General features: G+C 32.5%; 47 protein-coding genes and 1 pseudogene (1 of these 48 running past the window's edge). 24 read left to right on the top strand and 24 right to left on the bottom strand.

Annotation, left to right across the window (positions count from 1 at the left end):
• Positions 1-2,224: the 3' portion of a TonB-dependent receptor domain-containing protein gene (locus ACFX5E_RS03125; RefSeq protein ID WP_379853895.1), read on the top strand. It extends 212 nt beyond the left edge of the window; the window shows 2,224 of its 2,436 coding nt (coding positions 213-2,436); the start codon falls outside the window, past its left edge; it ends in the stop codon at positions 2,222-2,224.
• Between the two features lie 229 nt (positions 2,225-2,453).
• Here the strand turns inward: ACFX5E_RS03125 and ACFX5E_RS03120 are convergent, their stop codons facing one another.
• The 7 genes from ACFX5E_RS03120 to ACFX5E_RS03090 form a co-directional block, all read right to left on the bottom strand.
• A complete protein-coding gene (locus ACFX5E_RS03120) occupies positions 2,454-2,828 on the bottom strand; it encodes a YkvA family protein (protein WP_379853710.1) in 375 nt (124 codons plus the stop codon).
• A gap of 55 nt (positions 2,829-2,883) precedes the next feature.
• Positions 2,884-3,330, bottom strand: a complete 447-nt coding sequence (locus tag ACFX5E_RS03115) for an NUDIX hydrolase (RefSeq protein ID WP_379853709.1) — start codon at positions 3,328-3,330, stop codon at positions 2,884-2,886.
• A gap of 368 nt (positions 3,331-3,698) precedes the next feature.
• Entirely contained in the window at positions 3,699-5,858 is a 2,160-nt protein-coding gene (locus ACFX5E_RS03110) for a TonB-dependent receptor (RefSeq protein WP_379853708.1), read from the bottom strand.
• A gap of 856 nt (positions 5,859-6,714) precedes the next feature.
• A complete protein-coding gene (locus ACFX5E_RS03105) occupies positions 6,715-7,227 on the bottom strand; it encodes a hypothetical protein (RefSeq protein WP_379853707.1) in 513 nt (170 codons plus the stop codon).
• Positions 7,228-7,435: 208 nt separating this feature from the next.
• Entirely contained in the window at positions 7,436-7,651 is a 216-nt protein-coding gene (locus ACFX5E_RS03100) for a hypothetical protein (RefSeq protein WP_379853706.1), read from the bottom strand.
• Between the two features lie 46 nt (positions 7,652-7,697).
• Entirely contained in the window at positions 7,698-8,918 is a 1,221-nt protein-coding gene (locus tag ACFX5E_RS03095; protein WP_379853705.1) for an alpha/beta hydrolase-fold protein, read from the bottom strand.
• A 194-nt stretch (positions 8,919-9,112) separates the two neighbouring features.
• Positions 9,113-9,505 carry a hypothetical protein gene (locus ACFX5E_RS03090; RefSeq protein ID WP_379853704.1) on the bottom strand — a complete coding sequence of 131 codons (393 nt, stop codon included), beginning with the start codon at positions 9,503-9,505 and terminating at the stop codon, positions 9,113-9,115.
• Positions 9,506-9,902: 397 nt separating this feature from the next.
• Here ACFX5E_RS03090 and ACFX5E_RS03085 point away from each other — a divergent pair, with 397 nt between their 5' ends.
• The 3 genes from ACFX5E_RS03085 to ACFX5E_RS03075 all read left to right on the top strand — a co-directional run bounded on the left by ACFX5E_RS03085 (position 9,903) and on the right by ACFX5E_RS03075 (position 12,795).
• Positions 9,903-10,808 carry a helix-turn-helix transcriptional regulator gene (locus ACFX5E_RS03085; protein ID WP_379853703.1) on the top strand — a complete coding sequence of 302 codons (906 nt, stop codon included), beginning with the start codon at positions 9,903-9,905 and terminating at the stop codon, positions 10,806-10,808.
• A 102-nt stretch (positions 10,809-10,910) separates the two neighbouring features.
• Entirely contained in the window at positions 10,911-12,425 is a 1,515-nt protein-coding gene (locus ACFX5E_RS03080; RefSeq protein WP_379853702.1) for a DoxX family protein, read from the top strand.
• A gap of 85 nt (positions 12,426-12,510) precedes the next feature.
• Positions 12,511-12,795: a DUF6520 family protein gene (locus tag ACFX5E_RS03075; protein WP_379853701.1), complete on the top strand. Its 285-nt coding sequence runs from the start codon at positions 12,511-12,513 to the stop codon at positions 12,793-12,795.
• A gap of 55 nt (positions 12,796-12,850) precedes the next feature.
• Here the strand turns inward: ACFX5E_RS03075 and ACFX5E_RS03070 are convergent, their stop codons facing one another.
• The 3 genes from ACFX5E_RS03070 to ACFX5E_RS03060 are packed head-to-tail and all read right to left on the bottom strand — an operon-like array spanning position 12,851 to position 19,892.
• Positions 12,851-15,463, bottom strand: a complete 2,613-nt coding sequence (locus ACFX5E_RS03070) for a S9 family peptidase (RefSeq protein ID WP_379853700.1) — start codon at positions 15,461-15,463, stop codon at positions 12,851-12,853.
• Complete coding sequence (locus tag ACFX5E_RS03065) at positions 15,463-16,836, bottom strand: RagB/SusD family nutrient uptake outer membrane protein (RefSeq protein ID WP_379853699.1); 1,374 nt, start codon at positions 16,834-16,836, stop codon at positions 15,463-15,465. The genes ACFX5E_RS03070 and ACFX5E_RS03065 overlap by 1 nt, the downstream gene beginning before the upstream one ends.
• Before the next feature lie 17 nt (positions 16,837-16,853).
• Positions 16,854-19,892 carry a SusC/RagA family TonB-linked outer membrane protein gene (locus tag ACFX5E_RS03060; protein WP_379853698.1) on the bottom strand — a complete coding sequence of 1,013 codons (3,039 nt, stop codon included), beginning with the start codon at positions 19,890-19,892 and terminating at the stop codon, positions 16,854-16,856.
• Between the two features lie 931 nt (positions 19,893-20,823).
• On the opposite strand from ACFX5E_RS03060, the gene ACFX5E_RS03055 reads away from it, so the two are divergent.
• Complete coding sequence (locus tag ACFX5E_RS03055) at positions 20,824-21,051, top strand: helix-turn-helix domain-containing protein (protein WP_379853697.1); 228 nt, start codon at positions 20,824-20,826, stop codon at positions 21,049-21,051.
• A 181-nt stretch (positions 21,052-21,232) separates the two neighbouring features.
• On the opposite strand, the gene ACFX5E_RS03050 is transcribed toward ACFX5E_RS03055, so the two are convergent.
• From ACFX5E_RS03050 to ACFX5E_RS03035, 4 genes are read right to left on the bottom strand one after another with little or no spacing between them, the layout of a single operon-like run.
• On the bottom strand, positions 21,233-21,862 hold the full coding sequence (locus ACFX5E_RS03050; protein WP_379853696.1) for a hypothetical protein: 630 nt from the start codon (positions 21,860-21,862) through the stop codon (positions 21,233-21,235).
• Positions 21,855-22,475: a response regulator gene (locus tag ACFX5E_RS03045; protein WP_379853695.1), complete on the bottom strand. Its 621-nt coding sequence runs from the start codon at positions 22,473-22,475 to the stop codon at positions 21,855-21,857. The genes ACFX5E_RS03050 and ACFX5E_RS03045 overlap by 8 nt, the downstream gene beginning before the upstream one ends.
• A 3-nt stretch (positions 22,476-22,478) precedes the next feature.
• Positions 22,479-24,599, bottom strand: coding sequence for a sensor histidine kinase (locus ACFX5E_RS03040; protein WP_379853694.1), 2,121 nt, complete (start codon positions 24,597-24,599; stop codon positions 22,479-22,481).
• Positions 24,592-25,683, bottom strand: a complete 1,092-nt coding sequence (locus ACFX5E_RS03035) for a DNA cytosine methyltransferase (protein WP_379853693.1) — start codon at positions 25,681-25,683, stop codon at positions 24,592-24,594. Before ACFX5E_RS03035 ends, ACFX5E_RS03040 begins: the two co-directional genes overlap by 8 nt.
• 725 nt (positions 25,684-26,408) lie before the next feature.
• Here ACFX5E_RS03035 and ACFX5E_RS03030 point away from each other — a divergent pair.
• Positions 26,409-27,806 (top strand): hypothetical protein, encoded by a 1,398-nt coding sequence (locus ACFX5E_RS03030; RefSeq protein ID WP_379853692.1) that lies wholly within the window; start codon positions 26,409-26,411, stop codon positions 27,804-27,806.
• Between the two features lie 343 nt (positions 27,807-28,149).
• Here ACFX5E_RS03030 and ACFX5E_RS03025 read toward each other — a convergent pair whose 3' ends face one another.
• Positions 28,150-29,904, bottom strand: coding sequence for an RNA-binding domain-containing protein (locus tag ACFX5E_RS03025; protein ID WP_379853691.1), 1,755 nt, complete (start codon positions 29,902-29,904; stop codon positions 28,150-28,152).
• Between the two features lie 766 nt (positions 29,905-30,670).
• On the opposite strand from ACFX5E_RS03025, the gene ACFX5E_RS03020 reads away from it, so the two are divergent.
• Positions 30,671-31,516 (top strand): RteC domain-containing protein, encoded by an 846-nt coding sequence (locus ACFX5E_RS03020; protein ID WP_379853690.1) that lies wholly within the window; start codon positions 30,671-30,673, stop codon positions 31,514-31,516.
• Between the two features lie 109 nt (positions 31,517-31,625).
• Here the strand turns inward: ACFX5E_RS03020 and ACFX5E_RS03015 are convergent, their stop codons facing one another.
• Positions 31,626-31,868: a hypothetical protein gene (locus ACFX5E_RS03015; RefSeq protein ID WP_379853689.1), complete on the bottom strand. Its 243-nt coding sequence runs from the start codon at positions 31,866-31,868 to the stop codon at positions 31,626-31,628.
• A gap of 426 nt (positions 31,869-32,294) precedes the next feature.
• Between ACFX5E_RS03015 and ACFX5E_RS03010 the strand changes: the two genes are divergently transcribed.
• The 16 genes from ACFX5E_RS03010 (at position 32,295) to ACFX5E_RS02935 (ending at position 50,200) form a co-directional block, all read left to right on the top strand.
• Positions 32,295-33,935, top strand: coding sequence for a tetratricopeptide repeat protein (locus ACFX5E_RS03010; protein ID WP_379853688.1), 1,641 nt, complete (start codon positions 32,295-32,297; stop codon positions 33,933-33,935).
• A gap of 1,006 nt (positions 33,936-34,941) precedes the next feature.
• Complete coding sequence (locus ACFX5E_RS03005) at positions 34,942-35,277, top strand: helix-turn-helix domain-containing protein (RefSeq protein ID WP_379853687.1); 336 nt, start codon at positions 34,942-34,944, stop codon at positions 35,275-35,277.
• Positions 35,278-35,418: 141 nt separating this feature from the next.
• Positions 35,419-36,420, top strand: a complete 1,002-nt coding sequence (locus tag ACFX5E_RS03000) for a transcriptional regulator (protein ID WP_379853686.1) — start codon at positions 35,419-35,421, stop codon at positions 36,418-36,420.
• Positions 36,404-37,063, top strand: coding sequence for an ATPase (locus tag ACFX5E_RS02995; RefSeq protein WP_379853685.1), 660 nt, complete (start codon positions 36,404-36,406; stop codon positions 37,061-37,063). Before ACFX5E_RS03000 ends, ACFX5E_RS02995 begins: the two co-directional genes overlap by 17 nt.
• A gap of 68 nt (positions 37,064-37,131) precedes the next feature.
• Positions 37,132-37,821 (top strand): hypothetical protein, encoded by a 690-nt coding sequence (locus ACFX5E_RS02990; protein WP_379853684.1) that lies wholly within the window; start codon positions 37,132-37,134, stop codon positions 37,819-37,821.
• Between the two features lie 132 nt (positions 37,822-37,953).
• Complete coding sequence (locus ACFX5E_RS02985; RefSeq protein ID WP_379853683.1) at positions 37,954-38,358, top strand: hypothetical protein; 405 nt, start codon at positions 37,954-37,956, stop codon at positions 38,356-38,358.
• A gap of 90 nt (positions 38,359-38,448) precedes the next feature.
• Positions 38,449-38,637: a hypothetical protein gene (locus ACFX5E_RS02980; protein WP_379853682.1), complete on the top strand. Its 189-nt coding sequence runs from the start codon at positions 38,449-38,451 to the stop codon at positions 38,635-38,637.
• 3 nt (positions 38,638-38,640) lie between these two features.
• Entirely contained in the window at positions 38,641-38,913 is a 273-nt protein-coding gene (locus ACFX5E_RS02975; protein ID WP_379853681.1) for a helix-turn-helix domain-containing protein, read from the top strand.
• 3 nt (positions 38,914-38,916) lie between these two features.
• The gene (locus ACFX5E_RS02970) at positions 38,917-40,149 is read left to right on the top strand and encodes a DNA cytosine methyltransferase (RefSeq protein WP_379853680.1); all 1,233 of its coding nucleotides are present in this window, start codon (positions 38,917-38,919) and stop codon (positions 40,147-40,149) included.
• Positions 40,140-41,654 (top strand): ATP-binding protein, encoded by a 1,515-nt coding sequence (locus ACFX5E_RS02965; RefSeq protein ID WP_379853679.1) that lies wholly within the window; start codon positions 40,140-40,142, stop codon positions 41,652-41,654. Before ACFX5E_RS02970 ends, ACFX5E_RS02965 begins: the two co-directional genes overlap by 10 nt.
• 3 nt (positions 41,655-41,657) lie before the next feature.
• The gene (locus ACFX5E_RS02960; protein WP_379853678.1) at positions 41,658-44,852 is read left to right on the top strand and encodes a Z1 domain-containing protein; all 3,195 of its coding nucleotides are present in this window, start codon (positions 41,658-41,660) and stop codon (positions 44,850-44,852) included.
• Positions 44,852-45,817 (top strand): PD-(D/E)XK motif protein, encoded by a 966-nt coding sequence (locus tag ACFX5E_RS02955; RefSeq protein WP_379853677.1) that lies wholly within the window; start codon positions 44,852-44,854, stop codon positions 45,815-45,817. Before ACFX5E_RS02960 ends, ACFX5E_RS02955 begins: the two co-directional genes overlap by 1 nt.
• Positions 45,818-48,232, top strand: a complete 2,415-nt coding sequence (locus tag ACFX5E_RS02950; RefSeq protein ID WP_379853676.1) for an AIPR family protein — start codon at positions 45,818-45,820, stop codon at positions 48,230-48,232.
• 30 nt (positions 48,233-48,262) lie between these two features.
• Entirely contained in the window at positions 48,263-48,685 is a 423-nt protein-coding gene (locus ACFX5E_RS02945) for a very short patch repair endonuclease (protein WP_379853675.1), read from the top strand.
• A gap of 386 nt (positions 48,686-49,071) precedes the next feature.
• Entirely contained in the window at positions 49,072-49,572 is a 501-nt protein-coding gene (locus tag ACFX5E_RS02940) for a YqiA/YcfP family alpha/beta fold hydrolase (RefSeq protein WP_379853674.1), read from the top strand.
• 64 nt (positions 49,573-49,636) lie between these two features.
• Positions 49,637-50,200: a hypothetical protein gene (locus tag ACFX5E_RS02935; protein WP_379853673.1), complete on the top strand. Its 564-nt coding sequence runs from the start codon at positions 49,637-49,639 to the stop codon at positions 50,198-50,200.
• A 184-nt stretch (positions 50,201-50,384) separates the two neighbouring features.
• On the opposite strand, the gene ACFX5E_RS02930 is transcribed toward ACFX5E_RS02935, so the two are convergent.
• Together ACFX5E_RS02930 and ACFX5E_RS02925 are read right to left on the bottom strand one after the other, a co-directional pair.
• On the bottom strand, positions 50,385-50,636 hold the full coding sequence (locus ACFX5E_RS02930) for a hypothetical protein (protein ID WP_379853672.1): 252 nt from the start codon (positions 50,634-50,636) through the stop codon (positions 50,385-50,387).
• A 115-nt stretch (positions 50,637-50,751) separates the two neighbouring features.
• On the bottom strand, positions 50,752-50,913 hold the full coding sequence (locus ACFX5E_RS02925) for a hypothetical protein (RefSeq protein ID WP_379853671.1): 162 nt from the start codon (positions 50,911-50,913) through the stop codon (positions 50,752-50,754).
• A gap of 143 nt (positions 50,914-51,056) precedes the next feature.
• Between ACFX5E_RS02925 and ACFX5E_RS02920 the strand changes: the two genes are divergently transcribed.
• Complete coding sequence (locus ACFX5E_RS02920) at positions 51,057-51,965, top strand: helix-turn-helix transcriptional regulator (RefSeq protein WP_379853670.1); 909 nt, start codon at positions 51,057-51,059, stop codon at positions 51,963-51,965.
• 79 nt (positions 51,966-52,044) lie between these two features.
• Here ACFX5E_RS02920 and ACFX5E_RS02915 read toward each other — a convergent pair whose 3' ends face one another.
• From ACFX5E_RS02915 to ACFX5E_RS16235, 6 genes and pseudogenes are all read right to left on the bottom strand, one after another.
• Positions 52,045-52,605 carry a hypothetical protein gene (locus tag ACFX5E_RS02915; RefSeq protein ID WP_379853669.1) on the bottom strand — a complete coding sequence of 187 codons (561 nt, stop codon included), beginning with the start codon at positions 52,603-52,605 and terminating at the stop codon, positions 52,045-52,047.
• Between the two features lie 17 nt (positions 52,606-52,622).
• Complete coding sequence (locus ACFX5E_RS02910) at positions 52,623-53,855, bottom strand: ATP-binding protein (RefSeq protein ID WP_379853668.1); 1,233 nt, start codon at positions 53,853-53,855, stop codon at positions 52,623-52,625.
• Positions 53,856-54,031: 176 nt separating this feature from the next.
• Entirely contained in the window at positions 54,032-55,672 is a 1,641-nt protein-coding gene (locus tag ACFX5E_RS02905) for a helicase HerA domain-containing protein (protein WP_379853667.1), read from the bottom strand.
• Between the two features lie 3 nt (positions 55,673-55,675).
• The gene (locus ACFX5E_RS02900; RefSeq protein WP_379853666.1) at positions 55,676-56,116 is read right to left on the bottom strand and encodes a hypothetical protein; all 441 of its coding nucleotides are present in this window, start codon (positions 56,114-56,116) and stop codon (positions 55,676-55,678) included.
• A gap of 2 nt (positions 56,117-56,118) precedes the next feature.
• Complete coding sequence (locus ACFX5E_RS02895) at positions 56,119-57,315, bottom strand: hypothetical protein (RefSeq protein ID WP_379853665.1); 1,197 nt, start codon at positions 57,313-57,315, stop codon at positions 56,119-56,121.
• 246 nt (positions 57,316-57,561) lie between these two features.
• Positions 57,562-57,671, bottom strand: a pseudogene (locus tag ACFX5E_RS16235) (IS30 family transposase); the annotation flags it as partial.

Genomic DNA, 57,671 nt, shown 5'->3' with positions numbered 1-57,671 from the left:
TTTTCACAAAGAAAACTATGCTGTTTTAGAAAAAATAGTTTCAACATCTGATGGAAGCATTGTTATTGTTTTGGATAAAGTCACAAACCTTTCGGAAGTGGTTATCAATACACAAAAGGAAAAAATATTTGCACTCAATAAATTAAAAGATATTGATGAAACGGCCATTTATGCCGGAAAGAAAACCGAAGTAATCTCCTTAAACAAACTAACGGCAAACAAGGCAACCAATAATGCACGTCAAATATTTGCTCAAGTTGTAGGATTAACAATCAATGAAAGTTCCGATGGCGGTTTGCAATTAAGTATTGGTGGTCGAGGATTAGATCCAAACCGAACATCCAATTTTAACACCCGCCAAAACGGTTATGACATTAGTGCGGATGTATTGGGTTATCCCGAAAGTTATTATGCACCACCAACGGAAGCATTAGAAGAAATCCAAGTAATTCGTGGTGCAGCATCATTGCAATACGGAACCCAATTTGGAGGATTAGTCAATTTTAAATTAAAAACACCAAGCAAAAAACCATTCGAATTTACAACAAGAAATACTATTGGGTCTTATGGATTGTTCACCAATTTTACTTCATTAAGCGGTACAAAAGATAAATTCAGTTACTACACCTTTTATAATTACAAACAAGGAAATGGTTTTAGACCCAATTCTGAATTTGAAAGCAAAAACTATTTTGGAAATCTAAATTATCAGCTCAACGATAAAACATCATTGCATTTCGACTACACTTATTTTAATTATTTAGCCCAACAAGCCGGGGGATTAACTGATGTGATGTTTAACGAAAACCCTACGCAAAGCAATAGAACCCGAAATTGGTTTGCTGTAAATTGGAATTTATATGCATTACGATTAAAACATAAATTTAATGCTAATGCCGATTTTTCATTGCAATTATTTGGGTTAGATGCTAGTCGAAAAGCAGTTGGTTATCGTTCTAATAGGGTTTCTAATCCTGATGTAGTAGGTACGGAAAGAGATTTAATAGTAGGTAAATTTGTCAATTGGGGAGCAGAAGCACGATTTTTAAAACGGTACAAAATAAAAGAAAATACCAGTGCTTTTTTAATTGGAGCCAAATATTATCAATCCAAAAATTCAGGAATTCAAGGTCCGGGAAGTTCGGGTAGTGATGCCAATTTTAACGTTGCTGATACTGAATTCCCTTTTTATCAAAATCAATCCAACTATACGTATCCCAACTTGAATGTATCTGTTTTTGGAGAAAATGTATTTAAGATAACACATAATTTCTCAATAACACCTGGTTTTAGATTTGAAAAAATAAAAACAAAAGCAGAAGGTTCTTATCGAAAAATAAATCTGGATTTAGCCGGAAATGTAATTTTAGATGAAACCAAGTTGGAAAATAATATAAAAGACAGAAATTTTGTTTTATTAGGTATAGGATTAAGTTATAAACCATTGAATAGAATAGAGTTTTATGGGAATATTTCACAAAACTATCGTTCGGTAACATTCAACGATATTCGAACCGTAAGCCCAAGTCAAGTGATTGATGAAAATATTACGGACGAAAAAGGCTATACATCAGATATCGGAGTACGCGGACAATTAGGAGATAAAGTAACATTTGATGCCAGTATATACGGATTGTATTATGATGACAAAATAGGCGAATATGAAACCAGAAACCCCAATGGTTCAGCGGCAATTGTAAGGTTTCGGGACAATATAGGAACAGCCGTGACTTATGGTTTCGAAACGATGTTTGATTGGAGTTTGAATAAAACTTTTTTCAAAGAAAAAGAGAACTTTGTTTGGAATGTATTCTCCAATATCGCTATTACAGATTCGGAATATTTAAAATCGGACGCACCAAATATTGAAGGAAATAAAGTGGAATTCGTACCGCTTTACAACTTAAAAACAGGAACAGGGATTGGATATAAAAATTTTATTTCGAGTGTACAATTTACCTATGTATCTTCTCAATTTACGGAAGCAAACAACAGTAAAACAGATATGAATGACAATACGTATGGTATTTTTGGTCAAATTCCTGCCTATTATGTAGCTGATTTTTCAACTTCCTACAAATGGAAAAAATGGAAACTGGAAGCTGGGATTACTAATTTTACAAACAATAGTTATTTTACAAGAAGAGCGACTGGTTATCCCGGTCCCGGAATAATACCATCTGATACTAGAACTTTTTATACTACGCTTGAGTTTGTATTTTAATATATTAAAAGCCTATCTTTTTAAGACAGAAACTTTTCAAAAGTATTTATTATTTTGCTCTTCTTTAAAAACACCTCAACTAAATTCCAAAAACAATATGACCTATTATAATTCCAATCATAATCAATTTCTTTTAATTGTTGAAAAAACGGTTAAAGACATTGATTAAGGATATTTGTTATTATACAATAAATATGTCCAGACTTTTGTTTCTTATTTCCATAAATAACTAAAATGTCTGTAAGCCGTGTAAAAAAGTGCCAACCAAATTGAAATGATAATTGCTGCAAATATCCAATTGTTTTTTTTTAATTTTTTTCGGATTAAATTTTATACTTTGTCTAGCTTCTGTCAAAACGACTGAGGGAATTAGTTTGATAGAAAGTGTAATTAGAAGAGGTACAATAAGTAAGTCGTCAAGATAGCCTATAACCGGAATAAAGTCAGGTATCAAGTCAATCGGACTTAACAAATAGCCAACTGTTAGTCCTATGAGAATTTTTGCAGGCAGCGGTGTCCGTTTGTCAGAATAGGCTAAAATCAAAACTTGTGCTTCCGATTTTAATTGTCTTGCTTGTTGCTTTAGTTTATCTATTAATTGCATTGCCGTTTTTTTTTAGCTTTCCGTTATTAGGCGATTGTGCTTTTTGTCTCATAGGTTATGGATTATTTATAATTACTGATTTAGTAAATCTAACTTTGTGATCAATAATAGAATCCCAATCCCACAGTTGCATTTTTTCCAATAGAAAATCCCTCGAGAAAATTTCATCTATTTGTTTAAACCCTATCCATTCATAACCTTCATGTTCATCAGATAAATAAATGGCATCTGTCATCATCTCACTAAAGTATATAATACCTGTAATTTGACATTTATCATTATGCATATAATTCCAAGTATCAATCACTTTAATGGGTTTAATTTCAATTTTCAGTTCTTCAAATATTTCTCTTTTCAGCGTTTCTTCGGCAGTTTCACCAAACTCCATTCTACCACCGGGCAAGTCCCATAATTTTCGACCATCTTTGAGATTATAAACCGCTAAAAACGTATTGTTTTTAATAATTAAGGTTTTTACAGAAAAGAATATTTTTTGATCCATGTCAATTAATTTTTACAAACTTAATCATAATGCTTTATTTTTGAGAAAGTTGCGAATTTGAAACTACAAATTTTCGATGTCTGCTAATAATATTCAAAGCTACTTTATTTTTTTGGTTACAGATAGTAATTGTTTCTAATTGGAGAGACACACCTATTAACTTATAAATTTCAAGAGCAGAACAAGAGCTAATGGAAGGAGCGTTTATCCGTTATGAAATCAAGTACTAAAGAAACATTGTTTCCAAAAACAAACCTCGCTTAAAATGACTTAAGCGAGGTCGATTTTTATGTTATTTAGTGTCGATTTAGATTCTTAGAGAAGTCGGCAATGGCTGCCAATGTTGTGTAGTGCTTATATCTAAACTATTATAACCTAATTTTAACTCCGCCATTCAATATAAATCCATCTGTTGGCGTGTAAACTTCTCTAAATTGTGGGTTTTGAATTGTTCCCGAATACATATACTCCCATTTAGATTGTCGGCTGTCTAAAAAGTTTTCAAGGTTCAAGAATAAACTAAAATATTTAAACTTGTATTCTCCCGAAACTCCCATAACCCAATAATCCCTAACTTTTTCGTTGTTTGTCAAATACTGGTTTCCAACATAAAAAACCTCGTAAGCAATTCGCAATTTTTCTTCCCACTCATACATTAGGTTTGTGTTTATTCTATGTTTTGCTGTCAATGGATTTACGCTTGAGTTATTATCAAAATTTCTTTTTGCGTCAATGTAAGTGTAACCAATGTAACAGGAAATGTCCTCAAAACGAAGCTTTACGTTTGTTTCAAAACCTTTGGTTTCTATATTTCCAGTGCCATTTTCAAAGGCATAATTTATAGAAAACGGAACTGGATTAAGAACTAACGGATTTTTGATAATGGTGTAAAAAAACATTTGATTAATGGCAAAACTTACTTCGTCAAAAATGGTAGTTTTATAATTGACATCAGCATTTAATCCATATGATTTTTCAGGATTGACTTTTGAAAAGTCCAGTGAATTTATATTTTGAAACGCTTTTTCTTCGGTTTCTTCCGAGAAAATGGTAGGTGATTTGTAGCCTAAACCACCGCCAAATCTTGAAGATAATTTTTCGTTGATTTTGTACAGTAATGATAAACGAGGCAAAACAAAAACATTGCTACTGTTTGTAATGTCTAAACGTAAACCGCTTTCCAAAATAAATTTTTCGGTTATGTTCAGATTGTTTTGAGCAAAAACACCTAAAGTTGCATTGTAATAATCTAATTTATCAGCGACTAAATTAATTTGCTTAAAATTATCCGAAACTAAATTCGCTCCCAAATTCCATTCTGATTTTTCGTTTGGGATTAGATAATTAGCTTCTGTAAAAGTAGCTATTTGCTGTCCCTCGAAATTATACGCTTGCTTTTCAATTTTTCGGTTAAAATACCCAACACTATTTTTAATTGTCAATATATTTTTATTGTCAAATGTTTTTTCAAATTTTGCTTGTGTCGAATATCGATTACTGTTATTTCGTTCAAAAAACGTATTTGTAGCATCTGATTTGTTGTCAATTACTTGCATATCACCACCTATTCGGTTTTCAAATCCTGCGTTTACACCAAAACTAATTGTTGTTTTTTCGTTTGGATAATAGAAGAATTTTGGGTTTATCGTATATCTGTCAAATTTTGGAATATCCGATAATCCATCATTATTTACATCATAAGCATTTTGGGAATTACTTGAAACATACATTGTAAGTCCTGATTTTCTATATCTTTCAGCATAAAAACCGCTTAAATCCAATGCCTGTGTTTGATTTATATTCGCTAAAAACGAAATTTCTCTTGTCTCGGTTGGTTCTTTTGTAATCAAGTTTATCAATCCCGCAATGGCTCCGCCGCCATAAAGTGTTGAAGTGGAACCTTTGATAACTTCTACACGTTTTAAATTCAATGGTGGAATTTGCAAAATACTCAAACCACTTGCAAAACCTGAATATAAAGGAAATCCGTCTTGTAAAAGTTGCGTATATTTTCCGTCTAAACCTTGAATACGAATACTCGCACTTCCTGAAACTTGGGAAGTTTGTTGCGTTTGAATTCCCGTACTTTCAGTAAGCAACATTTTTATATTCCCTGGTTGCATTGAAGATTTTTCTTCTAATTCTCCCGCTGCAATCGCTTCGATTCGAGTTGGAGTGTTTTTTATTGTTCGACTACTTCTCGTTGAAGTAACTTTAACTTCTTCTAATTCTTCCGATAATGGTTCTAGAAATATTACAATGGTTTCATTTTGAGGAAATAAAATGTTTCTTTCCGTTTTTCGGTAACCAAAAGAACTGAAAACAATGGTTTGCTTACCGTTGGGAATGTTTTCAATTACTACAAATCCTTTTTCCTCAGAAGTGGAACCGCTTTGAGTTCCGGTTAGAAATACGGAAACGCTGTCAAGTGCTTCTTTTGTTTTTTCATCTTTGATGATGGCTTTAAAAGTGTTTTGGGCTGTTGCTAAAAATGGAAATAGCAAAAGAATGAATATTATTTTCTTCATTTTAAATTTAAATAAAATTGTTCTGAAATAGTAAAAATGGAAACTGCGTAGCAATTACCTGAAAAAGACAAATCAGAAAATCATCAAATCAAGAAAGAAGAATATAGGATAAAAAGCTTATCCCGTTTTGGAAAGAAAGAGCTTTTGTATAATGAAATGCATTTAGATGCAGGTAGAATTCCATTTAAATGAAATTGAATTGGCGTGTTACAATTAATGTCGCAATGCGGAATACTTTGTGTTATGCTCTTTGCAAAGATTTGACTACAAAATTGTTGAATATAGGTATGACTTTCATTTTTAAAATTAGCCTTCTCCTCGGTCTCCGAAAATTCAAATACGGTGTTGACATAGCAACACGATATTAGAATTAGAAGTACTATTTTAATGTATCCTTTCATCGTCGCAAATGTACAAACAATAATTTTGTTTTGTCGGTAAATTGACTGTAATACATATATGAAGGATTAAGTTGTAAATTACAAAGGATTTCTAATCATAACAAAAAGACACCTCTCAGCATCTTCTATATCTTCCAATTACTCTTCCAACTATCATTACAAAAATAATCCCTCCTAAGCTCATAAATCTTCCCCTCAGGTAAAGACCTAAAAACCAAAAAAAAATAAATCCTATTTTTTCATACCATTCCATACCTCAAATACAGAAGATATAAAATTTCCTTTTTTAGCATGAAATCAGAAAATCTGTTTTTGATAAGCTTTAATCCCGAATTGATAAGTATTCCTTTTCTCCATAAAAACAAAAAAGACACCTCACAGCATCTTTTCCTATATAATCCTATGGCCATAACAATTCAATCACAAATCCAAAAAGCTGGCATTAAATTAGCCACTTACTTTTTCTTTTCTTCGTCAACAATTAGTTTCAAAGAATTGATATAATCAGTATCAAATTCTATAACTCTTATTTTGTTTTGCTTAAAAGTCATTTCACCCTCAAATTTTCCTTCGGTTCCCAAAAAATCTATTACTAGTTCTTCCTCATTTAGTTCTATAAGTTTACCTAGATAAACAGTTTTGTCTGACTTTTTTGCAATCTGAAAAATCTCATATTTATTAGCCAGAAAATTTGTAATTGAAGACAAATCTTTAAGCGGAATTATTTCGGCTGCACTTGTTTTTAAACCTTTTAGTTTAATTACCCTTTCTGTGAATTCATGATCCTTGTCTTGAATAATTGACTTTACATTTTCATTTTTTAATATCGTATAGCCATCAATTATAAAATCAAAAGGGTTATTTTTCAGTAAAATCCAATCTTCTGTCCAATCAATGAGAAAACCACTAAAGATTTCTTTTTTGTCATCAAATTCTATTGTTATTAATTGTCGTAAGTATTTTTCCATTATGCTTTTTTAAGTTTCGAGAACAGTTTGCTACTAATGTCAGTTCTCCCGAAGCATCGGGACAAAAACCTCTAAACAAACTTTATTTTGTTAATTATAAAGTAAATATAGGTGATCAAATAACAATTATTCATCTTTTGGCAGGCATTCGTGACGGAAACACCCTAAAACTGACCTCCGATGGCATGTAGTCACTGATGGTTTCCATTTACTTGAGTTTGTTTAAAGAATTGCTACTGAATAATGATTTCATTTGGTTAATAGCAAGGGCATTTAATTTTTGTAATCTTTGAGGTTGGCTAATCCCTTGTTGAATTAGCATTACAATGATGCTTTCTAAATTAGACAGAACCAGAACCACCAATTGTTCGATAGAAGCTTCGTCTCTAATATTACGTCGGATTCCGTTAGACTCAAGTTTCATTGTTCGCGCTACGCACACAACTAAACTCTAGCTGTTAGCAGCTGTTTTATTTCCTCGCTTGTAGCTTCTCTAGTTTCTTTCTAGTTTCGGACACTTCTTTGAAGGACAATGCCTTTTCAAATGATTCTATTGCATTTATGGTATCGTTCTTTTCAACATAAAAGTCTCCCATAGAATCAAAGGCATTTGCACTTGCGGGATAATTATCAATATTCATTTTAAAAAAACTGTATGCTTTGTCATAAAGTTTGCTTGACAGATTATTATATCCTAAAAAATTGATAATGCTTTGCGGTGGTAGCAGTGAATAACCTAACATTGTAGAAATAGTACGATAATGATTTATAATATACTCCGCATTTATTGAGCGATCGTCCAGATCCTTGGGTAATTCATAAGTTTTAAAGAAGGAACGCAAAGCATCATATTCAGCAATAAGAAGTACTGAGGGATGATTATCATCGTTATAATACTTCCACTTCCAGTCCAGCTTATTATTTTTATTATTTTTGAGTATTTCTCGGAATTGAAGATTATCCCTCACATGTAAATTGCCGTTTGCCGTATCCTTTAGCACTCTGATCGTATCCATTCCCTTATTCATAGTATTTGCTGAAGCAAAGAATAGTTTCTTCCCTGTATAATCTTTTTGTTTCAAAACAATCGCAGCTTGTTTCATGATAGTTTTATTATCCCACCAGATACTCGGGTCAATTGCTACATATGAATTGAATAATTTAGGATTATTAATAAGGGTATTCATCACCATTAATCCTCCTAAAGAATGACCAACAAACATGCGGTAGGGTTCAGTTTTATAGTGAGAATCAATATAAGGGATTAATTCTCTTTCGATAAATGAGATGAATTTTTCACCACCTCCTGAATTTTTAAAATGAGTTGCATCTTGTTCTCCATTCGACCATGACGTGCTATGGGTGGGTGTTAAGTCCCTAACTCGATCGGTATTAACTATCGCTACAACTATCATTTCCGGCATCTTACCAATGGCACTTAAATAGTGTACCATTCCTGTTACAGAATGAAAAAAAGAAGCTCCATCTAAAATGTAAAGAACTGGGTAGCGGGTTTTAGTATCAACACCTCCTGAAGTAGGGACATAAACCAATATTTCTCTTTTTTCATTTAATATGTTAGATTGAATGGTCTCTATTGTTCCGATAGAGATTTTGTTATCGTTTTGGATAGAAGTCTGTCCGAAACTAATTACAGGAAGAAAAAGAAGAATGTAAAGAATGTTTCTCATAAATTTTTTATGGTTTGTTATAGATGCTAACGTCATTTCTCCCGAAGCGTTGGGATAAAAACCTTCAAACGAACTCAATTTTGATAATTAGAAAGTAATATATGATTTAAACTACAGTGCTTTTTAAAACTGCCTCTAGTTCCGTTCAACACAGCTTACATTGTTAGTGGTGCGCCCATAGCTGTTGTGTGCAGTTATTCTTGAATCCTTGTTAATAGCATTGAATTAATTCCTTTAACACTCACGATCTTAAAAGAATTATCATCAATTATTTCTGCAATAAATGATAATTTTCCAGGTACTTCATAACCTTCTGAATGCATGATAAAATCAATATTGATCGGTTTTGTTGAAGTATCGATAATATATGTAATAGTTGCTTTTTTTCCGTTTATATAATAATCTTTACCGCCTAAAATGTTATCACCAATTTTTATCGATGCAGTTCCATCTTTTTCAAAAACAATACATCCGGTATTACCTTTGTCGATACCTTCCCATTTTCCAATGAAATTATATTCCTCAATATTTTTATGGGAAAAAGATAAAGCGGTAAAACAAATTAAAAGTAATAAAATTCTTTTCATAGTTCGATTTTTATAATTGTAGTCAACACGTATAGGTATTAAACAAACCGTCCCATATACATTCATTCTCATATAGATTGACGAAGGTTTATTTATTTTTATACATTTTCAAAAATAACCAAAAAAAGATTACAAAATCATCAAACGGACTTTTTATTTGGTGCAGGATTTTCTGCTGTCTTAAAAGTAAATTCCGTTGTGTTATTACTTAATATAACACCCAAAACTTAAATAGCATTGCAAGTAAATTGTAATGCTTTTTTATTGAAATACTGGTCCAAATGAGGTGTGTAATTCCCGAATTGCACACTATACTTCTTGATTCAGAGAATTGTATTATATAATTTTGTCACCACTTCCCCACTACATTCCGACAAATCTTCACTAATACTACATTATGGATATGCAACAAAACCAACAACGGATTAAGGCGATTTACCAAATGCTTTTTGAAATGGCAACCGGCAACCTCTCTTTTAGAATTATCAAAACAGATCAAAACGACGAAGTCGGTAAACTGTCTGAAATGCTTAATAATCTTGCAGGAAAAATGCATGATATTATACTCCAATCAGGTTACGTTAACCCGCATTACAGTTATCAAAACTTGGTGCAAACATCATTTATCTTAGAAGATAACTTTATAATCAGCAATTTTAATGCTCACGTTCCCGAAGCACTGAACTATGAATCTGAAGAATTATTTCAGGTAGACTTTGGAAAATTTATTGCGCCACAGTCCTTCGGTATTTGGAATCAAAAAAAAATGGAAGCCTCACTAGATGACAATTACCATAGCACCGTTCAGCTTATTTTAATAACGGGAAATAATAAATTACTTCCCACTTTTTGCACCATTTCACGACTGCGCTATAGTGACAAAATAATCGTAAACTCAATTACTACAATCTTGCAAGAATTGCTGTCAGACGCGAAGTACGTCATAAAAATAAATCCAGAAAAACAATCCGAAGCAATGATTATGCAAAATCTTTATGATTACATCTTAAATCACTTAGAACAACCACTCCCAACCCTTAAAGAATTAGCTGTACTGTTTGATAGTAATGAATACAAATTGAAACTTGGCTTTCGCGAATTTTTCAAAACAAGTATTTATAATTTTTATCATGAAGAAAGATTAAAAAGAGCACATCTGATGATCGAGCAAACAAAAATTCCACTCAAAGAAATTGCCATAATGAATGGTTTTAACACCTACCTCAACTTTTATAAAGCGTTTAAAAAAAGATTTAAATATGCACCGAGTGAAGTGGTTCGTGGCCCGAATGATACTGATTAATTACGGAACATCTTCACATCTATTTTGGATAACGAAAGTTCTGATTTGCATAACATTACAAATTTAAATAGTAGAATTTTACAGTATTAATCCTGTAGAGTTATGAAAAGTTATAGTTCCAAGAGTAAAGAAATAGTTGTCGAAATAATAAGTGTCTTATTAATTCTATTATTCGTGTACAGTGCATTGAGTAAACTACTCGAATTCCAAAACTTTCAGGCACAGTTGGGACAGTCCCCTTTATTAAGTGCGTATACTGGGTTTATTTCCTATGCTGTTTTAATAGTGGAATTCATAATTGCCTTAGTTCTTGCTTTTCCTAAAACTCGTTTTATTGGGCTTTTATCCTCTTTTGTTTTAATGCTGATGTTTACCGCTTACATAATTGTCATTCTCAATTATTCGTCTTTTGTTCCATGTTCATGCGGTGGGATATTGGAAAAATTAGGATGGAAAGAGCACTTAGTTTTTAACATTCTATTTACAATACTGGCAGCAAAAGCCTGCTTGATTGTTACAACAAATAAATTGAAGATGCTCTTAGAATTAATAATTATCATAATTGTAGGTTCATCTATAATAGTGGTATTATACATTAATTCAGAAAACACCATGCATAGCGAAAATCCATTTATCCGACGCTTTATACAAGGTTCAGCAACAAAAATTGCGGAGACCGATCTAAAGAGTAATTCGCAATATTTTGCAGGTGTCAACGGAAGCACAATTTACTTTGGCAATAGTAAAGCCCCACTCCACATCACCACTTTTGATACCGTTTTGAAACTCAAACACCAGTATAAAATCCAACTGGAAAGAGAAGATTTCCCATTCAGCGCGGTTCAAGTTCGTGTTATACCCCCATACTTTTACCTAATGGATGGAACAGTTCCGGTGATTTACAGAGGAAATATAGCCCACTGGAAAGCTAAATTAATCATGTATGACAACAATTATTATTTTTCCAAAGCCGAAATTATCGCACCAGACAAAATCGTATTCCGGGCACAGGAGGTAAAATCATTAAACAACATATTGGGAACCTTCACCTTCACCGATAGCTTGAATGTACACTATGCTCCCACCCTGCTACAGAAACAAATTGATGGTTTCTTTGATACGGACGGCATAATGCACTATGATTCGCAACTTCAAAAATTGGTGTATATCTATTACTACCGCAACCAATTTATAGTCGCCGACAAAAACGGTAACTTGAATTATCGAGGTAATACAATTGACACTACTACTAAAGCAAAACTCAAAGTGGTATTCATAAAAGAAACTGGGCAAAGAAAAATAGCTTCACTTCCATCCACGATAAATCAGGTTACTGCTTTTTCTAACAATTTACTTTTTGTAAATTCTAAGCTAATCGGACGCTATGAACCAAAAGAAATGTGGAAAGAAGCTTCAATTGTTGATGTTTATCATATAGGAAAAAACACTTATTTATCAAGTATTTACATATATGATGTCAACAAATCAAAGGTAAAAGCCATGCTGGTTTCAGGAAATAATTTATATGCAATTATAGGCCATCACTTACACAAATACCGATTAAGCAAACATTTAGTTACTACATCAAATTCCATCCAAGAAAAAACAAAACAATAAAAAAAATTACCTGGCCGGTAGCAGGATTGAGATCGAAAACCTGTAAAAAAGAGTAGATCAAAAATGTAATTTAAATTGTAATATTATGAAAACAATTGTAAAAGTGATCTTGCCTGTATTGGCATTCACATTAGCGAGTGCTGCTGCGGTTAGCACTAACGAGGCAAAAGTTAAGGAAGCAAAGAAATCAGTTGCAATTACTGGTTTTATCCAAAACCCATCACCTGCAAACTGTCTTGAAGCGACGGTAGATTGTACTCCTTTAAACACAGGTCAAACCTGTATGTCAAGTGAAGCAATTCCTAGACAAGTTTGGAAAAAAAACGCTTCAAATGCTTGTAGTGTGAACCTGTACAAGGTTCTTCACTAAGCTCTAAAATTGTAATATGCAGTTTCCTTTCAAAAGAAACTGCATATTCTTTTTACTATTGATCAACATCGCTTTTCATCCACTTTGACTTTGGTTCACCTTTCAAATAACAACCAAACCAATTAGTGACTTTTTGAGTCAAATCTTCTTGATTTTTAGAGTTATAGAAAATATGACCATCATTAGGATACACCAACATAACATGTTCTTTTTTCAACCGTCTCAAAGCAGCATAAAAGGTCTCCGATTGTCTGGGTTGTACATTTTCATCTAACTTGCCTGCCCATGTCAATAAGGGAGTGGTTATAGTACTGGCATTAAGCAATGGAGAATTTCGATAATACCCTTCCTGATTCTCAAAAAAGGAACTACCCATCCTATATTGTTGGTTTTCATGTCTCCAACAATCAATTAAATTATCGTCAGTATTAATAGTAAAATAATGCCCCATAGTATCAGAAACTCCTGAACCACTTAAAGCAGCAGCAAACATATTGGTTTGCGTGATGATAAAATTAGTTTCATACGCACCAAACGAATGCCCCATTAACCCAATTCTTCCAGAATCAGCAACTCCCATTTCTATAACTTCATTAGTGGCAGCGGTAACACAATCTACGGCAGAATATCCAGGATTTCCTTTTTCAAAAGCAATATCCGCTAACAAAACAGCATAACCATTGGTTGTCAGATTTGTTATATTGAAACCTAATGTATTGTGAATTGTCGGATTGACATATTGGTTAACATCACGAGAGACTATTTCATAAATATAAACAATCAGTGGATACTGCTTTGTAACATCATAATTAGCAGGGTAAAATAAAGCACCATTCAAAAGATTGCCTTTACTGTCGCGATAGTGAATCATTTTCGAGTTACCCCATTGGTAGTTTTTATGATGCACATTGCTTTGTAACAAAACAGTTGAATCAGCACCTTTTTTAAATAGCAGACTTGGCGGATTATCAAATTGCTGTGAAACATAAATATAGGCATCACTATTTTTTGCTTTTTGAAGTTTACTGGTGGAATTATTCCCCATAACAAAAGGGGTAATTCCTTTGTTGGGCTGTAACATATAGTAACCATTAGCGCCGCTATACATATCCAGTGCAGTAAGTAATACGTTCTTAGAAAGGTCATAACTATAAAATGCAACAGCCGAATAATTAAATTCTTGCCGATCAGATATTGCAGAAGTGTCAAATCGAAAGCGTAACTGCTTTTCTCTGCCTTGTGTGAGTCGTTTCCGTTGCGTTCCATCAGGAGAAATAGCCCAAATATCGTAGTAGTCATAATATAAAATAGACTTACAGTCTGTTGTCCAACCCGGTTGTCCCCATGCTCTTAATTCAGTTCCAGGGTCATTCGTTCTATTATCCCAACTGATGTTTAAACCTTTAGTAGCATTGGTATGTTCTTTAGTCTTTACGTTGTAAACCCACCAATCACCTTCACGGTAATAAGTAATGTAAAGATCGTCAGGAGAAATACCCATTTGATCCATATATCCCGACTGCGTATTTAAAAATAATTCCTGGGTTCCGGTTTCAATATTCAGCAGATAATAATCCATATCAGCAATCCATTTGTATTGTGGTTCATACTGATACGAGTCAGCAACAAGAGCATAATCTTGCTTTCCTGTTAACATAGCCCAAGGCTGCTGTTCTGTACTCAGTTGTTGCACAACATTACTTTCAAGATTCCATGCAGCCAAATACTGCGGATAACTCACTGTTGCCAGCAGCTTCCTGTTTGGATAAATCATTTTGTCTTTAGCATTCCAAATGGCAACACCTCCAGATAAAATGGTAGTGTCTTTAGCAATACTATTCGCAATCCCGAAAAAGACTTTCTTTCCATCACGCGAAACATTCAATGCTACATTTTGATCGGGAGTTATCTTCATACCTGTAGGGAAATTTTTATCAGAAGATTTTAGAATCTTTAAATGATCCGCAACCAAATCATAATAATAAAGTTCCTCATTCCCGTTGTCAATTCCATAAAAAGCTATTGATTTCCCTCTATCTTGCCATTTCAACACCTTAAAAGTTTGTACTGCAGGTCTCATGATAGTGTGTTTGGCAAAATTTCCCATTAAGCTTATGTACCCAACCGCTCCCGTTCCGTTTTCTGAAGTCGCATAAACCACCTTGGTACTTTCAGTATTCCATTGATACTCATTTACATGTTCAATGCTGTCAAGCACTTGCCCATTTTTCCTGATTACAAGAGTAGTCCCTTTTTCCAAGGTAACAAGGAAACGACCATCCGCCGCAAAATTATAACGTTCTACATTAGGAATAATTTGCTCAATAGATTTACTCAAACTAAACAATACTAATGCCTCTTTTCTTTGGAAGACAAAGGCGTCTTCTCCCAGAAATTGTCCAACTCTTACAGTGGGAAAAACAAACTTTTTTAGTGTTTTTGTATGTAAAACAAACATAGTGTCAACATTATTTTCATATGACATTTTATAACTAACCCAATTTCCTTTCTCGGATAATCGCTCTAAACCCATCGTACTCCAAAGCGGATAATCTGTTTCGGTAAGTTGCCGCTTAGTTAGTACTTGTCCCTTTACGGAACAGGGAACTAACCCAATTAGGATTATGGTAAGTACACCATAAATAACCGGTAAAAAAGATGTTTTCATTAGTAGCCAGGGTTTTGAGTGAAATTCGGATTAGACAAAAGTTCTATTTCTGGTATAGCCCACAGTTGGTCCGTACTATTCCATCCGGATTTTACTAATGGCAAAAAGGTATCTAAAGCACCGCTTCTTTTCAAATCAAAAAAACGATGCCCATATTCGGTAAACAACTCAAATCGTCGCTCTTGAAGTACGGCAGCAATTATTTCATCCGCAGTAGTCGCTGGAGTGTCTGACAGTCCTGCTGTATTTCTCACTTTGTTTAGGTCTTCTTTTGCTCCTGTTAGCTCTCCTTGTCGAGCTCGTGCTTCAGCACGAATAAGATATTGCTCGGCTAATCGAAAGACAACGGAATACTCCACTGAACTTCCGGTACTAGAATTTTGTTTAAATTTATTAGCATGGTACCACGTATTTATTCCGTCAGTTATGGTAGCGATCCAATGTGTTTTCCTAAGGTCATTAGAGTCAAATAAATGAACTAATTCAGGTCTAAGCCCAACATTCGGTGGAGGTCCGCTCTGAAAAATAAAGCTGGCACCTTCATCTGCATTAGTACCTTCTGACATTGGAGAAAACTGCCATATCGTAGCGGAACTTTCCTTTAAAAATATTTTATCAATATCATTTTCCCACACATAATCAGTATTGTTCAATACAGCCGAAGCGGCATTCGAAGCTGCCGCCCAATCCCCTTTATACAAGTAAACCCTGGATAACAAAGCGGAGGCAGTCGAGCGGTTTGGTCGAACGCGGTCGGCAGTAATATACGCTTCGGGTAGTAAAGCAATTGCTTGCTCCAAATCTGCAATAATTAAATCGTACACTTGAGCAGTAGCCATTCTGGGCGCAACTCTGTTTACCTCATAATTTGTAGTGGTGATATAAGGTAAATCGCCATACAAGTTCATCAAATAAAAATGTACTAAAGCTCTAACAAATGTAGCTTCTCCAATAAACTGATTCTTATCATTAATTGATAGTAATGTCGAATTTTGACAACCTTCAATAACGGCATTAGCGCAATAAATCTGATGATAACTTTCATTCCATTTTTGAGATACAATCGAGGTAGTTGACAGTAAAGTGTTCCCGAACAAAAAAGATACATTATCATCATTAGTGCCATAATAAATCAATTCATCGGCATACAATCCCAAACATACTCCAGAACCAATACCGGTTCCTGTCAGCAATCCGCTGTCACGTAGTTTTGAATAAACAGCAACCATTGCAGCATTGGCGGTACTTCTGTCTTCAAAAACGACACGCCCCGTTAGTTGCGAAGTTGGAACCTCTACATCAACAAAGTGGTCACATCCTGCAAGTCCACAAAAAAACAAAAGCAATAATATTCTTATTTTAAAATAGTTCATAATATATAAGTTTAAAATTAAAAAGTCAGTTTCACTCCGGCAGCATATACTTTTAACGGAGGCAAGTAACCGCTAAATTTAAACTCGGGATCTCCGTTAGCAAACTTGGTAAACGTCAATACATTTTGTCCTTGTACATACAATTGACATCGAAAATCAGTAGTGATTTTTACAGGTAAATCATAGGTTAACGACACGTTTTTCAAGCGCACATACGAAGCATCTTGCACAGCTCCATCACTCAAAACATATCGATAATAGGCACTAATAACAGCTCCATTGGCTCCAGCCGTATAGGGTTGTTGATTGGAACTATCGCTAACACTTGTCAATTGATTAACTGCCATACCGGGAACACCGGGCATAGCGGTAAACGCATCTTGTTTCACAAACTGAAATAGAAAATCCAGTTGCAATCGATCCAACTTAAATTGGTTTTGCAATCCACCAAAAAATCGCGGACTCAAATCAGCTATGGTTTTTCGGTCTCCAATAGAAGTAAGCACGCCATCACCATTTGCATCTTCAAACTGATAAACACCGGTTGTGGGATTCATACCAATATAGCGGTACAATTTGATGATCGTTGTAGGTTCGCCCACAACATAAGTAGTAGCATAAGAAGAACTTTCAAGCCCCGGATAGGAAACCAGTTTATTGCGACTGGCGGAAATATTAAAGTTGGTAGTCCACTCAAAATGCTTACGCTGAAAATTAACCGTTCGCAACGTAAATTCCAATCCGCTATTTTGTACTGTTGCGTCAAGATTAGCATTCAAGGCGCTAAATCCGGTTATGCCCGGCAACGGAACACCTACCAATTGATTTGATGACCGATTAAGGTAATACGCCGCAGACAAAAACAATCGGTCTTTCAAAAAACCGGTTTCCAAGGCAACTTCAAACTTTCTATTGGTTTCCCATCCAAATTCTGGATTAAATAAGCGAACAGGCTGTAAACCTATAGTACCCTGATAAGCGATACCCGAGGAAGAATAAGTATCCAAAAATTGGTAATCACCTATTTGATCATTTCCGGTAGTACCATAACTGGTTCGCAGCTTTCCAAAACTAAGAATCGTGTTATCTTTTAAAAGTGCTTCGTTAGAAAACAACCATGCAGCGCCTACAGCTCCAAAAGTGGCAAATTGTTTTCCGGGTCCAAAGCGGCTCGAACCATCGCGTCGACCCGTAATATTAAGAATATAACGGGTATCCCAAGAATAATTGATTCGGGCAAAAAAAGCTTGATATTTATACACCGTTTCATCACTCAAGTCAATAGTTTTGACAGAAGCCGAAGCCAAATCATGAATCAAATTATTACTCGTAAAACCAAAACCATTCAGAAAAAGACGCTCCGTTTTTTGTTGTTGTAAAGTGCTGCCTAACAAAGCTTCTATTTTTCCTTTTCCTATTGCTGTACTCCAGTTGAGTTGAGGTTCCGCAATCCATGAAGTTCGCGAAGTATAATTAGTACTAAGCGACGAAAACTCACTCCCTAAACCGTAGGCAGGATTATACATCGTAGAGGGCTGTGTGCGACTCTCATTACTGTTCAAGTCGGAATAACCCAAACTGGTTTTAAACTGTAAACTTTTTAATAATTGGTAAGACAGTACCGTATTTGCAGTTAAATCATTTATTCTCGAATCAAATTCCGATTCCAATACTGCCAACGGATTATTCCATGTGCTATTCTCCCAGTTCAAACTGCCATCGGCATCATACAGCGCAGGGGCATTAGGAGCCAGTGTCAGTGAAACTGACGTAAGGTCCATAGCAGGTTGATTGTTTTTTTGTGATGTGTAGTTTGCCGAAAAAACAATTTTAAAATGATCATCGTCAGAGGCATGATTCATATTAAAATGCATTGCCCCTTTGTTATATTTAAAATCACCCGGAAATACAGTTGTTTCTGTTCTATAATTACCACTCAACAAATATTGTGTACGTTGACTCCCGCCTGATACTGAGGCTTGCAAAGTATTTATTTCCGCAGTACCGCCAATAAGTGCGTCCTGCCAATCAGTATAGCGGTTCGCATCCCAAGTGCCGTTCACATCATAGGCATAATCCGGATAAACAGTAATTCCATCATTGGCAAAAGCCTGCTGGCGCATCGCAAGATACTGTTGCGTACGCATCAGTTTAGGAGTTCGGGTTACACTGGCAAAACTGGTCGAAGTATTTAAAGTAAATGCAGTCGCTCCTGCCCTTCCTTTTTTGGTAGTAATCAGTACAACTCCATTAGCACCGCGTGAACCATAGATAGCTGTAGCATCAGCATCCTTTAATACTTCTATACTTTCAATATCTGAGGGATTAATCGAATTTAAGGGACTGGTTAAGGTTGGCGCAGTACCAGAGGTGGCAATAGATCCAATAGTTTCCGAGGAATAAGGAACACCATCAATAATATACAAGGGCTGGTTCCCATCAGCACGCAAACTATTTTGTCCTCTTATTTTAATGCTAAAAGAACCACCCGGAGAACCACTGTCTTGAACAATATCAACCCCTGCCATCCTGCCTTGCATAGTAGCAAGTACATTCGTTACAGGTTGTTTCTCAATGTCCTTTGCTGAAATTTTAGCGATACTTCCGGTGCGTTCTTTTTCTTTTACACTATAGTAGCCCGCATTAATTTTCACTTCCTGCAGTTGGGTGGCATCTTCTTGTAGGTGTACACTGACTACCGTACGACCCGCTATAGGAATATTTAATGTAGTATACCCTACGAAAGAAAAAACAAGAATATCAGTGGCCGTGGCCGTTATACTATACTTACCTTGATAATCGGTAATAGTGGCTGTTGATTTTCCGGCTACAGATACAGTAACACCGGGCATCGCACCCTGACTGTCTCTTACAGTTCCGGTAATTACAATAGATTGCGTCATCCCGAGCACAGTCGAGGGAATTACTTTATGACTTTCGACTTTTGACTTTACGACACATATCGAACCGTAAGAAAATAATGGTGTAAGAATAAGATAGACCCATAGAAAAATAGGAATCCACCATTTACCCTTGTAAAATGAAAATTTATTCATAATATTGGTATAGTTATATGAAACGTTAGTTTTGTTAGCATTGGTCCTCTTTTCAGTTGTCCAGACGGTTGGAGGGCCTTTTTTTATTTATTATGTCATTGCGAGGCGCAGCTTGTCCCCTGTGGTGGAAAACAACCGCACTATTATATTTTATCATAGGCTGATTTAGCTGTTTTTAAGTTTTGATAAAGGGCAGGTTTTATAAACTGCTACTTAGGAAAATCTATTTCGGTGAAACAATGGCAACTATAAAGCCACAGGCACATCGTTACTATAAAAAGTAAAATTATTCCTATTTGAATTTGTTTGTAGTATTTCATAGGCGTTTTTTAAGTTATCGGTTAATCATTTATGAGTTATGAGTTGATATTTCGGCTAAATTACCTGCACCTTTTATTAACGAATTCAAATTAAATTAACTAGGTGTTCTGTTCAAAGGGCCTTTCGGTGCAGGTGTTTTTCTAGTGAGTAATAGTTTATACAATCATAGGCAGCACTGTTCGTTAGCATTAATTTTTTTAATAATGAATAAATAGCAAATTGCGAGACTTGTAAATGAAGTTGTAACGCTAAGAATGAAGTTGAGTAATGCCAAAATAGTGGCCAAAAAAATGGCATGGAACTCATCTTATATCGCTCCAAGGTACTGGTATACCCGCACACGAATAAGTGAGCCCACGCCATGGGACGTGAGCATCTTACTTATCATCTCGCGTGCTAAAAGTACCAGTTTTTGGAACGAGATTCTAAGCGAATGCTTCAAATATTTTTATATGAAGAATCGCAAATTTATTTATTTAAATGCTCTAAGCAAATATTATCTAATAATAATTTCAATAATAAACAAATATAACAAAAAATAGTTATTTGTTATAAGTTCTTATAACATTTTTTAAAAAAAATATAACGCCTTTTGTTTAAAAGCTAAACAATGGAAAAACATAAGGAGGAAAAGCTAAAAAAATTCGGTTTGCATATCAAGAAACTTCGAACTGAGCTAAATTTAAGTCAGGATCTTGTCGCATTAAATAGCGATAAACTTATTAAAGCTACTATAAGCGATATTGAAAATGGCAAAAGAAATTTATCTTTTACTACACTATTAGATTTAGCAAAAGGACTTGGAAAACACCCCAGAGAATTATTAGATTTTGATTAAGATCAATAACATTATAAAAAGTTAAATAAAGATGCTATTATTATGCATCTTTATTTAACTTTTTACAGCTGTCAGCAATACTTATAGATTTGTGCGTTATATAGATAAAAAAGTGTCAATCAGTAAAAAAATAAATCCTTATTGTTTTCTATCATATCTAAATCTAATAAAGAAATATTAATTAGTCACTATCTAAATCAGAAAGTGTCAAATCCTTATTACCAAGTATAGCTAATAAACTCTGATTACCTACCAAAGTTGACGCTATTAAAGTATCGACCATAGAGCCACTTACTAAACGTAATACGGTCTCATCATATTTATCATTCATACTTTTGTATGCTTCACCTATTGTAATTTCAGTATTTAGGAATTCAACAATTGCATGAATTTCACAATCAATAAAATCGTTATGATAATCCGGATGTATTAAGACTTTATCGCTGTATCCAATAAATGAATAGCAACCATTCTCAATCAGTTCTGGACCTAATTTACTAGAACAACTGCACGCCGTAGAATAAAATAAGGAACTTTTAAATGAGAGACAATTAGTTCTGTCAACATAAGATTCGCTACTGGTTTGAAGACAATCTTCATCTCCATGTGAAAATGCTACAAAAACAAATTTATCTGAATTATACGCATCAATGCCGTTACGCACACCATCAAATGTGCACAAACTGCCATCGAGGAAATTTGGTGTTATTTTTGGATTTATTATTCTTGATGTTAGTTTTTCATAGCTTTTTTGAAAATAAGCACCAAGTGTATGATCTTGATCATCGTAAGAAATTAATGTTTTAATCATTGAATTTAATCTTTTGTTTGGTTAAAAGACTTACCGCCAATTTTAAAATATTCCTTTCAATAGTACGACCTAATGTTTCTCCTAATCTAATACTTTTAATTATTTGGTCTAATGTATATTCACCATCAGTATTCATCATAAATGGTTTAGCTCTTTCTTCTAAACTTAAAGTTGATATCCATTCTTCTAAAATTGTATCTACACGAACTTCTAATTGATGTTGAGCTTTTGTTACAAGCGGAAGAACTTTACCATAATCTGTTGTGCTGTGTTCTAGAGATAGAAAATCGTTATTAACTAATTCTACTAAATTGTCTTTTGATAAACTATTTACATCCTTAGCTGTCCAAATAATTATATAAACAAGTGAAGTTTCTTTTCTGATTGCTCTAAAAACTTCTATACCTTGCAGTTCGTCTACATGAAGATCTAAGTCCAAAATTACAATCATTTTTTGAGTGCGGTTTTTAAGTACATATTGCAAACCTTCATCCGAATGCTCGATTAAAGTTACATTGTCTTTCCCGTGTTCATCAATTAGCTCAATAATTAGAGGATCATTAGCCTTTAATGTATCGTGAATAACCACAATTTTAGTAGGGGATGGAATCATTTTTTAATTTTTTTTAAATGGTAGAGTAATTTTAAATGTTGCTCCACAAGCACCAAATTCACTATCAATAACCTCTACATTCCCATGTAAGGCTTCAATTCTAGTTTTTACAATGAAAAGGCCAAGTCCCGCACCACCTTGTTCAGCAGTGGAAGTGTAATAAATCTCAAAAACTTTTTTCCATTTATCTTTTGAAATTCCTAAACCATTGTCAGAAAAATAAATAACAAACTGATTGTCAATTATTTTACCAGTGCATTTAATGATTTTAGAATCGTTTTTTTCCAATGCTTTAATAGAGTTTGAAACGAAATTTTGAAAAATGTCCTCAAAGAATTTTTTATTCGCATTAATTATTAAATCATCTTCAAATTCAATTAAAGCTGTTATTTTTTCAGAGAGAAAAGTTTGTTTGTAAGATCTAAAAAACAAGTCATTTAACATTTTTTTTATGCTAAAATCTTCAAAATCTATATTAGAACCAGCATAACTAAGCATGAAATCAATAACCTTATTAAGTGTTTCCATTTCATCATAAATAAGTAAAGCATATTCTTTAAATACATCATCAAAACGAGCATTCGGAAACTTGTTTTTAAAAAATTCTGCCATTCTTTTAGTTTTTCCTAAAGAAGTTCTAACTGCATGGGAAAGCCTAATAGCATAATCCTGCAAAGACATTAAGCTTAAATAAATATTTTCTTTGCGAACGTATTCCTGTTTAGCTTCCTTTTGTGCAGTAATTCCTCGTTTTAATGAAGTTGAAACTTCAGCTGCTTGTTTTTTTAAAGGCTGTAAAATTTGTTTGAGATCAGGTTTCTCTATCTCAAGTTTATGGATTGCCTGACTAAAACTTTGAACATTTTCTTCGGCTTTCTCTAATGCATTATCTCCATCTTCTTGCCGCCGCAATCTTTCAAAAACTTTTATTTCAGAGAATATATTTAATTGCTCGATTATAAACTTCTTAAGCTCCTTATATTGATTATTTTCTACAAAATCCTGGCGATTAGTTGCATCAATAATTAGGGGATTCTCTTCTTTTGTTATTGATATCAAACCAATAACTTCTCTTGTTGATATTCTATTGAAAATATCCCGCCATAATCTCTTGTCTATACCTAATATATCTCTCTTATTATCAGGATGATCATTATATTCTGCAAATGGAGTTGTAACCAATCCATTTCTATAAATTTTTAAGCCATCGATTCGAGTTTCATCACCTTTAAATGCTTGATTAAAAATTCGTTTCGCTTTGGTATTAAAAAAAAAGAGGTTCATTGAAACTGGTCCGAAGGATTGAATCGGCACTTTTTCAGTATAAATTTTACCATTTAAGGAGTCAAATTTTAATATTTCCTGTTCATTTTTTGCAATATCAAATGAAATTTCGGCTGTGTGGGATGCATATTTGACAATATCAACTTCAACTAGTCGTTTATTGAAATCAGCAAATTCATTTGAATCCACGTATATATTAAACGGAGGGCTCAATGGATAAAAAGGCGATACTATTTTCGTTAGCTCCTTATACAATCTCTCAATATCTGATTTAACCCAAGGTTCATTTAAATTAGTTATGACTAATTCAGTTCCATGTTCTGTGATATTTCCCTCTGAATAAGTATATTCATTTTCAACGTCAGTAAATAATGTTAATTGTTGATTTGTGGCTTTAATTTCATACTCATCCCAGTCGATTTTCACATTTAACCACTCAACTTCATTTTCTTGTTTCGTGATAATTTTAACTTTTTCGCCTAATTTATCAACAGCAAATCGACCAATTCCTTTTTCTCCTACAAATCGTCTATTAAACGGAGCCTCAGAATAGAGTGTTTTCCTTTTACTATTAGTACCAACCACCATCCACTTGTCCCTAATATCCTCAAACGACATTCCGGTTCCATTATCCTTGATTGAAATTATTGAGTTACTATTTTGATTGTTCACATTAGAAAAGCTAACTACCACTTCTGTTGCATTTGCATCATATGCGTTTTTTACTAACTCAAATACAGCAGTTATACGATCAGTAATCAATTCTCTTCCTAGAAGTCGAAAAGTATTAACATCGAATCTCCATTTAAGGGGCTCGTAATTTTTTTTTGAATTATTCAAGACTTTCTATATGATTTTTAATACTTTTCGCTATCGCAATTCCTAACCCTACTGGAACAGCATTCCCTATCTGTCTGGCAATAGTTTGAGTCGGAATTTTTGATGAAGAATCAGTAAATTGATAATTGATTGGAAAACTTTGTAATAGTGCCGCTTCTCGCAGAGTTATAGCTCGGTCTTGTTCTGGATGTCCAAATCTTCCATTACTTAGTCCTGTACAACAGGTAGTCATTGTCGGTGCTACTTCATCCCATTTCATTCGACCATACACACTTCCAAAAGCTTTTCCGCTTTCTTTTTTATGACACTCTAGCCATAGACTTTCGTCCCAATTCCTCCAAAAACCTCCCTCTACCGAAGCTTGAATCCTTTTTTTATTTAGATCAGTCAGTTTACGAGCAATATGAATTGAGTCGCTAGGGTGAGCAATTCCATCTTCAACTGGTGGCAAATGCCCTATCGCATCACGGACTGAGAGATGATGTCCTTTGGGCGTAGTTTTTTCAATTAAATTAATAAATCCATGTTTTGAGCCTAAAAGCACTAGTCTTTTCCTCCTTTGAGGTACACCATAGTCTTGGGCATTTACTATACTATAACTTAATTTATAACCTTTTTTTTCTAATCGCTCTACGAAGTCATTAAATACCTTACCCTCTTTAAATTTTAATAATTGGGGAACATTTTCCATAGAAATAATCTCTGGATCAGTTTGTTCAATTAGATCTGCAAAAGAATATAGTAATTTCCATTTTGAGTCTTCTGAGCTACTATCTTTATATAAGTTTTTATTTTTTTGCAATGAGAAAGGCTGGCATGGAGCGCATCCAACTAATATTTTGCGAGTATTTTTTCTATAGCGTTTAAGTAAATCATCACCTTTGAGTAAAGTAACATCATCTGAATAAAACGAAGCATTGTTATTTTTTTCAAAAGCAAATTTGCAAGTAGAGTCAAAGTCTATACCAGCATCAATTTTGAAATTTTCTTTTACAAAACCATGTGTAAGACCTCCTATACCGCAAAATAGATCTATCAATGAGTAATTATTTATGTTATTTTTCTTTAACTTTTTTTGCGACATGTTTTAATTCTAATTGGAGTACTAATTCTACTTACCCTAAGTGTTGGATAATCCTTCAAAAATATGATATAAAATTATAATATTAAACTAAATTTTTGTTTTTTTACATTAATACTCCCCGCTCCACGAAGTGTTAACCTCTGCGCTATGCAAATGTCTCATGACTTTGCGTTTTTTTATAAATTCTTGAAAACTATAAATTTGAATAAAAGTCTCCCGACTTTTTCTGTGAATATCTTTAGAATGTTCCCTGCTATCGCTAGCATCCCGCTCGTGTACACAATCAAACACATAAAAAATTTCAGTATATTTGCATTATGTCAATAGAAAGCATCATAGCAACAATCGCTTCTTTAGTAGCAATTTATTCGTTTGTAAAAAACGACACCTCGCTATTTTCGCTTTTAAAAAAAACTTTTTTTGACACAAATTTGACTCAATGATTTTTTGTGGGACACAAAGAACCTTTATATAGCAAGCGATTGAGCTAAAAAAGGATTCGAACCTCTGACCCTCTTTCTTGAAAAGAAACTTGATATTTTATAGAAAAACAGAATTTAGATTATACTTTTTTTATTGAAAAATTAATGACCATTAACTACTTCCAATTTAAAAAGTATTAAATCTTCTAATAGTCTTTTTTAACCCAAACATGCTTACTCCACATTAATAAATTTAAACTTCTTAATATCTATTTGTAAATTGGCGAAAAAACTCGACCGACAATGAAACAATCAAATAATAAAAATTTTGCAACAGAGTTGAAAATAATTGAGCAGCTAGAAAATTTCAAACGGCATAAAGTAACTTTAGAAGATGGTTCTGGGGAAGCATATCTCACGAAGTCAAATACAGACTATCATCTTTCCTTTGACGGTATTTTCCCATATAGCACGGACAAAAAAATTAAAATTCTGATTGATGGAGAACCTTTCACGCTTAAATCAAATGATTTTCAAAAACCTCTGCATTCTAGATTAGCTGAAATTCCAGCTCAACATACTTTTGATATAGATGGAGTATATAAAGGGGACTTAAATAATTCATCATTCTTCAGAATGTTTTTTTTTGATGACTCAAAAAGAACAGATATCTTCCATTCAAAGCTTGAAACGGCAAAGCATGACGGTATTATTCCTTGGGCTTTTGGCTGTGTAAGATTAACAGTTATGCAAAAATGGTATGACATTACCCAACATCGTAACGGAGAGAATAGTTACTTTATTATCGAAAACCTGGATGCTGTAACATTAGAAGAATTCCAGGAGGATTCTTATGCTATTCAAAAAGGAATCGGTTTTTTAATTGGCTATATGCCCGGTGGTGAAAATTACATATTCTCTGGAGAAAACTTTATATACCAGCGTCTGGCAAGAAATTCCCTAAAATCAATTTTCCACCCGGTTACATCAAATCCATATTCAAAACTATTTAAGGAAAAAGAAAAGGAAATAGCAGATAACTATTATGGTAAACTGAAAGTGATTCCAGCTTCGGTAATTTCAGAATTGATTAACCAACTCCGTCAAAACATGGATTTTTCAGTAGCCATTATTTTCCTGATGGAAGTGGCAAGCTTAAAATCTATAGTTTCAATGCCTGGTGTTTTTTCTGTTATTTTGGAATCCTTTGCTAATATTATAATCATAAAGCAAAATAAACAAGAAAAGTTAATCAATGATAAAGATCTCGTTGGAAAAATAAGTTGTGAGATGAATACAATTATAGATAAACATGCTCCAAAGATAAATCCCGTAGCTGAAATAAAAATCAGACGAAGAATAAATGAAATTAACAAACCTGTAAATCTTAATCGATTATCTAATGCTGAAAAGTTAAGAGCGCCTTTTGATCAGTTAAAAATAAAGCTCACCGCAGAAGAAGAAAAAGCAATTGATTACCGTAATTATCTTCTACATGGAAACATTTTGATGAACAATGAAATAAAAAGAACTAGTGAAGAAATAGATAACCATATGTTACATGTAAGTGCTAAGTTATATACCTTGATAAGCAAACTTATTTTAAAAAGCTGCGGCTATGATGGCTATGTCATAAATCACTCTAAATTCTATGAGAAAAATTCAATAAAATCCAAAGAAGATTATTTTGAGTATATTTAAAAAATAGATATACAATACCACCCGCACCTGCGAAATAATCAATACCATCTATACAATTACTCTTTGCAAAAGTTGTTAAAAGGTTTATAAAAGTTATTGTTTTTACAAACAAGATTGCAAATGACATTTACATTAAGTAGTTGATAAACAAAGCATTTACTATTTATAATATTATTAAAAAAGTTGATTTTTCTGCAAAGATTTACAAAGAAAATGTATTTCAATAACCCAAAAACCTATCGATATTCTTTATAAAAAGTTCGCAAAGTTTACAAAACTGCAAAGAAACCTGCAAAGAAAACCATCGCTAATCCCTTGTTTTTCAACTCATTTTTCTTTGCAATCATTTTTTAATTTTATAGGTTCTTTGATTATGTTTTATCTCTCTTGCAATTTCCACGAAATCTTTTTCTATCATTTCGGCAAAAAGTCTTGATACGTAGGACACGTCTGAATCAGCAAGATTAAGTAACTTTCTGGCAGCTTCATTGTCTATTTCATCTGCACTGTCAAGGTATCTGATAATTGCTTCAATCTGCCTGGCTTTTTCTTGCTTCTTTAATTTGGAATAGCTGATTTTATCTTCTGTAGATGCTAATTTGTTTTTATGGATAATATATTTAACTCCTGAAGTTTTTCCGGTTGTTTCTATAAATTCTATTTCTTGCAATTCTTTTAATATTCTTCGTAATTGGTATTGGTTGACAAACGGGTTAGCTTCCAGTTGTTGAAAAGTTTGTTTCTTTTCGGTATAAATACAATTGATAACCAATAGTTTTTCTAGATCAATATCAGTACCCGTAATTTGCTTGAATTCGTGACTCAATTCTGCTAATTTTTCAGAATAGACATCGGCATCCACTCTAAAAATAATAGAATGCTCATTTTGTATTGATTTGGGTAAGTTTTTTCCTTTAGACAATAAGGCTGTAAATATTTTATCAAAACCAGTACCTGCTTTTTCAGCATAACTTACTTCCCTCATCACATCCATAATATTAGGATTACGAGGGTTTGTTTTACGAAGAAAGTTCGTTTCATCTATACCTTGTGGAAAATGCCCCGGTCTTTCAAATTCTATATAATTAGGAAACTTTCTAATTTCTATAATTTGTTGTCGGCTGTAATCACGATGTACAATAGCATTAATAAGCATTTCACGTAGTACAATTTCTGGATAATCCTCTATATAATCCCGAAACAAACCAAAATGAAATTCTTTGACTTTGATTTCAGATTTTAATTGACTGAAACAAGCATCTGCAATTTCAATCAAATTGCCAGAATATTCAAATGGTTTATAACTCCCATCTTCATAGTAACGAATATATTTAATTTGGCTATAAGGCATTTCTTTTAAGGCTTTTTGATTACCAATGAATAAAACACCTGTGGTTGTGGGTAATTGAACACCATTTTCTTCCTTAACGAGTCCTAATGTTTCTGTAAATTCATATGATGTATTCTTGAGATAAGGACTTTTAGGTTTTTCGCTTTGAATTCGATTGTAAAGTAATCGGGTTCTTGAAAGGTCTTGCCATCCCGGAATAGGATTTCTTTGTTTATCCTGTTCAATAGATTGAAAAGGAAAATCCCAAGTTTTTTGATCATAAACAATTAGTCCCTTTTCTGATTGAATGGTAGCAATTTCATAAGGTTCAATGGCCCTATTACCGTCATTACTCCTAATTAAATATTCTCCTTTAGAGGTTCTGTGCATTTGTGGCGAAAAAGGAATTTCGAGAACAAGCACTTCACTATTATTTATTTTAAGTTTGTGGGGATGTAAAGTAATTGAAGGAAAAGTTCTATCTTGAACTTGTCTGATTAATTCAAATATTTTAGCATCTGTAGCCAAAAAATTAGGGTTTATTTCTTTGGTATCATCAACGATACCTACAAACAAAAAGCCTCCTTTCTTGTTAGAAAAAGCAACAACATCTTTAGCTAATTCCTCATATTTAGGCGCAAAATTTTTAATTGATTTACCAAAAATAACTTTATCCTCAAGTTGTTCTTTAAAATCAAGAATATCACATTCACCTTGTGCAAGAAGATTGTAAAACCACTGAATACTATGTTTAGTATATTTATGCATAATTTAAAAAAGTATTGAAAAATTTTACATTTTACATGGTAAAACCATGTTTTCTATATATGTTTTAGAATATCTACAAAACGTCTTTTTTGAATTAATTCTTGTAGATATTTATCCTTTCTAGTAAATATATTTTATTGTCTATCATAATTAAGTTTTGGCAAAAACAAGCCTATTTTGCCTAAATTAAATTTATCATTTCTATTAGTTTATTATTCTCGAGGCATAACGTTTCATCCATTCAATACTAATCACTTACTTTTCAAAAGTATTCAAAAATATATCCTCAAGTTATCCTTGCTATGCCCCAGTTCTTCGAGGTCTTCCGTCCTCGAACTATTGCCGATAACACGTAATGATTCGGAATTACATTCCATGATAGTCAATAAGAAAAATCACCATCTTTCACAAAAATAAGAGTAATTGAATCAAAACAAGTTTATTTTTAATCAAAATATTCAGAATTACACATTAAACTATTAGACTCCACTATTTTTAATAGTGTTTTCAAATCAAAATCAAAATAAACAATAATTATCACTACTAATCACCACATTTTTGCGATCATTAAAACTATCTTCCACAGCTTAATTACAAAAACAATCTACTTAGAAAGTAAAAATTTTAACCACTATGCAATTCGGGAATTTCACTATTCAATTCGGGAATCGAACACCACACCATTTGCAACGCAACCAACCATCAAATAGATTTGCCTCCTGATTCAATTACTGAATCAGTCAAATGTAAATCTAAAACAGCCCTAATGAAATTGTTTGCTGAATCCTTGATGTCCGAGTTAGAACATCAGTTAAAATTGATCCATCTGGAAACAGAAAATCAGGTACAGTTGGCCGAGCAGGCAATTAAGACCAGTATTGTTGTCTTAGAGAAACTAAAAACCTTTTTCATAAAATATAAAAGGCTAAACAAAACAGAGGAAATAGAATTCTTCCGGGACATCAAGCCTAAGTTTGCTGCCAAACTGATATACTATAACGAAATTTACATTATTGAAACCAACAAGCCAATCGGGTCCCAAAAAACAATGGGTAAATATTATAAAGCAGAACTCAATAAATTAAAAGTCTTTTTCAAGAAGAACCAGGAGTTTTACCGCTACTATCGCACCGGCAACAACTGCCTTGATAATAAATATTTTATAAGGGCTAAATATGATCTTAGGCTAATGGTGGACAGTTATTATTTTCAGTCAGATCATCGTTTCGCAACCTCGCATGACTATAAAGTGGCTCGCATACTAGCCAACAATGAGATAAAAAAATTTCTGGAAGAGCAAATTGAAAAATTAGGCAGAAAGACAATAACAATACAACCGCCTTTCCCACTCCTTAAAGGCCCAAAATGGACGGGATCCAAAGTAGAACTTATTGAATTGATTTATGCACTCCATACAGAAGGTGTTTTTAATAATGGAACCTCAGGACTAAAAGAAGTCACAACCTTTTTGGAGACAGCCTTTAATATTGATTTGGGACAATTCAACAGAGTTTTTCTGGAAATCCGAAACAGAAAATCTGAAAGGACAAAATTTCTGAATACACTCAAAAGCAAACTCATTATCCGCATGGATGAAGCAGATGAAAACTAAAAGACTGCTCAATGAGCAGCCTTTAAGTTTTGATTGCAAAAAACTCATACTGCAATAATAATAATAATAATAATAATAATTACCTTAGCAATGTATATGATTCTGATGTTTAGTGCGTACTTCCACTACTATCAATAATATGGCCAACAAGTATTTTCCAGTCAGGATCAATAGCCATTAGTGATTCCGTTGTACCTGTATTAGCCGATAAACTTTTAATAGCGAGCACTGTATCTCCTTTTTTGGGAGTATAATAATGAATTTCGTTCTTTGCATCTGCCTTGCCTATAGTATCGCCCGATACAACAGGTGTATCGGTGGTACAGGAATCAAGTGTAAATAGAACGGTCAAACAAATTAATGTACTAAAACCTAAATAGAATTTTTTCATCTTTGATAATGTTTTAAATGTTACTGATTACTTTTTAATCAGTTCATTTCTCCCGGGATAATCTGAACAATTTTGATGGTGGTTTTGCTCATAACAAAACCGTTTGAATTCAGGGCAAAACTAATGGGACCTTTCCCCACCCGCAAGCCAACAACTGTTCAATTCGGGAATTTACAATATGCAATTCCCGAATTGAACACAGTAAATTTTTCCAATAAACAGTGACTATCCAGAGAGTTACACTCGATAAAATGATATAATCCTTTATTAAGGTAATTCTTGCATCAATTAAGTTATTTTAGTTACATTTAGTGCATAGGAATAGAATACCGTAGTACACTAATCCTGAATTTTCTAATCAGTAAGCCTCCCCAATCTCTTAGGAATATGACAAAAAAATACTTACTTATAATATGGCTATGCCTGTATAATAACGCATCTGCACAACAAAATAATTTTATTATTCCGGACAGCCTTTCAGCTAAAGACTATGAATATTTTAGCAAAAACATACTATATACGGAAAAGGACAGCATTAAAGAACGGCTGTATGCTCAGTCATGGTTAGCTAAAGCAAAAAGGGAGAAAAACTTCGGTCAAATGGCGTTGGCTTATAAAGTTTTCATCTACAAAAACGATAAAAAGTTACGGCTTAAATATGCCGATAGTATGGTGACAGCAGCTAAACGAACAGCCGACATCGAATTAATCGGAGCAGTTTACATGACTAGAGGAGCAGTGTATTATGACCGTAAAGAGCAAATGAAAGCACTCGATAACTACCTGATAGCAGATGAATACATTTCGAAGACAACCAACCAATATCAAATTTACAAAATAAGATATGGCATTGCTCAGATCAAATATTACCTTGGGTTTTACGATGAGGCAATAGCATTGTTCAAAGAATGTTTGGGTTACTTCAAGGAAGAAAATAGCCGCGCCTATCTGAATTCACTTCATTCTTTAGGGCTTTGTTACAACCGTACAGGTAAATATGAATTATGTAGCCAGATGAACCAGACGGGGCTGAGTGCGGGTCAGCGCTTTAAAAACGTAGAAATGCAGTCCTACTTCATCCATTCCGAAGGCGTAAACCAATATTTCAAACACAATTATCCCGACGCAATAAAGAAATTGACAAAGGCACTGCCTCTTATGAAAGTGAATAAAGACTTAACAAACGAAACGACGGCCTATTTTTACATCGGTAAAAGCTACTGGGCCCTAAAATTGAAGGAAAAGGCGTTACCCTACTTAAAAAAGATAGATGAAGCGTTCCAAAAACAAAAGTACATACGCCCTGATTTACGGGAAGCCTATGAAATATTAATTGATTATTATAAACAACAAAACAATAAGGAATTAGAGTTATACTACTTCAGCACCCTCTTAAAAGTAGATCAGGTGCTGCTCAAGGATTACAAATACCTTTCAGGGAAAATACACAAAGAATACGACACAAAAAAATTAGTTCAAACGCAAAGAAATATTAAACAATACTGGATCATTATAATTACCATAATGACAGTAATCATAGCGGTATTGGTGCACAGACACTATAAAAATAAAAGATTATTTGAAGAATTGATGAATCGCAAAATCGAAACGACCCAATCATTCGTTTCAAACAATACCAATAAAGAAACCGAACTAGATATCAATCCTGAATTGGTTACTGCAGTTCTAAAAAATCTGGAAAAATTTGAACGCAATAAAAAATACCTAGAAAAAGACATGACTTTGGCAAGAATGGCTTCATTATTAAACACCAATATGAAATATGCTTCTAAAATTATTGCACGATATCGAAATAAAGGAACTGTTGACTACATCAGCCATTTAAAGATTGACCATATTATAGAATTACTTAAAAACGAAAACAAATACCGCAATTACACCAACAAGGCATTAGGTGAAGAATCCGGCTTCGGTTCAACCCAAAACTTTACACGAGCGTTCAAAAATCAAACAGGCCTCTCTCCCACCTACTTCATCAGTAAATTAAGAAGTCATCAACATTCATAAATAATAACAAGATATCTAAAATCGACTGCGCAAGACATAAGAAAAAGAATCTCTTAATAAACAAAAACAGCACTAAAGCAATAAACGTTCAATGCAACCTCCTCTCCCGCCCTTAAATAAAAAGCATAAGAAAACAATGAAGAAGTAAAGTGGCAGTAGTCCGCGAGTTGAGGACGAAGGACGAACGGCTCGGGCTGCGGAACGGAACTTCGAGGTAATTTTCAAGCTTTTGATTTTCAGGCTTGATTTTTTTGTTACTTTTTTCATCAAGGAAAAAAGTAAAGAATCTGTAAAAAAACAAAAAACGTGTAACGATACTCCACGCGTAAAATTGAAGAATTTATAAATACCAAAAAACGCAATAATACCTCCTCACACCCCCCCTTAAATAAAAAGCATAGAAAACAACGATAAAGTGAAGTGGCAGCAGTCCGCGAGTTGAGGACGAAGGACGAACGGCTCGGGCTGTGGAATGGAACTTTGAGGTAGTTTTCAAGCTTTTAATTTTCAGGCTTGATTTTTTGTTTCTTTTGAAATCATAGATTCACGAACTCCAATAAATCATTAACTCGTGAGTAATCAGGACAAAAGAAAAAGATCATCTTCAAGATATAAAATAGTACATACAACAGCAAACCCTCTTATAAACCCTCTTCGAATCGCCCTTATAATTTTATGCCAAAAAATCACGGTAAGAATTTAAGCGCTGGCCGCAGGGAGTGACCCCCGAGTCGAGTGTGAAACACGAGCGTCTGGGGTCACGATAGGGAAATTTGTCCGATGATTTTTGGTGTAAAAATATTCAGGCTTGATCTTTTGTTTCTTTTGCATCAAGGCAAAAGAAAAAATATTATAAAACCCAATAGTTATGCTAATATAAATAAGTCAATAACCACAACCACTTCATAATAAAAACAATTTTTTCTCTCACAACTTGTGAACCACTTGTGATATAAAACAAATCAAAACCAACACTTTTGCGCCATAACAACCTAAAACATACGTTATGGCACTTGAAAACAACAGCTCCGCGACCTCCACTAAAAACAGAATGTATCGCGAGCAATTAATTACAATGGAAGACTTAAACGAATTCCGAATTCTTCTCCTTAATGATTTACTGGCAATCATTAAATCCAAACCACTACAGCAGAAACAATGGCTCAAATCCAATGAAGTCCGAAAATTGCTCAACATTTCTCCGGGTACATTACAAAACCTCCGCATTAACGGAACATTGACATATACCAAAATTGGAGGTATTATGTATTACGACCAAACTGATATTGAAAAACTTTTAAACGGAAACAAAGTGAACGTCCTTCCTGCACTTTTCAAGTAAAGTCATTACGGGAGCGAAGCAATCTATTTTCTTTTCACTTTTTACTACTCACCGCACTGTCATCCTGAGCTCGTCGAAGGACACTTTTCACCACTCACCGTCATCTCGAGCGAAGTCGAGAGACACAATTCATCGAATAAAATGAACTATATCAAACACCTCACCGGATTTTTCAACAAAATCAATTATGAAACTAACCTCCATCCAACACACATTTCGCTTTATTTGGCGCTCTTCCAATGTTGGAATGTGAATCGGTTCAAGAATCCAACAGGCATTTCTCGGGAAGAAATAATGAAAGCCAGCAAGATCAATTCAAAAGCAACTTATCATAAGTGCATGAAAGAGTTAGAGCTGTTGGGTTTTATGCAATACAATCCAACATTCAATCCCCACTCCTGCTCCAACATCGTAATGATCAATTTTTCTGAACAAGAAAAAACAATTTCAAAAATACCACAGCCAACACGTTCAAAAAATGAACCTGTTTACAATTTGAACGAATCAAAAAGTGAACAAGTCATTGAACAGGTAAATGAACAGCTCTATATATATAATAAAAAACAAACAGTTAAAAACAATTTAAACAATACAAAAATAGATATAGAAAAAATTTCAAGAAAAGAACCTGTTCAAAATTTGTATCCTCTAGTAAATCCAGAGGGGAAAAAAGAAATGCTGGAAGCATTGGCCAATGACAATCGGCAATTACTTCGAGCATTCGCCGACACCGATAAAAAACAAACTGAAAGCGGTCGGCAAAAAAGTTCCGCAACAAAAGAAAAACCAGTTGAACTCGATTTATTTTTTGAAACCACCACTAAAAATCAAACTGAAAACAGTTTGCACAAATTTGTCACTTCGAGCGAAGTCGAGAAGCCATCACTCGAAATGATACTGGAATACTTCTCTTTCAAGGAAAGTTCCCAAATAGAAGCCAATAAATTTTTCAATTACTACTCCAGCATAGGTTGGCTCATAGGCGGAAAAACAAAAATGAAAGATTGGAAAGCAGCAGCAAGAAACTGGATGCTCAACACAGTCAAGTTTGCTGCAAACAACCAAAAATCCGATTACAACTCTCAACCAAAACCGATGCACCTGCACACGGCAACTAAAAAAAACTATGACGAACCATTGTAATTCAGTCCGTGAAACCTACGTGGTCCAAAAAGGTTTCAAAGTGTATAATTTCCAAAAATGCTTGGAATACCTCGAAAACCAAGGAAAAGCAACCTACAGTAATTCATTTAATATCAGCGAAATGGATCATCCAACTATTTACAAATTGTTGATTTATATGATAAAAGATGAGAAAGCTGCCATAAACCAAAATATAGACTTATCAAAAGGCATTTTAGTATCAGGTTCAATTGGTTGCGGAAAAACATCCCTAATGAACTTAGTACGCCCTTTCGCTTATCATGCATTCGAATACAAAATCAAAACATGCAGGGAAGTTTCGTTTGAATTTGCCAAAAATGGTTTTGAGGCTATCAACTGCTACACATTAAAGCAAGCTAACCAATCGAAACTAACCGGTTATTGCTTTGACGATTTGGGTGCCGAACAGCAAATAAAGCACTTCGGAAATGATTGCAACGTCATGGCTGAAGTACTTATAAGCCGATACGAACAGTTTGTCGAAAACAAATCCGTCACACACATCACCACCAACCTTTCCGCATCCGAAATCGAAAACAGCTACGGCAACCGGCTGCGCTCAAGAATGCGACAAATGTTCAATTTGATAACATTTGATAGTAGAACGACAGACAAACGCTAACACTCCCCTCCTTCGGAGGGGTGCCTGAAGGGCGGGGTGGCAAATACTAATTCTTAAATCCAAAACATATGAAAAAAATCAACACCTTCTGGAACTGGTTCCAAGACAACAATCAAACCATCAAAAACCTGATCAACGAAACCCCTAAAAACCAAAAACACATCAGCTTTTGGATCAACAAAAACCTCAGCTACTATTGCAAGGAAATTGACTTTATGATTGTCTTCCCAAATAATAATAATAATAATAATAATAATAATAATAAATCCGAGCTAATCTTAACTGCCAATGGCAATCCGGAATATTTTAACCACGTAATTAATTTAGTCGACAATGCACCGGAATTAAAAAACTGGAAATTCACCGCTTTTATCCAACCAACCGAAAGAATCGACGAAATCATGAAAGGTCTTGACGAACCATACATCTTCCATGAGATTACATTAAAAGCCAGCGAACTCACTTTTCTACCTATTGAGTATCATGAAATTTCGCATAAGTTCGACCTTGTAGTTTTTTTAAAAAGTTACAATTTGTATTGTGACACAAAGACCTTACAACAAGCGATTTTCGTCATCATGCAAGACATTGTGAGGGAAAAATCCCTGTACCAAAACATCAATTTTGTACAACTGGCACAAGTACCCGAAAACAAGGAGGGATTGATTCACTTGTGCGATTTTCAATTGTTTCTAGACAATCTAAACCGTGCGGAATTAAATAATTATTTTCTCAAAATGTGGAAAACCGTAAAATGAACTAAAAAACAAAGTCTATTTTCGTCAATAAAAATTATTTAAAATTTGTTCAATATATTGCACTAAATAACATTGTATTAATTATATTTGTTATATGCTTAATAAGCAAGTATAAATTATAGAGGATTAATTATGAAGTCAATTAAAAAAGGAAATATTGTTAAATTCCATACACCGTTACCAGAAGAAAATCCAAATCAGTTGTATGTTGTTTTGGAAGTGATTGCAGATGACGAAAGACCTAGAGCGGACATTCAAGCTCTGAATACTGGACTATCTTTTCCTACAATCAATACTGTGCGCCTTGGTGATTTAGAAGAGGTAGAAGTCGATAACAATGATTTAATTGGCCATAAAGTAACAATCAATAAACCCGACTATTCGCAAGTGGAAGGAAGAGTAATCAAAGTGAGTGAACAAAAAATAGAAGTTAATCTTTCTAATGGAGTTAATGGAGTAGAAACAAATGTTTGGCTTACGGTTGTTGATGATAACGAAGTGGAACATTTAGGAACCTTATTTGTCAATCCAGAGTAAATAATTTAATGCTTAATTAAATAAACAGTAATTATCATGAATACATTCATAAATGAAGAGGAAAAACTAAAGCATCCATACTATAAACTAATGGAACTTAGAGGTGACGAGTTAGAAGGTGAGTTAAATACTTGGTCCAGATTGGATTTAATAGCATGGCTTTGTTGGAATGACCGAAATGGAGTATATAAAGATGAACAGTCTTTACAGGAATTTGATAACATTTTGAGTAAGGAAGAAGCTATTGAAATTATTACGAGACAAATTACACAAGCATAATAAATGAGTAATACAAAATCTCAAATTACAGATGTTACAATGGAGAATTATCTTCATGATTGTCGTTTGAAAATGGGTGAAACCATTCGTGAAATAAGAGAAAAAAGAGGGTACAGTCAAGATGAATTAGCAGCTATTATGGAGGTCAATCGTTCAACAATTTCTAAAATTGAAAACGGAAAATTTAGTTTTAGTATCGATTACCTTTCTAGGTTTTCATGGTTTTTAGATTTCGATCTTTCAGTAGTTGATAATAAAGAAATAAAATTAAAATAAATAATGGCATTAAATTATATAGATTTATTTGCGGGTGCAGGTGGATTGTCAGAAGGATTTAAAAGAGCTGGATTTAATCCAATAGCTCATGTTGAAATGAACAGTCACGCTTGTAATACCATAAAAACAAGAATGGCATACTATCATTTAAAAGATAATGATCAAGAAGATATTTATTTTGATTATTTAAAACAAAACATTGACCAAAAACAGTTTTGGGAAAGTGTTCCAAATGAAGTTTTAAATACTGTTATCAATACTGAGATTTCCGATGATACTATCAAAGAAATTTTCAATAAAATTGATAACCACAAGGATAGTGAAAATGTTGATTTAATAATTGGTGGCCCTCCTTGTCAAGCATATTCTATTGTTGGAAGAGCAAGAGATCCAAAAGGTATGGCTGATGATCCAAGAAATCATTTATACCTCCATTATGTTAAGTTTCTTAAAAAATACAAACCAAAAATGTTTGTATTTGAAAATGTACCTGGAATTTTGTCAGCGAAGAATGGAGAATTCTTGGAGAAAATAAAAGAAGCTATTGATGGCGCAGGGTACATAGTAGAACATAAAACATTAACTTCAAAAGATTTTGGTGTACTTCAAAATCGTAGAAGAGTAATTCTGATTGGCTGGAAAAAAAATAAAAAATTAAAATATCCCACATTTGACAAATTTCCAATGCAGGGAGAAATCATGAAAGATTTATTTTATGATTTACCAAAATTGAAGCCAGGAGAAGAAAAAGCACCAGCTATTTATACAAAATTGATTAATAAATACTTAAAACTATCTAAAATCAGGAACGGTATAGATTTTACTACACAACATGTAGCTAGAAATCACAATGATAGAGATTTAGAAATTTACAGAACTGCGATTGATTTATGGGTAAATAAAGGAAGAAGATTAAATTATGCAGATTTACCTTCAGACTTAAAAACACACAAAAACGAAACCGCTTTTCTAAACAGATTCCAAGTTGTTGATCCAAAAGGAGTTTGTCATACTGTTGTGGCTCATATATGTGCTGATGGACATTATTATATTTATCCGGATTTAAAACAAGTACGTTCAATTTCAGTTCGTGAAGCAGCTAGAATTCAATCATTTCCCGATGATTTCTTTTTTGAAGGTGGTAGAACAGCCGCGTTTAAACAAATAGGCAATGCTGTACCACCATTAATGGCCGAAGGAATCGCAAATAAAATAAAGGAAATGATATGCCTTTAAATAAGAAAAGCTATGAATTAGCGAATCCAAATCCTGAATTTTTGATAAAATCCATTGCGGAACAAGGTTATAGCCTTGAAACTGCTTTGGCAGATTTGATGGATAACTCAATAACTGCAAATGCTACAAAAATTGAAGTTTTAACAAAAATTGACGATGAACCATTTACTCTTTTTATTAGTGATAATGGTGATGGTATGGATGAGGTTTCTTTAAAAAATAATATGCAGTTTCCTAGTAAATCACCTGAACAAGAAAGAGATTTTGGGGATTTGGGCAGATTTGGTTTAGGATTAAAAACAGCATCTTTTTCTCAAACAAGATGTTTTACAGTATTGTCTAGAAAAAAAGGTAGTACCAAATATTATGGCTTAACTTGGGATGTTAATTATTTAAAAGAAATTGGAGAATGGCGAATTATCATTAATTCAGAAGAAGAAATTGAGGAAACAATCAAATTATATAATTCCATTTCAGAAAACCATTTGAATAAATTTGAAGATTTCAATCCAAACACAATAGTCATATGGAAAGGATTATACAAATTTGAAAACTATATAAACATTTCTAATAAACAAGATGCTTTAAAAAACGAAATTACAAGTAACACCAGTGAATATTTATCCATTGTTTTTCATCGTTTCATGGAGAGAAAATTTAATCCCTTAAATATAAGGATTAATAATGAAATTGTTAGGGCATTTAATCCATTTCCAACTGGAAATGAACTACGTGCGATTGAACCACTTCACAGAGATTTTGGAAACGACCATATTAAAATACAAGGATTCGTACTACCAAATTCAAGTATAAAAGAAACAAACGAATCTGTTAATATCTGGACTCCTATTAATAGAAGCTTAATGGATATGGAAGGTATTTATATATACCGCGCTGATCGTTTAATCCTATTTGGTGGATGGAATGGTATAATTAGAAAAATGCCTAGATTACAATTAGCTAGACTAAAAGTAGATATTGGGAATAAAGTAGATCATCTTTTTCATCTAAATGTAGCTAAATCTCAAATTAATATACCCTACGATTTGAAACAAGCTTTTTACCGTGCAATTATTACCCTTAAAGATGAGGCTCAAAAAGAGTATTTCAATCATGGTATTAAATCATTTCCTGCAAAACCTAAAGAAGAAAATAGCCAATTATTTTATAAAATAGCGACTAACAAAGGAGTCCTTTTGGCTGTAAACAATGAATTTCCATTGTTAAAGAGTTTAAAAAGTTCACTTAAAAAAGAGCAACAAGCCGAGTTAAATTTTATACTTAAAATTTCAAGTTCGCTCATAAATACGATCAGACAAGTTGAAAATGTTGAATTGTCAGGAGATACTGTAAAAGATGGAATTTCTAATGATGAAATTTTAAAGTCAATTTCAAAATTAATTTCATTAGGGTTTTCCAAAGAACAAATTAAAAAAGACTTTATTCCTAACCTTGGAATAAAAGTAAATAATCTACCTAAAGAATTAGCTAAAATTTTAAGTTAAACAATGATGAGTAAAGGAAACAATAGAGATTACATTGAGCATATTAAAAATTATGTTTTAAATCAATACGTTACATATGAAAGTACTAATGGTATAGTAGATAGATTCTTTTTTGAATCCGAAGTTTTAAAAAAAAATACACAAGATGCCTTAGAAGTTATCTCAAATATGTTTGGCTACAAAATTTTAACTTTAATTGAATTTGACCGAATATTTGATATTGCAATTAAAGAATTTAGACACAACCATACAACTAGTATGGCGCCTAGTATTTCATTACGACAATCACATTTAGAAACCTGGCTTACTAAAGAACGAATAGAAGTTTTAAATTGGAATAGTGATGAAATCATTACTTACAGAACAAGGTATCTTAAGTATTTAGAAAGTATTGGGAGAGCCAAATCTATTGTTGAAGAAACTGAAAGATCTAGTCTTGAAATTATTAAAAAAATTGGAGACCCTTTATCTAATGATGTATTTTTTACAAGAGGTCTTGTAGTTGGTAGTGTGCAATCCGGTAAAACTGCAAATTTTAATGCTGTAATAAATAGTTCCGTTGATGTTGGCTACAAATTAATCATTGTTTTGTCGGGGATAATGGAAGACCTGAGAAGGCAAACCCAAACAAGGATTGAAAAAGAAGTAGTTGGTCCTTATCTTGGATCAGATAAATTTGATGGTGTAGGTAAAATTTCTTCTTTTGGTCAATTAGGCGAATATAAAAATGTAAATCAAATTATAGTTCCTACCTCTGGCACTAGTGATTTTAACAGAGCAATGCAAAGAGCTCATTTTTCGCTTAATAACACCAATATTTTAATTTGCAAAAAGAATACAAGTGTATTGCAAAATTTGATATTATGGTTAAATGAATATTTAATTGAAAATAATGACAAACATAATATTCCTTTTATTATCATTGATGACGAAGCGGATAATGCTTCTTTGAATAATTTAGGTCATAAAGGAAAGGAATATGCTAATAAAATTAATGGACACATTAGAGCTTTGCTGGCATTGTTCAATAAAAAAACTTATATAGGTTATACGGCAACTCCTTTTGCAAATGTACTTCAAGATGTAAATGAAATTCCGGAAAATAAATGGAAAATAAAAGACACTAAAAATAATACAGTCTTAGAATTTGATCAGGTTGATAATTTATTCCCTCATGATTTTATAGAATTATTAATTCCGCCGTCTAATTATTTAGGTCCTAAAAATTTCTTTGAAACTAGAATTGAGGAAATTAAAAAAATTGAACCTTTAATTGGTCCGGCAGTTACAGATTATGTTGAAAGCTTCCCCTCACGAGTTTATAAGGATTCATCTCGAATTCCCTTAGAAGTAATAGGTTTTAGTAATAAGGATGATTTTGATGCTTATTTTGAAAAACACAATGGATATCTGGATTTTACCAACCATAAAGATTATAAAGAAAGAACAAGGGCCACAAGACCTAATATACTAGAAGATGGTGAGAGAATAATTCTCGACGATTATCCTAAAAACCTCCCCGTTTCACTTGAAGAGGCAGTTAAATGTTATATTCTTTCAATTGCAGTTAGACTTTCCAGAAAACAAGAAATGAGCAGCTCAAAGTTGTTTCATCCTCATAATACAATGCTAATACATATTTCGAGATTTTCTGCTTGGCAAACTAAAACAAAGGGGTTATTAGAAAAATATATCAAGGATTTAAAAGGAAGTCTTAATTTAGATGGGCTAAAAGACGAGGGCTCGATTTTTCTGGAGTTTGAAAGGATTTGGATTAAATATTTTTCTTATGCGATAAATAATATTCATTCATATTTACCTGAAGGATATGATGATGTATTCTTAACAAAGAAAACTTTTGAGGAAGTGAAACAATATCTATTTCTGGCTATCGATGGCGTTGATGTTAAAGCAGTAAACACTCTAACAAAAGATGAATTAGATTATAGCAAGGGTGAAAAAAAATATATAGTAGTTGGTGGTAATAAACTTTCAAGAGGTTTTACACTTGAAGGATTAACCATAAATTATTTTATTAGAAATACAAATTATGCAGATACCTTGTTACAAATGGGTAGATGGTTTGGTTACAGACCAGGATATTTAGATTGTTGTAAATTATTTACTACTGACGAAACTTTAGAAAAATTTAACCAATGTACTTGGACAATTGAAGAACTTGAAGCTGAATTTAAACAAATGTCATTAGACGGAAAGAAACCAATTGATTATGCTACCCGTGTCTTAACTCATCCAGGAACATTACAAATAACTAGAGCTGGTATTTTAAAAAACTCAACTGTCGTAAAATGGTCTTACGCTGACCATTTATTACAAACTACAAAATTTCATTTAGATAAAAATAGAATAAACCATTCTTGGAAATCATTTAAAGAATTTTATGCAAATAATAGCGATGGTTTTGTAAAAGAAAATGATTATCTGGTTTTAAAAACAACACCTAATAATTTATTGACTTTATTAGATTTACCAAATACTTTTAGTGAAGATTTTATTAAACCTTTTAAAATGTTTTTAGAATTAGCGAACAATTTAAATAAACTTACAAATTGGACAATTGCTATTAAAACTTCCGGAGCTAGTAAAAACGAATTAAAAAAAGCTGACACAGGTTTTGGTTCAGATATTAAGCTCACTGAAAGAGGGGGGCCAAAAAGAGGATATTACAGAGAAAAACTTATTAATGAAAAAATATTTGCAGCATCTGGGGCATCTTCTAATATTGTAACAAGTGGTAAAGATTTTAGTGTTACTCTTAATGAAAGTGAAATAAAAAAAGCTAGAACAAATTTTATTAGAAATAAAAATCCGGAAGTTTCAGAAACTGAGATTGAAAAATTAGTCAAAAAATCAAACTTTCCTGAAAATATTTATAGAAGAAGAATTCCAGAATCCGAAGGGCTTTTAGTAATTTATCTAATGGATTTACGTAAAGTCTTCTTAACCGGAGAAAAGGGAGAAGAAGGTGAAATTGAAAATATAGATAATGTTGATTTAGCCATACCTCTCATTGGTTATGCTATTGGAATACCACCAATAGAAGAAAATGTAGGGGGAACATATCTTTTAAATAAATATATTTTAGAGAATATTGAAAAAAATCCGGAGACAAAAGATGAAGAATCTGATGAAGAATCTGAATATGAATTTGAAGAAACTAAAGAACTATTAGAATAATGGTAAACAATAAAATAATAGAATCTATTTGGGATACAATTCAATATTCGGGTAATAGTCAATTTGTTTATAAGCGACTTTCATTTGAAGGAAAACCTAGTTTAAACTTAGGTTTAAACTTTACTCTGCAAAGATGCTTAATTCTGGAGTTGCCAAAAAAAACAACACTAAATTTACCAAATAGTATTAAGCAAAACCTATCATTGGAATACTACGAGGGTTCCAAATGTTTGTGCATTGTTTTACTAGACACAATGTTTTATGATTTATTTGATGATTTAATATTATCCATTTTTAATAGAATTTCTGAAATTTCTGATTCAGATGAATATACAAGAGAGTTTATAAATTCTTTCTATAAATGGAGTTCTTTTTTTGAAAACAAAAAATCGGAAAAATTAACTATTGATCAAATAAAAGGATTGTTTGGAGAATTATTTTTTTTGAAAAACCAGTTATCTAATGCAGTTTCTACTGTCGATGATGTACTAAAATCGTGGAAAGGTCCTTATGATGAAGGACATGATTTTGTTCTTGATTTTAAAGATTATGAAATTAAAACGGTCGAAAGTTCTAAAAATAATATTCGCATATCTAGTGAATTTCAATTAGATTCCGAAAAAGGAAAAGAATTAGAATTAATTGTAATTTCTGTTGCTACTGATATAATAAATGGAATTTCTATAAAGAATTTAATTGATGAAATAAAAGTCATTGTTTTGAAAAATTTTGGGGACAACTCAATCTTATTAAATGCTTTGTTTCAAAAAGGGCTGACATTTAGCAACTTGGATTTTTATGATATTTACAAATTTTTACCAATAAAGGAAGCTTCATATAATTGCAATAATGAAAAATTTCCGAAGCTAAATAAATCAAATTTACCAATTGAAATTAATACAGTAAAGTATAACATTCGATTAAATCTAATACAAGATTTTCTTATTAATGAAACAAAATACTAAATGGAGATTCAAGAGTTTTTAAAATATAGGTCAGATTTAATCAAAGAATCACAAGATGAAGATGGGTTTATCAACGAAAGTTCGTTCATCAATTGTATAATTCCTTCAATGTTGGATGCAAAATTAATTGATTCGGAAGATTTTACAGAAACTTATTATTCATCTGAAATTGATGGTTCACAAGTTAAAATTAATGGTTATATTATTAATGATTCAGGTGAAAGATTGCAATTATTCATTTTGAATGATGAATCAATTTCTCTTGACAATAAAAATCTTGAGATTTCTCTCAAAGACTATTATGATGGTATTTTTAAAAAAGCAGCTAACTTCACAAATAAAGCTATTAAAGGGCATTTAAATGAAATCCAGGATGTTGGGGCAATTAATGCTTTAATCAATCAAATGTCTTCCTCTTTAGGAGCGGATCAATTTGATGTTATTGAAATTTTTCTAGTTTCTGCCACAGCTACGATCGAAAATAGAGGTCAAATTCCACAGCCAAAGAGAATTGATTTTAAAGATGAAACTATTAAAATTAAATACACTAAGAATAGAGAAACTGTTGAAAAAGAAATACTTGTTATCAAACGCTTGGTAGATTTGAATTTCTTATATGGCGTTATGATTTCTCAAGGAAATAGAGAGCAATTAGTAATAAATTTTGAAGAACAATTTGATTATAAAATCGAAGCCATAAAAGCAGCTGATGAGGTAAACTTTGAATCGTATTTATGTGTTTTACCCGCAGAAATTCTAGCACAACTTTATAAAAGGTACAGTTCCAGATTACTTGAGAAAAATGTAAGGTCATTTCTCCAATTTAGAGGTGTAAACCTTGGCATGAGAAAAACACTGACTAAAGACCCGGAGAAATTTATCGCTTTTAATAATGGGCTTACAATTACGGCAAATGAAAAAGAAATTGAGATAATTAATAATAAAACATACATTAAATCTCTTTCAGATTTTCAAATTGTAAATGGCGGACAAACTACTGCGAGTATCTATTTCAGTCAAAAAGACGGGATTGATGTTAGTAAAGTTAAAGTTATGGCAAAAATTAATGTTGCCAAAAACGTATCAGAGCAGGAATTAGATGATTTAATTTCGAGTATAAGTGAATTTTCAAATTCTCAATCAAAAGTAAGTACGGTTGATTTACGCTCAAGAAGCCCTCAGTTAAACAAAATAAAAGCACTCTCTGAAAGTATTTTAACCCCTACCGGGCGCAAATGGTTCTTTGAGAAATCCAAGGGAGAGTTTAATACAAAATTGCGGATTGCGGGAGCATCAGGTAAAAATAGAATCGAAAAAGAATATCCGAAGGAGTTTAGGTTTACGAAAGAACAATTAGGAAAATATTATTCTTCTTGGGGCGATGAACCATACAAGGTTAAAAAAGGAGGGGAAGCAATTTTTAGAAAATTCCTTGAGGACATTAGTTCAGAGGAAAATAGTAAGAAGGTAAATATCGACAGAAATTTTTACGAACTTTTAATTTCTAAAATAATACTATTCAAATCATTAGAAAACATTCATGGCACAAGAAACAATGCAATTGGACAATTGCGTTCTGCTGTTGTTCCTTATGCTATCTCTGTTTTATATGCACATACAGAAAGCAACAAAAAAAATGACAAGACATTTGACCTTTCAAAATTATGGAATAAGGAAGGAGTAGAAGATGATTTAGTAGTTTATTTAAAACTCCTAATGATTTTAATTAATGATTTGATTAAGAAATACGCCAAAAGTGATGACTTGGGTGAATACAGTAAGAAGAGAGAATTGTGGGATGATATTTCAACTTCAAAAGAAATAGCAGAATTTCTACAATCCAATAATTCGTTACAAATATTTGATAAGTATTCAATATCCAAAAAAGAGCTGGAAAAGAAATTAAAGTCAAAATCAAAAAGTAAAGAAGTCGATTTTAAATTGTTGAATGATTATATTAATATCCATTCCAAAACAACGGAATTTTATAAGAAAATGAATTCTTTATTATGGGAACATATAACAGACAACGAGAAAGATAAACTATCAAATATTTCTGCACGAATTCAACAAAGAGAGGACTTGACTCCGGAATTAGTTTCTTTTGAAGAAAATATAATCCAAAAAACCAGAACCAATCAGCCTGAAATATTTGACAATATCAATTATGAAAACAACAAATTACTTGAGGACACATTTGACTATGTAGTAAAAAAATACAATTCTTCTATCGATAAATCGGAAAATGTAATTTCTGTCTTTGAAAAAGTGGGAAGCATTGCTAAAATTAAAGGAGTAAAATATGATTCCGTTTTTAGTGAAATTGGAAAAACATTAAATGATGGCTTTTCTCCAACAACTAAACAGATATATTATGCTTCTTATTATGTTTCAACAATTAATGAAATTAATTAATATTATGTTACTATTTTAGAATTAAAGATTATGGACGTACACACGCCATCCCAACGCTCAAAAAACATGCGTGCCATCAAAAGTACCGGAACCAAAGATGAAACCCGTCTGGCAAAAGCATTGTGGCATTTAGGATATCGATATAGAAAGAATAACAAAACCATTTTTGGTAAACCCGACCTTACTTTTAAAAAATACAAAATCGCCATTTTCGTCGATAGCGAATTCTTTCATGGTAAAGATTGGGTTACTGAAAAAGACCGTATTAAATCCAACCAAGGGTTTTGGCATAAAAAAATTGAGCGTAACATAGAGCGGGATAACGAAGTAAATCAGTTTTTACAACAAAACGATTGGACAGTAATTCGCTTTTGGAGTAAAGACATCAAAAATAATCTCAACTTCTGTATTGAAAAAATAGGAAATGAATTTTTGTCAAAACAAAAAACTTGATTCATCCTTTCCGAAATAGTTTCACCTCTCCGAAATCTCTGACTCTCCGAAGTGTCCTCACCTCGGAGTTTTTTTTCTAAGTAAGATTAAAAACATAGAAAACGCCGCTACGTTAAGGATGACTCTATGTTATCTAAAAATTAAAATGGCTTGGCCTCGACAGAACCAATACCTTATTAAAAAAATTGGCAAATCATACCGAAGTAGCGCATACTCTGCATTCTGTCAATAATTTCAACTCTGAAATCAGCAATAAATGTGAACCCGAACGGAGTAGCACAGTGCGCTTTGGAAATTAGATTTTAAAAGAAATACCTTATTAAATTTACGTTTTAATTAATAATTCTTTTGAAAAAAGCACTTATATTTAAACAAAATACTAAACCATGAACATCCTCTACCTCCACGGGCTCGAAAGCAAATTAAGCGACGAAAAAAGAGTAATTCTCGAAAAATACGGTAATGTTATTGCACCGGAATTAGATTACAAATCGAACCCTGATGCAATTCAAAATCTATACGACAAATTTAAAAATCAAAATATAAACGCCATAATTGGTAGCAGCATGGGCGGTTTTGCTGCCTATCATCTGGCAAATAGTCTGGGTATTTATGCTTTGTTGTACAATCCGGCATTACCCTACAGAAATAGTGTCGTGCAAAACATTCCTTCAGATTTACCAAAAAAACGATCACCACTGATGCGAATAGTTTTGGGCGGTCAGGATGATGTGATTAAAGCCAAAGACAATTTGGTTTTTCTGTCACAAAATTTTAGCGAGTTAAAAGAGTGTACAATTCAAATAATAAATGAATTGGCACACCAAATTCCAGTAGCTATTTTTGAAAAGCAAACTGAAGACTTTTTTGAGGAGCTCTGTTATTGAAGAATGTCAAATGCTAATGACTTAATAACCAATAAACTTGCAACTTTTTCAACCCATAGTTTCAATGCAAAAACTCAAAATAAATTTTCACGGGGAAAGTTGGACCCTAAAAAAATTCGAATGCAATGATGATGACCTCAAGGAGTGTATGAAAGTGGCAGCCAGAATGAAACTTCCGTTAGAAAAAGCCTTATTGGACCCATTCTTCTATTATTACCTTAAAATACCTGGTATTGCTTCGACAGAGCACCTGCCGGGCAAAAAATGGTCTGGTTTATTGGACTCGTCAAAAAACCAAATCGAGATTTGGTACAAAGCCAAGAAAATCAAAAAACTACAAATCGCTGATATAGATCAGGATTTGTTACTTTTTCCAACATACAACAAGACTAAAATAGAGATTAAAGAAGAATATAATCCCGGAATTTATGTGGAACAGCAGGCAATTGGTTTCGTAGGCAGCTACGAGCTAAAAATAGAATCCTTCAGTTTGGAAGATTTGCAATTCAACTTATTGCAATTTAATGATAAACTTCTACTACAGCCACCTACCTACTCCAATCAAAAACCACATTTCAGAAAAAAAGAAACACTGCTGATTTACCAAAATAGTTTTCAAATAGAATAGTGAAGTCCTGTTAACCATCGACGATGATTCACATTTTAGTAATCAGCATCATAGATAAAATTGTTATCTACAATGCTGATATTAATCCTACTGTTGTATTTAATATTAAGAATTTCTGAATTTGACTAATAAGACTTTCTCAGCAAACCTAAAAATTAACTTCGAATCTTAACATTTGCATTACTTATTGAACTGCTCCTAGCAGTTGAATACCACCAACTACCCACATAATAGGTCTCCACAACAAAACGAAACCTATTATTGATAATATGGAAAAAACAGACCAAAACCAAAAACTAGCGTTATGGGTAAATCCCGGAAAATATTTAAGTAAAAACATATAGATTCCAAAAGGTATTGCAACCAATGCAACCAAAACCCACATCGCAAACTTAATAATAGCTACGATAATATTTAGTAATACTTGAAATAACATAATTGTGAATTTGTTGTGACTTTCGTCTAGTTAAAAAATAGTAAATTGGATATTATTATCAGCTTTTAGTTTTTGTTGGAATTTTGACTGGGGATGTCATCATCCATAGCGGTAATTAAACCAATAATGATAACCCTGCACTAATAATACCGGCAGTTTTAGGGTTTTTACCTGAATATTTGGCAATAGCTACTCCTGTAGCGACACTTGTGCTTAAAATCGCACCTAAATTGCTAAAGTCTAGCTCTGTTTTTTGTTTTTTGAATAGATTTTTCATACTGAGTTGTTTTTTAAATTAATACTGCAATACTAGGTCAGCAGACTGTCAATTGATGTCAGCCCTATAATTATTTCATAAATAAAGCTACTGACATTATTTAGCAGTATAAAACAGTACGTTTGTAATGTAAAGAAATTATTATGTCAGAAAATCAGAATTTAAATCTTACCCAATTGCGAAGAATAAGCCTGTTATTGGCTTATTTAAAGCGAAATCCATACAAAACCAAACAAGATATTTTAAATTATTTTGAAGACAATGACAAAGGGTTTAATGAACGGACTTTTTACAGACTTAAAGAAACATTAGCAAGAGATTTCGGGATTGAAATTGTGTTTGACTACAACAATGATGGTTATTTTTTTGATGAAGAAAAAAGTACGAATCCCGAATCATTCCTTAGTCTATTGGAAATATTGGCTACGGCAGAACTTTTTTCGACCAACTTAAAAGAAAAAAACAATGCCTTATCTTTTGTAGAATTCGAAAACAGGGCGGCAATCGAAACCCTTCCTAATTTTAAAACCGTTTTGAATGCTATCCAGCAACAATTGCCTATGACATTTAACCATCATAGTTTTTATCATTTAAAAGAAGAACTATATACGCTAAAACCCTATTTCCTCAAACAATACCAAAACCGCTGGTACATCATTGGCGAAACTGAAAAAGGATATAGAACTTTTGGCATTGACAGGATTGAAAATATCACAATTGGAACCAAAAAATTTAAACCAAAAACTGAAGAAGCAAAAGACAAGTTCAGCCACGTTATTGGTTTGAATTATGTAGACCACAAAATGGTAAAAATACTATTGTCCTTTCATAACTCCCAAAAGCCGTATTTAGAATCCTTATCATTACACACCTCCCAAAAAGAAATTATCACCGGAAACGAAACCACTTTTGACATTGAATTACGCATTCATCCCAATTTTGAATTCCGACAACAGATTTTGAAATACGGGAGTTTGGTTAAGGTAATTGAGCCTAAATGGCTGGCGAAGGAAATTAAGGAGGAGTTGAGAAAGGGGTTTGAGAATTATTGAAATAAAAAAAGGTTTGCTTTTACTTGAAAAGTCAAACCTTTTTTTATTTCTTATAAACTTTATGTGATAGTGTCCTCAGTTATTCACCATCAAAATCAGATTCGTCTAATTCAGCATCATCTAAATCACTATAATTTTCTACTGAATTAATTTTTTCTAATATTTTATCAACATCGATACCTGCTTGACTTAATCTTTCTTTAATATCTTTCACATAAGTATTAATATCATTTCCAATATCTAATCCCTTATCCAATATATGATCAACATGTTCCCCAGTAGAAGCGTTGTTTGCTAAATTGTCATTAAATCCTTTGACAAAATCATTTAATTTACCCTGAATAGAAGTTAAATTCACCTTAATCCCATCAGCATTCTCAAGAATTGCTTCTGGTTGAAAATCTATGGCTTGCTCGACTTCTGCTACTTCATTAGAAATTTCTTTAAGGTCAGAAGGAATATTTTCTGAAATTTCATTCACAGGCGCAGTTTCCTTTTGTAGATATTTTTCTTTTATTCCTTCAGAAAGTTTATCTGCACCCCCTTTAATTCCTTCTTTGACTCCTTCAGAAATCGCTTTTCCTAATTCTTTAACACCTTGTTTGCCAGCTTCAATTATAGTTGCGCTAAAAATACTCATATTATATTTGTTTTAAATTAGTTAGACATCCTTAATTTATCTCTATTGAATTTATAAAGCATAAAAAAATCATCGTTTTTTAATGCACAATATTTTAAAACTAAATTATTAATTTCTTTAAACTCCAAACTATCAGGTTTAAAAGACCATTTCGTAACTAATAATTTTGAAAACATTCTATTCCAATTATTTTTGCTATTTGCATCATTATTTGAATTTACTATTTTTATAACGTTTGTTACTTCTAACAAATCAAACAAGATTTTTGCTTTATCATCCTCTAATAGTTTATCATCCTTTATCTGTTTCACTAAAGTTCTAAATTCACCTTTGGATAATTTTGCTAATTTCTCTTCATCAATCTTATTCCTTAATCTTGTAGCTACAATTTGTTTTGCCAAAAAACAAATAATTTTCGTTTTAAGTGCTTCTTTTGATTTAAAATCATATATCTTATTTAAATTTTTAAATTCACTAAACTTACACAAAACGGCTTCTTGCCAATCATTTTGATAAACAGCCGCCACACCTGTTTTTAGTTTAGCAAGCTCATTTATCTGATCATCTGTTAAATTCATTGCTTTACCAACTAATTCACGATCTTCCTTAAATGGAAGTCTCAAACAAATTTTAGTATTGGTGTTTCTAATAGCAGAAGGATCCAATAATCCAGGAGCTTGATCAGCTAAAACAAAGCCTTGACCATAAGTTCTCATTTCAGCAATGGCATTAGAAATCATTTCTACTGATTTCCCTTGTAGATTTGCTCCACCTTGTGATTGTTCCGAACTTGTTCTTTTAATCAAATTATGTGCTTCTTCTATTATTGCAACGTGTTTCAGTTTAGCATTACTTGACATACTTGTGGTCATTCGATACTCTTGTAATTTCATAAATAAAATTCCCATCAATAAGGATTTCGTTTCCGTTGAAGCAACTCTAGATAAATCGATAATTACATTCTCATCAAATAGTTTTTCGGGCGCAATTTCTTTTTCAGTAAAAATTAATTTCAACAATCCATTGGTCATACTTTTAACTCTCGTAACCAAAGCTCCTGTATAATTTCCTTTTACCTCCGGTGAAAAAGCCGAATTTTCAATTAACGTAGGTAATAAATCAGCTAAATCTTTAAAAGTAGGGAAATAATTTTCTTGAATTAAATTTTTAGATCTTTCTAGATCCCAGCCTTTATTAATATATAATTGCACAACCGCTTCTTTTAAAAATGCTGGCATAGCAGCTTCCATAGTCCAGCACGAATTAAGAATTTCAATTAAGCGATCAATATGCTCGTAAATATGCATTGTGGATGGAAAACTAAAAGGATTCAGTTGTAATAAATGGCTCAATTCTGGATTCGTACTAAAAACCGTAACGTCCTTTCTATTTCCAAAAATATCTTTATATTCTCCTTTTGCGGGTTCTATAACCATAAACTTAAGTCGTTGTGCATCAACTGCTTTATGATCGTATATGTTGCATTCGATTTACCAGAACCAGTACTTCCAGTCACAAAAACATGACCCGTAAACTTTTCTAGATCAAGATTGAAATCTACATTAAACTCTTTTTCATAATTGTAAAGTTTTCCAACAGTAACCGATTTTTCTTTGGCTACGGCTTTTATATTATTACCAAATGGAGCAACTTCTATAACATCCATTCCTATGAAAGACTTGTGCGGAAAACTCATAGCAATAGAAAGTTCATTAGTAGTAATGATAGTTGCTAATTTATTATAATGATCAAAATCATGAAGTTTGATGGTTGGAATTTCATAATTTTTCAGACTACTTAAAAGTGCATCAAAATCATTCGAATCATTTTCAGAAGTATTATCAAAAGTTCGAACGGCTGATTTTTCAACTCCTGTTTCTTCTCCTTTAACAATTCCATTATAAATATTAGCTGCAACAATACTATGTTGCATTTCAGTAGGTGTAGATTTAGATAAGAAAAAAGCACCCACGTTCCATAATCCTACACTTTCTCCTTTTTTTAATCTTTCGAACTGCAAATCCAATTTTTCTAAAGCATTTGAAACGGTTTTGTTTTCTTGTGTGAACTGTATTCCGCTTGAAGAGCCCTGTGTTTTAGTGTTAGAATCTGTTAATCCAATGTTTTTATTTATAGAGCTAGTTACACCATTAGTTAGTGATTTTGATGTGGAATCCGTTGTGGAAGTAGAATTAGAAACACCACCAGTCAAATTATTAGAACCAAATATTTTATTTTTAATCGCTTTTCCTATCCATGGACTTTTTGCATTAGATTTATTTGTTCCTTTTGTCTTTCCTTCAGATTTAGATTCTGACTCTGATTTAGATTCTGACTCTGAAAAAGAACTACCAATAGTAACAGTAGAACTTTTAGCAAGAGCCATGGATTCATTTGAACCTAAATTATATGTTTGTTCTTTTAAAATAGAAAGTTCAGTATATACGTTTTCATAAAAAAGTTTTGCATCTTCAATTTCAGATATAGCAATTGGGTCAGCAATAAATAAAGCAGAAAATGGTTTTCCCTGCATTCCTAATATAAGATTTTCGATTCCTTGTAAAAAAATATCCTCCTCCTCCTTGTTTTTTAATGATGGCACCCCTAAAACAGTAGTTATTTCTCTAATATTTTCAAAAAAATCATTATTAAGTTTTGCTATTTCATTCCCCTTTAAACCAGAATCATCAACAAATGTAGTTCCTGGAAAGTTTCCTTCTAATGCTCCTTTTAACACTTTACCACTTAAAGCGGAAACATTTTCTTTCTTAATCCCAATATAAACACCACATGACTTTCCGTCTGAAATTAATTTCATTAATAATGTTGCCCTTTCAGAATATATAGCACTGTAAACTGAAGATAGTTTGTCTATTATTTTGGCATCTTTCTCAAACACAATTTTTTCCAAATGTAGAAAGCCAACAGAAGTTCCAAAATCAATTTCATCTATTTGTAAATCAACCAAATCATAAGAATGATCATTTAAATATTGCTTGTCTAGTGTTCTTAAAGTGTTTAAAAACAAATTTTCTTGTTCTTGCTGTTTTGTTATTATTTCTTTCATTTTTTATTTAAATAGTTGATACAACAAATAAGACCCGACAACAACTCCCGCTCCAATGGCAACATTTTTTATAATATTGTTATTCGTGGAATTAGAAATATCATTGTCATCATTTGGATCCTGAGAAATATTTTTTTCTTTACACATTAAAGGATACAATCTAAACACTTCATCTAACCTTTCTTTTGAAAAATTTGCTAATAATTCCCCTTTTTCATATACGAATTTATCTTCGTCGGTATCTAAAGGAATATTGGGATGTGAGGGTTGGTGTATTTCAAAATCAAAATCAGAATTGGTTTTAGCATACTCAATTGCATCATCGATTTTTTGTCTATTCCCTTTCAAAAGAATAACCATATTGGTAAGCTCTAATTTAATATCAAAAAGTAAATTATCCCGAACATATCCTGCAAAATTGGTAAAATCTTTATAGTCTTTCATTTTTAATTTATTATTATTTCAAGCGCATTTTGATAAAACTCCATTTTTTTCAACTCTTTTTCTTTCTTTATTTTTACAGATTCAGATAAGTCAATTTGAGTTTTAATACATTTTTCTTGATCAATTTTTTCTTTAAGATTTTCCTCAATTTCATTAATTTTTGACACCCCTTCTTTTTTTAAATCTTCTACTCCTTTTTTATAAAATGAAATAGCTTCATCTATTTTTTTTATTACCACTACTTGATTTGGTCTGAAATTAAAATCATAAAGCTCCTTTAAATTAACATACTCTATATCACCTTGCTCTGTTACTATTTCAGTTTTACCCCACGAAAAAGGATTGTACCACCGAGATACTGATACTATTTTTGTCAAAATTTCTTTACTTTTATATTTGTCTATTGATGAGTTGACATTAATTTGGATGTGATTTTTTAGCATACTCGCATTTTGATCCGAAAGTTTTGCATCGGTGACCAATTGCTTAAATGATTCTTCAATCATATTTTGGATTTCTGATTTAACCGTCTTAAAAACAGACTCGTTTTCGTTGTTAATTGTACTAGATAAACTAGCTGCCAGATTTAGGCATATTGAGTTAGCTTCGGCTATAAGTTTTTTTGCTACTGGAACTTCTACTTTAGTTTTGTTTAATTTTAACAATATGTCATCAAAGCTTTTAAATACTTTTTGTTTTAATCCATTCAATTCTAAATTATCAGTATTGATATTATTTATTTTATCTGAAAGTTTTTTTTTAACTTCCTGACATTTTTCCGATAAAAATGGGCTGATTTTTTCTAAGTCTTCATTACATTTTGTAATTTCTTCTTCAGAAGAAAAATATGCTTTTTTGTGTTCAATAATTACATTATTTAAAACAGGTTTTAAAGCTTTAATTAATTCGTTTGCAAATTCGATTTTGTGAGTATTGTTCACGTAATCGTTAATGTAAAGCTGTAAGGCTGTTAATCCTGAATAATGCAAGCAAGCTTTATGTTCATCTTTGTTTGCTTCTTCATAAAGTCTGTCTTTTTGTTTTTGGGATATTGGTGAAGCCTCTATTAAATCGACTCCTGGATGTTTTTCTTTTTCATTGGGTAATATATTGTGTTTAAAACGACCCAATTCATCTTTTTCTTTTCTCCCTAACGAAGACACTTCCATTAGAGATAATTTTGCAAATTGGGCAGACATTGGAAATATTTTTGGAGAGTCAATTCCAAACTCATTAGTCAAATAACTTTTACATTTCTCTAGTATAATATCTAATGTTTCGGTTTTTGGATTTTTTTCAGGATCAAGCGCGTCTATTCTATTTATAACAAAAATAATTCTCTCTTTTGCTTTCGAACCATTTTGTTTTATGAAATAACCTATTTCGGTTAAAACACTTTTATCATCATCGGTTCGTAATTGTGTAGCATTTAAAATATGCAGGATTCAAGTTATAAATGCAACTTTTTGATTAAACATATAATTAGGTGTTTCAAAATTAAATCTTTTTCTTGGTCTATTGTTTAATTTCTCTTGTATTTCTATAATTTTCTCAT

This window comes from Flavobacterium xylosi (genome assembly GCF_042787345.1).
Taxonomy (GTDB): domain Bacteria; phylum Bacteroidota; class Bacteroidia; order Flavobacteriales; family Flavobacteriaceae; genus Flavobacterium; species Flavobacterium xylosi.
This window is presented reverse-complemented; position numbering and strand designations above follow the sequence as displayed.

Excerpts from the sequence above, each read along its gene's own strand:
- ACFX5E_RS03120 (WP_379853710.1), bottom strand. The coding sequence starts at position 2,828 with ATGCAATTAATAGATAAACTAAAGCAACAAGCAAGACAATTAAAATCG.
- ACFX5E_RS03075 (WP_379853701.1), top strand. The coding sequence starts at position 12,511 with ATGAAAACAATTGTAAAAGTGATCTTGCCTGTATTGGCATTCACATTA.
- ACFX5E_RS03005 (WP_379853687.1), top strand. The coding sequence starts at position 34,942 with ATGGCACTTGAAAACAACAGCTCCGCGACCTCCACTAAAAACAGAATG.
- ACFX5E_RS03115 (WP_379853709.1), bottom strand. The coding sequence starts at position 3,330 with ATGGATCAAAAAATATTCTTTTCTGTAAAAACCTTAATTATTAAAAAC.
- ACFX5E_RS02990 (WP_379853684.1), top strand. The coding sequence starts at position 37,132 with ATGAAAAAAATCAACACCTTCTGGAACTGGTTCCAAGACAACAATCAA.
- ACFX5E_RS02915 (WP_379853669.1), bottom strand. The coding sequence starts at position 52,605 with ATGAGTATTTTTAGCGCAACTATAATTGAAGCTGGCAAACAAGGTGTT.
- ACFX5E_RS03090 (WP_379853704.1), bottom strand. The coding sequence starts at position 9,505 with ATGAAAAGAATTTTATTACTTTTAATTTGTTTTACCGCTTTATCTTTT.
- ACFX5E_RS02940 (WP_379853674.1), top strand. The coding sequence starts at position 49,072 with ATGAACATCCTCTACCTCCACGGGCTCGAAAGCAAATTAAGCGACGAA.
- ACFX5E_RS03000 (WP_379853686.1), top strand. The coding sequence starts at position 35,419 with ATGAACTATATCAAACACCTCACCGGATTTTTCAACAAAATCAATTAT.
- ACFX5E_RS03110 (WP_379853708.1), bottom strand. The coding sequence starts at position 5,858 with ATGAAGAAAATAATATTCATTCTTTTGCTATTTCCATTTTTAGCAACA.
- ACFX5E_RS02965 (WP_379853679.1), top strand. The coding sequence starts at position 40,140 with ATGCCTTTAAATAAGAAAAGCTATGAATTAGCGAATCCAAATCCTGAA.
- ACFX5E_RS02960 (WP_379853678.1), top strand. The coding sequence starts at position 41,658 with ATGATGAGTAAAGGAAACAATAGAGATTACATTGAGCATATTAAAAAT.
- ACFX5E_RS02955 (WP_379853677.1), top strand. The coding sequence starts at position 44,852 with ATGGTAAACAATAAAATAATAGAATCTATTTGGGATACAATTCAATAT.
- ACFX5E_RS03020 (WP_379853690.1), top strand. The coding sequence starts at position 30,671 with ATGAAATTGTTTGCTGAATCCTTGATGTCCGAGTTAGAACATCAGTTA.
- ACFX5E_RS03105 (WP_379853707.1), bottom strand. The coding sequence starts at position 7,227 with ATGGAAAAATACTTACGACAATTAATAACAATAGAATTTGATGACAAA.
- ACFX5E_RS02970 (WP_379853680.1), top strand. The coding sequence starts at position 38,917 with ATGGCATTAAATTATATAGATTTATTTGCGGGTGCAGGTGGATTGTCA.
- ACFX5E_RS03010 (WP_379853688.1), top strand. The coding sequence starts at position 32,295 with ATGACAAAAAAATACTTACTTATAATATGGCTATGCCTGTATAATAAC.
- ACFX5E_RS02975 (WP_379853681.1), top strand. The coding sequence starts at position 38,641 with ATGAGTAATACAAAATCTCAAATTACAGATGTTACAATGGAGAATTAT.
- ACFX5E_RS02910 (WP_379853668.1), bottom strand. The coding sequence starts at position 53,855 with ATGGAAGCTGCTATGCCAGCATTTTTAAAAGAAGCGGTTGTGCAATTA.
- ACFX5E_RS03085 (WP_379853703.1), top strand. The coding sequence starts at position 9,903 with ATGGATATGCAACAAAACCAACAACGGATTAAGGCGATTTACCAAATG.
- ACFX5E_RS03080 (WP_379853702.1), top strand. The coding sequence starts at position 10,911 with ATGAAAAGTTATAGTTCCAAGAGTAAAGAAATAGTTGTCGAAATAATA.
- ACFX5E_RS02920 (WP_379853670.1), top strand. The coding sequence starts at position 51,057 with ATGTCAGAAAATCAGAATTTAAATCTTACCCAATTGCGAAGAATAAGC.
- ACFX5E_RS02925 (WP_379853671.1), bottom strand. The coding sequence starts at position 50,913 with ATGAAAAATCTATTCAAAAAACAAAAAACAGAGCTAGACTTTAGCAAT.
- ACFX5E_RS02905 (WP_379853667.1), bottom strand. The coding sequence starts at position 55,672 with ATGAAAGAAATAATAACAAAACAGCAAGAACAAGAAAATTTGTTTTTA.
- ACFX5E_RS02995 (WP_379853685.1), top strand. The coding sequence starts at position 36,404 with ATGACGAACCATTGTAATTCAGTCCGTGAAACCTACGTGGTCCAAAAA.
- ACFX5E_RS03095 (WP_379853705.1), bottom strand. The coding sequence starts at position 8,918 with ATGAGAAACATTCTTTACATTCTTCTTTTTCTTCCTGTAATTAGTTTC.
- ACFX5E_RS02945 (WP_379853675.1), top strand. The coding sequence starts at position 48,263 with ATGGACGTACACACGCCATCCCAACGCTCAAAAAACATGCGTGCCATC.
- ACFX5E_RS02935 (WP_379853673.1), top strand. The coding sequence starts at position 49,637 with ATGCAAAAACTCAAAATAAATTTTCACGGGGAAAGTTGGACCCTAAAA.
- ACFX5E_RS02900 (WP_379853666.1), bottom strand. The coding sequence starts at position 56,116 with ATGAAAGACTATAAAGATTTTACCAATTTTGCAGGATATGTTCGGGAT.
- ACFX5E_RS03025 (WP_379853691.1), bottom strand. The coding sequence starts at position 29,904 with ATGCATAAATATACTAAACATAGTATTCAGTGGTTTTACAATCTTCTT.
- ACFX5E_RS03100 (WP_379853706.1), bottom strand. The coding sequence starts at position 7,651 with ATGAAACTTGAGTCTAACGGAATCCGACGTAATATTAGAGACGAAGCT.
- ACFX5E_RS03030 (WP_379853692.1), top strand. The coding sequence starts at position 26,409 with ATGAAACAATCAAATAATAAAAATTTTGCAACAGAGTTGAAAATAATT.
- ACFX5E_RS03065 (WP_379853699.1), bottom strand. The coding sequence starts at position 16,836 with ATGAACTATTTTAAAATAAGAATATTATTGCTTTTGTTTTTTTGTGGA.
- ACFX5E_RS02950 (WP_379853676.1), top strand. The coding sequence starts at position 45,818 with ATGGAGATTCAAGAGTTTTTAAAATATAGGTCAGATTTAATCAAAGAA.
- ACFX5E_RS03060 (WP_379853698.1), bottom strand. The coding sequence starts at position 19,892 with ATGAATAAATTTTCATTTTACAAGGGTAAATGGTGGATTCCTATTTTT.
- ACFX5E_RS03035 (WP_379853693.1), bottom strand. The coding sequence starts at position 25,683 with ATGTCGCAAAAAAAGTTAAAGAAAAATAACATAAATAATTACTCATTG.
- ACFX5E_RS02895 (WP_379853665.1), bottom strand. The coding sequence starts at position 57,315 with ATGTCTGCCCAATTTGCAAAATTATCTCTAATGGAAGTGTCTTCGTTA.
- ACFX5E_RS03070 (WP_379853700.1), bottom strand. The coding sequence starts at position 15,463 with ATGAAAACATCTTTTTTACCGGTTATTTATGGTGTACTTACCATAATC.
- ACFX5E_RS02930 (WP_379853672.1), bottom strand. The coding sequence starts at position 50,636 with ATGTTATTTCAAGTATTACTAAATATTATCGTAGCTATTATTAAGTTT.
- ACFX5E_RS03045 (WP_379853695.1), bottom strand. The coding sequence starts at position 22,475 with ATGATTCCATCCCCTACTAAAATTGTGGTTATTCACGATACATTAAAG.
- ACFX5E_RS02985 (WP_379853683.1), top strand. The coding sequence starts at position 37,954 with ATGAAGTCAATTAAAAAAGGAAATATTGTTAAATTCCATACACCGTTA.
- ACFX5E_RS02980 (WP_379853682.1), top strand. The coding sequence starts at position 38,449 with ATGGAACTTAGAGGTGACGAGTTAGAAGGTGAGTTAAATACTTGGTCC.
- ACFX5E_RS03050 (WP_379853696.1), bottom strand. The coding sequence starts at position 21,862 with ATGATTAAAACATTAATTTCTTACGATGATCAAGATCATACACTTGGT.
- ACFX5E_RS03055 (WP_379853697.1), top strand. The coding sequence starts at position 20,824 with ATGGAAAAACATAAGGAGGAAAAGCTAAAAAAATTCGGTTTGCATATC.